General features: G+C 66.2%; 52 protein-coding genes (2 of these 52 only partly in view). 29 read left to right on the top strand and 23 right to left on the bottom strand.

Annotated features, from left to right (window positions below):
- From ACWCOP_RS02650 to ACWCOP_RS02640, 3 genes are all read right to left on the bottom strand, one after another.
- Positions 1-526, bottom strand: the 5' portion of a protein-coding gene (locus tag ACWCOP_RS02650; RefSeq protein WP_478249682.1) for an HAD family hydrolase. The gene continues 317 nt to the left of window position 1, outside the view; 526 of the gene's 843 nt are visible here — the first part of the coding sequence; the start codon lies at positions 524-526; its stop codon lies off the left edge, out of view.
- A gap of 171 nt (positions 527-697) precedes the next feature.
- Positions 698-1,264, bottom strand: coding sequence for an HNH endonuclease (locus ACWCOP_RS02645; RefSeq protein WP_478249681.1), 567 nt, complete (start codon positions 1,262-1,264; stop codon positions 698-700).
- Between the two features lie 227 nt (positions 1,265-1,491).
- Positions 1,492-2,151: an alpha/beta hydrolase gene (locus ACWCOP_RS02640; protein ID WP_478249680.1), complete on the bottom strand. Its 660-nt coding sequence runs from the start codon at positions 2,149-2,151 to the stop codon at positions 1,492-1,494.
- A gap of 105 nt (positions 2,152-2,256) precedes the next feature.
- On the opposite strand from ACWCOP_RS02640, the gene gluQRS reads away from it, so the two are divergent.
- Positions 2,257-3,129, top strand: a complete 873-nt coding sequence (gene gluQRS, locus ACWCOP_RS02635) for a tRNA glutamyl-Q(34) synthetase GluQRS (protein WP_478249679.1) — start codon at positions 2,257-2,259, stop codon at positions 3,127-3,129.
- 239 nt (positions 3,130-3,368) lie between these two features.
- Here the strand turns inward: gluQRS and aguB are convergent, their stop codons facing one another.
- The 4 genes from aguB to ACWCOP_RS02615 all read right to left on the bottom strand — a co-directional run bounded on the left by aguB (position 3,369) and on the right by ACWCOP_RS02615 (position 7,035).
- Positions 3,369-4,211, bottom strand: a complete 843-nt coding sequence (aguB, locus tag ACWCOP_RS02630; protein ID WP_478249678.1) for an N-carbamoylputrescine amidase — start codon at positions 4,209-4,211, stop codon at positions 3,369-3,371.
- 15 nt (positions 4,212-4,226) lie between these two features.
- Positions 4,227-5,555: a serine hydrolase domain-containing protein gene (locus tag ACWCOP_RS02625; protein ID WP_478249677.1), complete on the bottom strand. Its 1,329-nt coding sequence runs from the start codon at positions 5,553-5,555 to the stop codon at positions 4,227-4,229.
- A gap of 41 nt (positions 5,556-5,596) precedes the next feature.
- Positions 5,597-6,625 (bottom strand): agmatine deiminase family protein, encoded by a 1,029-nt coding sequence (locus ACWCOP_RS02620; protein ID WP_478249676.1) that lies wholly within the window; start codon positions 6,623-6,625, stop codon positions 5,597-5,599.
- A 140-nt stretch (positions 6,626-6,765) separates the two neighbouring features.
- Positions 6,766-7,035 (bottom strand): BolA family protein, encoded by a 270-nt coding sequence (locus tag ACWCOP_RS02615; protein ID WP_478249675.1) that lies wholly within the window; start codon positions 7,033-7,035, stop codon positions 6,766-6,768.
- A 53-nt stretch (positions 7,036-7,088) separates the two neighbouring features.
- Between ACWCOP_RS02615 and ACWCOP_RS02610 the strand changes: the two genes are divergently transcribed.
- Together ACWCOP_RS02610 and cobS are read left to right on the top strand one after the other, a co-directional pair.
- A complete protein-coding gene (locus ACWCOP_RS02610) occupies positions 7,089-7,721 on the top strand; it encodes a J domain-containing protein (protein ID WP_478249674.1) in 633 nt (210 codons plus the stop codon).
- Positions 7,722-7,856: 135 nt separating this feature from the next.
- Positions 7,857-8,846 carry a cobaltochelatase subunit CobS gene (gene cobS / locus ACWCOP_RS02605; RefSeq protein ID WP_478249673.1) on the top strand — a complete coding sequence of 330 codons (990 nt, stop codon included), beginning with the start codon at positions 7,857-7,859 and terminating at the stop codon, positions 8,844-8,846.
- Positions 8,847-8,862: 16 nt separating this feature from the next.
- Here the strand turns inward: cobS and ACWCOP_RS02600 are convergent, their stop codons facing one another.
- A complete protein-coding gene (locus ACWCOP_RS02600) occupies positions 8,863-9,198 on the bottom strand; it encodes a type II toxin-antitoxin system VapC family toxin (RefSeq protein WP_478249672.1) in 336 nt (111 codons plus the stop codon).
- A 53-nt stretch (positions 9,199-9,251) separates the two neighbouring features.
- Entirely contained in the window at positions 9,252-9,539 is a 288-nt protein-coding gene (locus ACWCOP_RS02595) for a type II toxin-antitoxin system Phd/YefM family antitoxin (RefSeq protein ID WP_478249671.1), read from the bottom strand.
- Between the two features lie 102 nt (positions 9,540-9,641).
- Here ACWCOP_RS02595 and cobT point away from each other — a divergent pair, with 102 nt between their 5' ends.
- Positions 9,642-11,561: a cobaltochelatase subunit CobT gene (cobT, locus tag ACWCOP_RS02590; protein ID WP_478249670.1), complete on the top strand. Its 1,920-nt coding sequence runs from the start codon at positions 9,642-9,644 to the stop codon at positions 11,559-11,561.
- Positions 11,562-11,574: 13 nt separating this feature from the next.
- Here the strand turns inward: cobT and ACWCOP_RS02585 are convergent, their stop codons facing one another.
- Positions 11,575-12,450, bottom strand: coding sequence for a LysR family transcriptional regulator (locus ACWCOP_RS02585; protein WP_478249669.1), 876 nt, complete (start codon positions 12,448-12,450; stop codon positions 11,575-11,577).
- A 114-nt stretch (positions 12,451-12,564) separates the two neighbouring features.
- Between ACWCOP_RS02585 and ACWCOP_RS02580 the strand changes: the two genes are divergently transcribed.
- The 5 genes from ACWCOP_RS02580 to ACWCOP_RS02560 all read left to right on the top strand — a co-directional run bounded on the left by ACWCOP_RS02580 (position 12,565) and on the right by ACWCOP_RS02560 (position 16,094).
- The gene (locus tag ACWCOP_RS02580; protein ID WP_478249668.1) at positions 12,565-13,572 is read left to right on the top strand and encodes a sodium-dependent bicarbonate transport family permease; all 1,008 of its coding nucleotides are present in this window, start codon (positions 12,565-12,567) and stop codon (positions 13,570-13,572) included.
- Between the two features lie 122 nt (positions 13,573-13,694).
- Positions 13,695-14,015: a P-II family nitrogen regulator gene (locus ACWCOP_RS02575; RefSeq protein ID WP_478249667.1), complete on the top strand. Its 321-nt coding sequence runs from the start codon at positions 13,695-13,697 to the stop codon at positions 14,013-14,015.
- Positions 14,016-14,042: 27 nt separating this feature from the next.
- The gene (locus ACWCOP_RS02570; RefSeq protein WP_478249665.1) at positions 14,043-15,065 is read left to right on the top strand and encodes an esterase-like activity of phytase family protein; all 1,023 of its coding nucleotides are present in this window, start codon (positions 14,043-14,045) and stop codon (positions 15,063-15,065) included.
- A 119-nt stretch (positions 15,066-15,184) separates the two neighbouring features.
- Positions 15,185-15,835, top strand: coding sequence for a MarC family protein (locus ACWCOP_RS02565; protein ID WP_478249664.1), 651 nt, complete (start codon positions 15,185-15,187; stop codon positions 15,833-15,835).
- A gap of 61 nt (positions 15,836-15,896) precedes the next feature.
- Positions 15,897-16,094 carry a CsbD family protein gene (locus ACWCOP_RS02560; protein ID WP_478249663.1) on the top strand — a complete coding sequence of 66 codons (198 nt, stop codon included), beginning with the start codon at positions 15,897-15,899 and terminating at the stop codon, positions 16,092-16,094.
- Between the two features lie 33 nt (positions 16,095-16,127).
- On the opposite strand, the gene ACWCOP_RS02555 is transcribed toward ACWCOP_RS02560, so the two are convergent.
- From ACWCOP_RS02555 to ACWCOP_RS02545, 3 genes are all read right to left on the bottom strand, one after another.
- Entirely contained in the window at positions 16,128-17,066 is a 939-nt protein-coding gene (locus tag ACWCOP_RS02555; protein WP_478249662.1) for a sterol desaturase family protein, read from the bottom strand.
- On the bottom strand, positions 17,059-17,529 hold the full coding sequence (locus ACWCOP_RS02550; protein WP_478249661.1) for a hypothetical protein: 471 nt from the start codon (positions 17,527-17,529) through the stop codon (positions 17,059-17,061). Before ACWCOP_RS02550 ends, ACWCOP_RS02555 begins: the two co-directional genes overlap by 8 nt.
- Positions 17,530-17,690: 161 nt before the next feature.
- The gene (locus ACWCOP_RS02545; RefSeq protein WP_478249660.1) at positions 17,691-20,375 is read right to left on the bottom strand and encodes a TonB-dependent receptor; all 2,685 of its coding nucleotides are present in this window, start codon (positions 20,373-20,375) and stop codon (positions 17,691-17,693) included.
- 324 nt (positions 20,376-20,699) lie between these two features.
- On the opposite strand from ACWCOP_RS02545, the gene ACWCOP_RS02540 reads away from it, so the two are divergent.
- Positions 20,700-21,701, top strand: coding sequence for a hypothetical protein (locus ACWCOP_RS02540; RefSeq protein WP_478249659.1), 1,002 nt, complete (start codon positions 20,700-20,702; stop codon positions 21,699-21,701).
- Between the two features lie 80 nt (positions 21,702-21,781).
- Here ACWCOP_RS02540 and ACWCOP_RS02535 read toward each other — a convergent pair whose 3' ends face one another.
- Positions 21,782-22,228, bottom strand: a complete 447-nt coding sequence (locus ACWCOP_RS02535) for a hypothetical protein (RefSeq protein WP_478249658.1) — start codon at positions 22,226-22,228, stop codon at positions 21,782-21,784.
- 167 nt (positions 22,229-22,395) lie between these two features.
- On the opposite strand from ACWCOP_RS02535, the gene ACWCOP_RS02530 reads away from it, so the two are divergent.
- From ACWCOP_RS02530 to ACWCOP_RS02500, 7 genes are all read left to right on the top strand, one after another.
- On the top strand, positions 22,396-23,547 hold the full coding sequence (locus ACWCOP_RS02530) for a PQQ-dependent sugar dehydrogenase (protein WP_478249657.1): 1,152 nt from the start codon (positions 22,396-22,398) through the stop codon (positions 23,545-23,547).
- A gap of 102 nt (positions 23,548-23,649) precedes the next feature.
- A complete protein-coding gene (locus ACWCOP_RS02525; protein ID WP_478249655.1) occupies positions 23,650-24,996 on the top strand; it encodes a serine hydrolase domain-containing protein in 1,347 nt (448 codons plus the stop codon).
- Positions 24,993-26,588, top strand: a complete 1,596-nt coding sequence (locus ACWCOP_RS02520; protein WP_478249653.1) for a GMC family oxidoreductase — start codon at positions 24,993-24,995, stop codon at positions 26,586-26,588. The genes ACWCOP_RS02525 and ACWCOP_RS02520 overlap by 4 nt, the downstream gene beginning before the upstream one ends.
- A gap of 28 nt (positions 26,589-26,616) precedes the next feature.
- Positions 26,617-28,053: a coniferyl aldehyde dehydrogenase gene (locus tag ACWCOP_RS02515; RefSeq protein WP_478249651.1), complete on the top strand. Its 1,437-nt coding sequence runs from the start codon at positions 26,617-26,619 to the stop codon at positions 28,051-28,053.
- Positions 28,054-28,089: 36 nt separating this feature from the next.
- Positions 28,090-29,247, top strand: a complete 1,158-nt coding sequence (locus ACWCOP_RS02510) for an SMP-30/gluconolactonase/LRE family protein (protein ID WP_478249650.1) — start codon at positions 28,090-28,092, stop codon at positions 29,245-29,247.
- Positions 29,244-30,032, top strand: coding sequence for an SDR family NAD(P)-dependent oxidoreductase (locus ACWCOP_RS02505; protein WP_478249648.1), 789 nt, complete (start codon positions 29,244-29,246; stop codon positions 30,030-30,032). The genes ACWCOP_RS02510 and ACWCOP_RS02505 overlap by 4 nt, the downstream gene beginning before the upstream one ends.
- Positions 30,033-30,090: 58 nt before the next feature.
- Positions 30,091-31,566, top strand: a complete 1,476-nt coding sequence (locus ACWCOP_RS02500) for a methyl-accepting chemotaxis protein (RefSeq protein ID WP_478249647.1) — start codon at positions 30,091-30,093, stop codon at positions 31,564-31,566.
- Between the two features lie 37 nt (positions 31,567-31,603).
- Here ACWCOP_RS02500 and ACWCOP_RS02495 read toward each other — a convergent pair whose 3' ends face one another.
- Positions 31,604-32,014 (bottom strand): MerR family transcriptional regulator, encoded by a 411-nt coding sequence (locus tag ACWCOP_RS02495; RefSeq protein ID WP_478249646.1) that lies wholly within the window; start codon positions 32,012-32,014, stop codon positions 31,604-31,606.
- Positions 32,015-32,163: 149 nt separating this feature from the next.
- Here ACWCOP_RS02495 and ACWCOP_RS02490 point away from each other — a divergent pair, with 149 nt between their 5' ends.
- The 8 genes from ACWCOP_RS02490 to ACWCOP_RS02455 all read left to right on the top strand — a co-directional run bounded on the left by ACWCOP_RS02490 (position 32,164) and on the right by ACWCOP_RS02455 (position 43,386).
- On the top strand, positions 32,164-33,057 hold the full coding sequence (locus tag ACWCOP_RS02490) for an SDR family oxidoreductase (protein WP_478249645.1): 894 nt from the start codon (positions 32,164-32,166) through the stop codon (positions 33,055-33,057).
- Positions 33,057-34,667 carry an acyl-CoA carboxylase subunit beta gene (locus ACWCOP_RS02485; RefSeq protein WP_478249644.1) on the top strand — a complete coding sequence of 537 codons (1,611 nt, stop codon included), beginning with the start codon at positions 33,057-33,059 and terminating at the stop codon, positions 34,665-34,667. The genes ACWCOP_RS02490 and ACWCOP_RS02485 overlap by 1 nt, the downstream gene beginning before the upstream one ends.
- A gap of 374 nt (positions 34,668-35,041) precedes the next feature.
- Entirely contained in the window at positions 35,042-36,217 is a 1,176-nt protein-coding gene (locus ACWCOP_RS02480; RefSeq protein WP_478249643.1) for an acyl-CoA dehydrogenase family protein, read from the top strand.
- Entirely contained in the window at positions 36,210-36,998 is a 789-nt protein-coding gene (locus ACWCOP_RS02475) for an enoyl-CoA hydratase/isomerase family protein (RefSeq protein ID WP_478249642.1), read from the top strand. Before ACWCOP_RS02480 ends, ACWCOP_RS02475 begins: the two co-directional genes overlap by 8 nt.
- 214 nt (positions 36,999-37,212) lie before the next feature.
- The gene (locus ACWCOP_RS02470) at positions 37,213-39,195 is read left to right on the top strand and encodes an ATP-binding protein (RefSeq protein ID WP_478249641.1); all 1,983 of its coding nucleotides are present in this window, start codon (positions 37,213-37,215) and stop codon (positions 39,193-39,195) included.
- A gap of 4 nt (positions 39,196-39,199) precedes the next feature.
- Entirely contained in the window at positions 39,200-40,093 is an 894-nt protein-coding gene (locus ACWCOP_RS02465; protein ID WP_478249640.1) for a beta-keto acid cleavage family enzyme, read from the top strand.
- On the top strand, positions 40,065-41,894 hold the full coding sequence (locus ACWCOP_RS02460; RefSeq protein ID WP_478249639.1) for an AMP-dependent synthetase/ligase: 1,830 nt from the start codon (positions 40,065-40,067) through the stop codon (positions 41,892-41,894). Before ACWCOP_RS02465 ends, ACWCOP_RS02460 begins: the two co-directional genes overlap by 29 nt.
- Positions 41,875-43,386: a flavin-containing monooxygenase gene (locus tag ACWCOP_RS02455; RefSeq protein WP_478249638.1), complete on the top strand. Its 1,512-nt coding sequence runs from the start codon at positions 41,875-41,877 to the stop codon at positions 43,384-43,386. The genes ACWCOP_RS02460 and ACWCOP_RS02455 overlap by 20 nt, the downstream gene beginning before the upstream one ends.
- A 789-nt stretch (positions 43,387-44,175) precedes the next feature.
- Here ACWCOP_RS02455 and ACWCOP_RS02450 read toward each other — a convergent pair.
- Positions 44,176-45,093, bottom strand: coding sequence for an alpha/beta hydrolase (locus tag ACWCOP_RS02450; RefSeq protein ID WP_478249637.1), 918 nt, complete (start codon positions 45,091-45,093; stop codon positions 44,176-44,178).
- Positions 45,094-45,107: 14 nt separating this feature from the next.
- Here ACWCOP_RS02450 and ACWCOP_RS02445 point away from each other — a divergent pair, with 14 nt between their 5' ends.
- On the top strand, positions 45,108-46,388 hold the full coding sequence (locus ACWCOP_RS02445) for an NADH:flavin oxidoreductase/NADH oxidase family protein (RefSeq protein WP_478249636.1): 1,281 nt from the start codon (positions 45,108-45,110) through the stop codon (positions 46,386-46,388).
- 35 nt (positions 46,389-46,423) lie between these two features.
- On the opposite strand, the gene recF is transcribed toward ACWCOP_RS02445, so the two are convergent.
- The 7 genes from recF to mutM all read right to left on the bottom strand — a co-directional run bounded on the left by recF (position 46,424) and on the right by mutM (position 54,149).
- Positions 46,424-47,599, bottom strand: a complete 1,176-nt coding sequence (gene recF, locus ACWCOP_RS02440) for a DNA replication/repair protein RecF (protein WP_478249635.1) — start codon at positions 47,597-47,599, stop codon at positions 46,424-46,426.
- Complete coding sequence (gene dnaN, locus ACWCOP_RS02435) at positions 47,596-48,714, bottom strand: DNA polymerase III subunit beta (RefSeq protein ID WP_478249634.1); 1,119 nt, start codon at positions 48,712-48,714, stop codon at positions 47,596-47,598. The genes recF and dnaN overlap by 4 nt, the downstream gene beginning before the upstream one ends.
- Before the next feature lie 147 nt (positions 48,715-48,861).
- Positions 48,862-50,325, bottom strand: coding sequence for a chromosomal replication initiator protein DnaA (gene dnaA / locus ACWCOP_RS02430; RefSeq protein WP_478249633.1), 1,464 nt, complete (start codon positions 50,323-50,325; stop codon positions 48,862-48,864).
- Positions 50,326-50,782: 457 nt separating this feature from the next.
- A complete protein-coding gene (gene rpsT / locus ACWCOP_RS02425; RefSeq protein WP_478249632.1) occupies positions 50,783-51,052 on the bottom strand; it encodes a 30S ribosomal protein S20 in 270 nt (89 codons plus the stop codon).
- Positions 51,053-51,172: 120 nt separating this feature from the next.
- The gene (locus ACWCOP_RS02420; protein WP_478249631.1) at positions 51,173-51,949 is read right to left on the bottom strand and encodes an enoyl-CoA hydratase; all 777 of its coding nucleotides are present in this window, start codon (positions 51,947-51,949) and stop codon (positions 51,173-51,175) included.
- 149 nt (positions 51,950-52,098) lie between these two features.
- Positions 52,099-53,025: a TraB/GumN family protein gene (locus ACWCOP_RS02415; RefSeq protein WP_478249630.1), complete on the bottom strand. Its 927-nt coding sequence runs from the start codon at positions 53,023-53,025 to the stop codon at positions 52,099-52,101.
- Positions 53,026-53,288: 263 nt separating this feature from the next.
- Positions 53,289-54,149: a bifunctional DNA-formamidopyrimidine glycosylase/DNA-(apurinic or apyrimidinic site) lyase gene (gene mutM / locus ACWCOP_RS02410; RefSeq protein ID WP_478249629.1), complete on the bottom strand. Its 861-nt coding sequence runs from the start codon at positions 54,147-54,149 to the stop codon at positions 53,289-53,291.
- A gap of 41 nt (positions 54,150-54,190) precedes the next feature.
- Here mutM and ACWCOP_RS02405 point away from each other — a divergent pair, with 41 nt between their 5' ends.
- The 3 genes in view from ACWCOP_RS02405 to ubiE are tightly spaced (at most 59 nt apart) and all read left to right on the top strand, a layout consistent with a single transcriptional unit that may run on beyond the window.
- A complete protein-coding gene (locus ACWCOP_RS02405; RefSeq protein ID WP_478249628.1) occupies positions 54,191-54,829 on the top strand; it encodes a hypothetical protein in 639 nt (212 codons plus the stop codon).
- A gap of 59 nt (positions 54,830-54,888) precedes the next feature.
- On the top strand, positions 54,889-55,251 hold the full coding sequence (locus tag ACWCOP_RS02400) for a hypothetical protein (protein WP_478249627.1): 363 nt from the start codon (positions 54,889-54,891) through the stop codon (positions 55,249-55,251).
- A gap of 56 nt (positions 55,252-55,307) precedes the next feature.
- Positions 55,308-55,697 carry the 5' portion of a bifunctional demethylmenaquinone methyltransferase/2-methoxy-6-polyprenyl-1,4-benzoquinol methylase UbiE gene (gene ubiE / locus ACWCOP_RS02395; protein ID WP_478249626.1) on the top strand. Its footprint extends 369 nt past the window's final position, so 390 of the gene's 759 nt are visible here — the first part of the coding sequence; the start codon lies at positions 55,308-55,310; its stop codon lies beyond the right edge, outside the window.

The following is a 55,697-nucleotide window of genomic DNA, read 5'->3' as shown; positions in this document are numbered from 1 at the left end:
CGGACAGGTCCAGCGCCCATTTGTTGATGCGGAACAGGAACTGCGTCTTGGTCGTGTAATTCACCGCCAGCGCTGGCCAAACCGGCACGTCATTGGCGTTGTATTTGAACTCGCAGGCGAACACGTCCTCGAACCTGTCACCAATGCTCGTTCCCAGAACCATTTCGCGAAGTCCGGACGAAATCACGAAATGGCGCACGTCAAAGCCGCGCTCGGCGCCCCAGGCGTTGACCCGGTCAAACCAGTCTTCGACACCCTTGAACAGGCTGACCGTCTGGCCGTGGGCGCGGATATGGCGACGCTGAAACGGCTTCTCCGCCCGTTCCGCCGCGAGCACCATGTGGTGCATGTAAATCAGGGTGCGGTCCGCCCCCAGCTTTGCAGCCTCGTCATTGGACCGCTTCCAGAACGTCGCTGGATCCTCTCCGATCTCCGGAATGAAGGAGTGCTCCTGCATGGAGCCGGGCGACAACGTGCCGTCGAAATCATAGGCGATGGCGAGGATGGGCGTGCGCATTTGAGTCATGTCAGAAGCCATACCTGAATTCCCGGACGAGCCGAAGGCGAAGATCCGGGACCTGGTGCAGAATAAAGCGCGTGACCCTGATCAAGGTCCCGGATCGACAACAGGATCTCCGCCCGGGCCGTGGCCGGGTTTGTCCGGGAATTCACGCTGTTGACAGCCGCAAGCGCTCCCTTACGCCTCCAGCGTGACATCCCAGTAGAGATAATCCAGCCAGCTTTCGTGCAGGTATTTCGGCGGGAATCGGCGGCCCTGGGATTGCAGCTGGTGCATGCCGGGCCGGTCGGCCTCGCGCAACAGCGGCATCTTGGCTTCGCGCGGCGTGCGGCCGCCCTTTTTCAGATTACAGGGCGCGCAGGCGGCGACGATATTGTCCCAGGTGGTGCGCCCGCCTTTCGAGCGCGGGATCACATGATCGAAGGTGAGCTGATCGAGCTTGTTGGTGCCGCAATACTGGCAGCGGAAGCCGTCGCGCAGGAACACGTTGAAGCGTGTGAACGCCGGCGGCCGGTCCTGGTTGATGTAATCGCGCAGGGCCACAACGCTGGGCGCGGCCATCTCGAAGCTGGGGCTTCGGATCGGGGTGGCGTATTCGGAGACGATGTCCACGCGCTCCAGAAACACCGCCTTCACCGCTTCCTGCCAGGGCCAGGTGGAGAGCGGATAATAGGACAAAGGCTGATAGTCTGCGTTCAGCACCAGGCAACGAAGATCCTGAGGCGGCGCTCTAAACGCACGCATGGCGGCCTCCCCCGGCTATAGCCGCGCCGGGGAGCTGGCGGCGAGGGGTGAAACCCCGATATGTCATGGCCGTCCTGAAGACGCGCCTCCCTCAAAGTCCAGGCTGCTGAATTCGCGAAACGAATCATCAGCAGCGGTTTCGAGACGGTGCGACTTTAACCGAACTCGCGTGACGGTGACATGACACCGCGCACACCGCTCTTTGACAATGTGGGTCTGGACCTCGTCTAGACCAGCTTTCCGGCCAGTGCATTGGCGATGAAGCGCTGCCCGAGCTCCAGCCCGTCCGGACCGATGGAATGGGGAATGCCTTGAGAGATATGAAACTCCGCTCCGTGCCCGGCGGCGCATAGCCCCTGGGCGGCCATGAGCGTCATGCCCAGCGGCAGCACCTCGTCCTGATCGCCATGGATCAGCATGACCGGCGGCTTGCAGGTCATTTCGGTCTTCAGCCGTTCCGGCCCGGCCAGCGCGCCGGAAAACCCCAGAATGCCCGCCGGGGCGGCTTCGCGTCGCAGCCCGGTGTGCAGCGCCATCATCGTGCCTTGAGAGAAGCCCACCAGCACCACGTCCTGCGGTCCCAGCCCCCAGCGCTTGAGCTCGGACTTTACAAATTGCTCCGCGCTGGCGTGGGCCGAGCGCACGCCCTGCTCCATCAGATCGGGGTCCAGGCGCGAGATGGGAAACCACTGAAACCCGCCGGGAAAGCCCGGCACTTGCTCCGGCGCATCCGGAGAGGCCCAGGCGACATCTGGAAAGTGGGGCGCCCAGGCCTGCGCCAGCCCGATCAGGTCCTTGCCGTTGGAGCCATAGCCGTGAAACAGCACCACCAGCTTTTTCGCCGTGCCTGATTTGGGCGCGATGCGCGGCCCGTCGATGAGGATCATGTGCGCCTCTCCCATTGGCTTGTTGCGGCGCGATCATAACCGGCGCGGCGCGCGGGAAAAGGCGCAGCGGTGACCGGCGCGCAGGCGCCTGCTAATCCTTCATCCATGAACGCCTTCATTACCCGCTTCGCGCCCTCGCCCACCGGCTTATTGCATCTGGGCCACGCCTTCTCCGCGCTCACCGCTTACGGCGCCGCGCACGCGGCCGGCGGCGTGTTCCTTTTGCGCATCGAGGATATCGACACCGCGCGCTGCAAAGCCGAGTTTGAACAGGCGATTTATGACGATCTCGCCTTTCTGGGCCTCGACTGGCCGAAACCTGTGCGCCGCCAGAGCGCGCACTTCCCCGATTACGCGCGCGCTCTGGAAGGGCTTGCAAGGCGCGGCCTCGTCTATCGCTGCTTCAAGACCCGCAAGGAGATCGCCGAGGATATCGAGCGCGCGCCCCACCATCCCGGCGAAGGCCCCGAAGGCGTGATCTATCAAGGCCCCGACGCGCGCTTGAGCGAAGCCGAGGAGGCCGCGCTGATCTCAGGGGGCAAGCCCTACGCCTGGCGCCTCTCCATCGTCGCCTGCCGCGACGCGCTGGGCTCAGCCTTCGACGGGCTGCATTTCATCGAGGAGGGCGAAGGCCCGGACGGTGAGCACGGTCGGGTGCAGGCGCGGCCGGAAACCCTCGGCGACGTCATTCTGGGGCGCAAGGATGTGGGCGCCAGCTATCACCTGGCCGCCGTCCACGACGACGCCCTGCAAGGGATCACCCACGTGATCCGCGGCCAGGACCTGTTCTTCGCCACCCATCTGCACGCCCTGCTCCAGCGCCTGCTGGACCTGCCCCGCCCGGTCTACCGCCATCACCGCCTCCTGCTCGACGAACACGGCAAGCGCTTCGCCAAGCGGGATCAGTCGGTGACGATAAGGTCGATGCGTGAGGCGGGGATGAGTGCGGAAGAGATAAGGGCGAAGGCGGGGGTTTAGATTTTCCGTCTGCTGATGCGCAAATTGCGCCCGCCGCATCTCCCTCGCCCGGTTCCCGGTTCGATCCCCGGCTTCAAGCCGGGGGCGAGACCGGGATCCATTGGCGGATCAGGTTTGAGCGCTGTCGCGGGGGCGCCGCTCGCTTCGCGTTTCATCGATCAAGCGCGGTGGACCCCGGTCTTCCCCCCGGCTCGGGGCCGGGGATGAAACCGGGGACCGGGTTTGACCGGTTTCGGACACTACGAAAAATACGGCCCGTACAAATCCGTCCGCCGATCCCGGAAGAACCCCCACGCCGCCCGGTGGCGGTCCAGGAACGCCCGGTCGAACTCCGCCGTCAGGACACCGGTGTCGTTGCGGCCCAGCTCGCTCACCACTTCGCCGGCGTGGTCGCAGATGAAGCTGGTGCCGTAGAAGACCTGGCCGTCTTCGTCGCCGGTGCGGTTGGCCGCGCCGATGGGCATGACGTTGGAGACGGCGTGGCCCTGCATGGCCCGGCGCCAGCGCGCGGCGGTGTCCAGGCCGTCATCATGGGGTTCTGACCCGATGGCGGTGGGATAGAGCAGCACTTCGGCGCCCAGAAGCGCCATGGCGCGCGCGGTTTCGGGGAACCACTGGTCCCAGCAGATGCCCACACCGATTTTACCGTGCCTGGTGTCCCAGACCTTGAAGCCGGTGTCGCCGGGGCGAAAGTAATACTTCTCCATATAGCCCGGCCCGTCGGGGATATGAGCCTTGCGGTAGACGCCCAGCGGCTTGCCGCCGTCCAGCATCACGATGGAATTATAGTAGCGCGGCCCCTCGCGCTCATAGATCGAGACCGGGATCGCCACGTCCAGCTCTTCGGACAAAGGCGCCAGCGCCGTGACGCAGGGGTGTTCGAGCGCAGGGAAGGCTTCGGCGAACCAGTCTTCCTTTTGCGTCTTGCAGAAATACAGGTTCTGAAACAGCTCGGGCGGCAGGATCACCTTGGCGCCCTTGCCGGCGGCCTCGCGGACGAGCTCTTTGACCGTCTGGAGGTTTTCGGCGCGGTCGCGCGTGAACGCCGCCTGCAGGACGGCGATGGACAGCTTCTCGCTCATGGCCCGGTGTGTTCCCTAGTCGATCTGATCAAGCCAGTCGCCGGGTCCGTCCCCGGTGCGTAAATCCATCACGGTCGGCCAGAGCCTCCAGGGCGCGCGGCCGTCCGCATTCCAAAGGGCGACGAAGGCGAAGCCGGTCTCAGGCTCCATCACCACCTGGGCGCCATAGCCGGAGAGATAGCCCGCGTGCGCGATCAGGGTGCGGTCGCCCCACTGATACACTCGCCAGCCGAGCCCGTAATACGTCTCGTCCACGCGGGCGCGCAAGGGGCCGAGGCCGCGGGTTTCACGCGGGCTCACAGTGTAGGGGGTGAAGACCCGCTCGCGCACATCCACGGGCAGGCCGTCGATCCAGGCCAGATTGGCCTGCGCCCAGGCGATCATGTCGTTGAGCGAGACGGTGATCGAAGCCGCGCTGGGAACCTGGTCATAGCGGCTGGCGCCGCCGCCGGGCCGGTCGCTGGCCCGCGCCCAGCCGCGGTGGGGCCGCGCCCAGTCGGGATCAGCAACAAGATCGTCCTCACCCACGCCCGCGGTCGTCAGCCCGTAGGGCGCGAAGATATACTGGCGCACCGCGTCTTCGTAGGACAGGCCGGTGGCCTGCTCGATCAACAGCTCGGCGGCGGAGAACGCCACGTTCTGATAGGTGTAGCATTCGCCCGGACGGCACACGAGATCCACTGTCGAAAGGCGTGCGCGCGCCTCTGCGGCGCTCACCCCGCCCTCGATGAGATTGTCGTAGGCGTTGGGCGGCAGGCCTGAACTCTGGCTCATCAGCTCAAGCCAGGTGGGCTGGTCGGGCCCTTTAAGATCGAGGATCGAGGTGGGCACCTCGTCATCAAGATCGATCAGGCCCTGCGACTCAAGAATGGCCAGCAGGACGCCGGTGAAGCTCTTCGACACCGAGGCGGCGCGAAAGCGGGTCTGCTCGGTGACCGCCACGCCGGAGCCTGCGGCGGTTTCGCCGGCGGTGTAGACCATCGCCAGCTGACCGTTTTCAATGATCGCGGCCGCGAGCCCCACCGTCCGGTCGAAGGTGGCGGCCTGATCCAGGCGTTCGGTGAGGGCGGCCAGATAGGCCGGCGGCTCAAGGCGCATCAGCGGCGAGGCCTTGGCGACGCGCGCCGCGCTGGCGGTCATGGCGGAATCTTCCAAAGCCGAGCCCGAGACGTCTGCGGGCAGGCCTGCGCTGGTCTGTGCGTGAGTGCGTACCGTCTCGATCGCGCCCATGCGCGACAGCGATTGACCTTCAGGCGGATAGACCTGCCCCATCGCCGGACCGGCGAGCGCAAACGCTCCGCCAAGAGCGAGCAGACCTGTCGTGATGCGCTTCAGCCCGTCCATGGACGCGCCTCCTCGACGCTGGCGCCATTGGGGCCGGGGGATCATCCCGCCGGCTGGTTGCAGGTCACGCAATGGAAGGATCCACCTCCGGTCAGGATTGCGCTGGATCCTGACGCGACGACTTTGCGCCCCGGAAACGCGCGCTGCAAGCTGCGCGCCGCCAGCGCGCTCCGGTCGTTATAGGCCGGCATCACCACATGGCGCGGCCCCACCACCCAGTTCATATGGGACGCAGCCGCCGGTTCTCCAGCCTCCACCTCCACCCGGCCCGGCGAGACGATGCGCAGGACCTCCAGCCGGCGCCCGCGCGCATCGACGGCGCGGCCCAGATCACGGGCGATGCGGTTCAGGATTTTCGCGTTGGGATCATCGGGCCCCGCCGGCGCCTGACACACCACGCGGCCCGGCGCTGCAAAGCGGGCCAGATTGTCCACATGGCCGTCGGTGTGATCGCCCAGAAGCCCCTCTTCAAGCCAGATCACCTTGGTGACGCCGAACAGCGCCTCCATGCGCGCCTCGAAATCGCTCTGGCTGAGGCGCGGATTGCGGTTGGTGTTCAGGACGCACTGGCGCGTGGTGATGAGCGTGCCCTCGCCGTCAAACTCCAGCGCGCCGCCTTCACAGATGAAATCGGCGTCGAGGGTCGCCGCCCCGGCTTCGCGGGCGATGCGCGCCCCGATCGACTGATCGCCGGGCAGATCATACTTGCCGCCCCAGCCGTTGAACCTGAACCGCACCGCCGTCAGCCCGGCCTTACCCTGCGTGAAGACCGGCCCGGTGTCGCGCGCCCACACATCGCCATAGGGCTCGCGGATCACACGGGCCACATGTCCAGCGCGCCGGCGCGCATCGGCCTCGGCCTCAGACGTCGCCGCATAGATCGTAATCGGCAGCGGCTTTGCGTCACGCCCCGGCGCGGCGACAAGCTCCAGAAACCTGGCGAACTCCTCGCGGGCCGGATGGATGTCGTCCTCCCACAGCTCATGGGCGGCCGGCCAGGGCGTGTGGATCGCAGCCTGGCGCGCGGTTTCGTGCGGGACGGTGAGGTCTGTGTGATGCGATGTCGTCATGGGCGGGGAAATACCATGGGCCGCGGACCGGTTACAGCGTTCAATCCTGTGCAGTCTTATGAGGCGCCCCTCCCCGCCGGGCGCCCCTCATTGATCTGAAATCAGGGCTTTGAGATCAAGGGGCGTCGACGCCGCCGACCCTACTCTCCCGGCGCCCTGGCCTTGATCACCAGGGCGTGGACCGGTCCGGCGAGCTCGTCTTTCAGCGCGGCGTTGACCATGCGGTGGCGCTCGACGCGCGATTTTCCTGCAAAAGCATCCGCCGTGATCGCCACCGTAAAATGGCTTTCCCCGCCGTCGCGGGCGCCGGAATGACCGGCGTGAAGCGCGCTGTCGTCGCTGATCTCGAGGCTGCCCGGCGCGAAGGCCGCGGTGAGCTTTTCCTCAAGGCGCTGCTTTACGTGTTGCAATCGTTATCCTCCATTCGTTGCCGCGGAGCGCGGAGCACCCCATACTTCGCCCCATGGACGGAGATTACAAATACCGCCCACGGTTCGTGGACATACGCATCAAGAAACCGAAGGACCAGCCTTCGGCCAAGGAGCGCGTGTGCGAACATCCCAAGTGCCGCTCGAAGGCCACCGCCCGCTCGCCGAAGAGCGCCGCCAAGCGCAACGAGTTCTACTGGTTTTGCCAGAGCCACGCTGCTGAATACAACAAGCAGTGGAATTTCTTTGAAGGTATGAGCGAGGAAGCCGCTCGCGAACACATGGCTGCGGATTTCTACGGGCATCGCCCCACCTGGAGCTTTGCGGCCGGATCCACCGCCCGCAAGAAGGCCGAGCGCGCCAGCAAGGATTTCCACGAAGGCTTTGAAGATCCGTTCACGATCTTCGGCGATCGCCCCCCGCCCGGTCAGGAACGCCGCCAGCGCGAAGCCGAAGACCCGCACGCGGCCATGGGCCGGCTGCAAAAACGCGCCTATGAGACGCTGAGCCTGGAGCCCGGCGCCACCAAGGCCGAGGTGCGCAAGCGCTACGCCGAGCTGGTGCGCGCCTATCACCCGGACTCCAATGGCGGCGACCGCTCCATGGAGGAGCTGCTCACCAAAGTCGTGCACAGCTATCAGATCCTCAAGGGCGTCGGCATGGCGTGAGGACCGCCCTGGTCCCGGCTTTACAGCGCGCCGGCGGAGGCGATGGTGGCGCCGGGCGCCCTCGCGCGCTAGGTATGAGCAAATAGCGGGCCGCACTTCGCGGCCCTTTTAATGACCAGACCATTTCGAGGCGACATGACTGACGACGCGCTGACCGCCCTGACCCCTGACACCGAGGCCGATTGCCAGGCCCTGTTCGGCTTTGATCCCGGCTTCAAGGTTCCGGCCTTCTCCACGCGCGACAGCCATGCGCCCGAGATCGACGAGACCTATGTCTTCGATCCGGCCACCACGCGGGCGATCCTGGCCGGCTTCGCCTTCAATCGCCGGGTGATGATCCAGGGCTATCACGGCACGGGCAAGTCCACCCATGTGGAGCAGGTCGCCGCGCGGCTGAACTGGCCCATGATCCGGGTCAATCTGGACAGCCATGTGAGCCGCATCGACATGGTGGGCAAGGACCAGATCGTTCTCAAAGACGGCAAGCAGGTCACCGAGTTTCAGGAAGGCATCCTGCCCTGGTCGGTGCAGCGCCCGGTGGCGCTCCTGTTTGACGAATACGACGCCGGCCGGCCCGACGTGATGTTCGTCATCCAGCGCGTGCTGGAAGCCTCCGGCTCCCTGACCCTGCTGGACCAGAACCGGGTGATCAAGCCGAACCCCAATTTCCGCCTCTTCGCCACCACCAACACGGTGGGCCTGGGCGATACGACGGGCCTCTATCACGGCACCCAGCAGATCAACCAGGGCCAGATGGACCGCTGGTCCATCGTCTCCACGCTGAACTATCTGCCGGCCGAGACCGAGCGCGAGATCGTCGGCGCAAAGCTGGGCGAGTTCGGCAAATCCGACGCCGGCAAGAAATCCATTTCCGACATGGTCAATGTGGCCGACATGACGCGCGAAGCTTTCATCAACGGCGATCTGTCCACTGTGATGAGCCCGCGCACCGTGCTGACCTGGGCGGAAAACACCCAGATTTTCGGCGATGTGGGAATTTCCTTCCGCCTCACCTTCCTCAACAAGTGCGACGAGCTGGAACGCCCCGTCGTGGCGGAGATGTATCAGCGCGTGTTCGGCGAGAACCTGCCCGAAAGCCCGGTGAAACCCGGCCAGGCGGCCTAAGGGCGCCCGGCGAGCGTCACCAGATCCGCTCGCACCCATAGGCGTCGAACACTGGATCGGCGCTGACCACCGGCAGACCGCGCCGCATGGCCTGCGCCGCGATCATCCGGTCGAACGGATCGCCGTGCGCATTTGAAAGATCGCGAACCGCGTAACAATCGTCGAGCTCGACCGGTAGGATCTGGAACGGCTCGGGCAGTCCGGACGCCCTGATCTCGTCCAGCAAGGGCGCGAGCGGACCGACGCGCAGATCGCCGTGCTTGCCGCGCTTGATGTTGGCTTCCCAAATAGACGCCATTGAGACGAGGAGCCCCGTCGCGGCGCGCATGTGTGCGCGTGCACGCCGGCTCATGCGCGGGTTGGGGATCAAAAACCAGGCGGCCGCCTGCGTGTCGATAAGGACGGTCAGCGCTTCGCGTCCTCAAAGTCCGGCTCCTGAAGGAAGGTGTCCCATTCCTGCTCGGTATAGGCCGGCTCCATGAGGATGCGCTCAGCCTCCTCGGTCCACGCACCGAGATGCGCCCACGCGCCGTACGCGTCGGCCCCGGTTTTCGGGCGCGCCTCAGACCCGATCCCCGCCAGCCGTGCAATTTCGGTCTTGCCGCGCGCGATAATGATCGTCTCGCCCGCTTCCACCTCACGCAAGAGGCGCGACAGATGGGTCTTGGCTTCGTGGATGGTGACGACTTTCATATGACTTAGCTTAGTCCACTTGACTAAGTTTGTCGAGAATTCCAGCACGCTCTGCAGACTTGCGGGTTCGCAACGAGCCTCGCCGGGGCTATCTATGCATCCATGACCGATCAGAGCCCCGCCGAGCAATTCCGCCGCGCCCTCGCCACCACCACCCGCGCCCTGTCCAGGGAGCGCGAGCTGGAGGTGAAGTATGGAGGCGACAAGGCCGCCATTGCGCGCGGCGGCGTCGTGCTGCCCAACCCGCCGGAAAAGCTCACCCTTGATGAAGCCTCCAAGGCGCGCGGCCGGGCCGACGCGCTGGCGCTGCGCTTTGCGCTTCATGACAGCAAGGCGCACCAGCAGACCCTTCCGCCGGGCGACACCGCCCGCAAGATCTTCGACGCCGCCGAACAGGCGCGCTGCGAGGGGCTGGGCGCGCGGGCCATGCGCGGCGTCGCCGAGAATCTGGATGCGGCGCTGATCGACAAGTGCCGGCGCCAGGGCTGGAATCACGCCGAGGACCGCCAGGCCGCGCCGCTGGCCGAGGCGGTCTCCATGCTGGTGCGCGAGCGCATCTCCGGACGCGCGGCGCCCGATGACGCCAAGGGCCTGATGAAGGTCTGGCGCGAGGATCTGGAAGCGGCCGCCGGCGGCGCGCTGGACGCCCTCGCCGATGCGGCGGGGGACCAGAAGCAGTTCGCCCAGGCGCTGCGTCAGGTGATCCGCGATCTCGACCTCTCCGACGAGCTTGGCGAGGTGGAGGAAGACGACACCGAAGACGAGAGCGAGGACGATAGCGGCGTCGAGCAGGAGCCCCAGGCCGGCGAGGACCCCGGTGATCAGGATCCTGAGTCCGGCGATGACGATGAGCCCGCCGACGCCAAGGGCACCGCCGCCGACACTGAGGACATCCACTACGCCGAGGACAGCGGAACGCGCATCGAAGCCGACGACGAGCCGGGCGAATCCATGGAGGCCGCGCGCCCCAACTGGGTCGCGCCGCAAGGTGAGGACGCCGCCGCCTACAAGGTCTTCACCACCAAGTATGACGAGGTGATCCAGGCCAGCGATCTGTGCGACGAGGAGGAGCTGACGCGCCTGCGCCGCAATCTGGACCAACACCTCAAGGGCCTTGAAAGCGCGGTGGGCCGCCTGGCCAACCGGCTTCAGAGAAAGCTCATGGCCAAACAGCAGCGAAGCTGGGCCTTTGATCTGGAAGAAGGCGTGCTGGACCCGGCCCGCCTGCCGCGCGTGGTCCTGGACCCCATGCAGCCGCTCTCGTTCAAGCAAGAGCAGGACATGGAGTTTCGCGACACGGTGGTGACGCTGCTGCTGGACAATTCAGGCTCCATGCGCGGACGTCCGATCCTGGTGGCGGCGGCCTGCGCGGATATTCTCGCGCGCACCCTGGAGCGCTCAGGGGTGAAGACCGAGATCCTGGGCTTCACCACCAAGGCCTGGAAGGGCGGGCGCTCCAAGGAGGCCTGGCTTGAGCAGGGCAAGCCGCCGAATCCCGGCCGCCTCAATGATCTGCGCCATATCGTCTACAAGAACGCCGACGCGCCCTGGCGGCGCTCGCGGCCCAATCTGGGCCTGATGCTGCGGGACGGCCTGTTGAAGGAAAACATCGACGGCGAGGCCCTGCTCTGGGCGCACAAGCGCCTGAGCGCCCGCCCCGAGCAGCGCCGGATCCTGATGGTGATCAGCGACGGCGCGCCGGTGGATGACGGCACCCAGTCGGCCAACTCGTCTTCCTATCTGGAAAAGCACCTGCGCGAGACCATCGCCATGATCGAAGGCAAATCCGACGTGGAGCTTCTGGCCATCGGCATCGGCCACGACGTGACGCGCTATTACAAGAAGGCCGTGACCATCGTGGACGTGGAGCAGCTGGCCGGCGCCATGACCGACCAGCTCGCAGATCTGTTCGACACCAAGCCGAAAAAGCGCCGGCGGGGCCGCGGCGGCGATCAGGATCGCGGACGCGGCGGACCGGGCCTTTCGGCGCTGAAGCGGGCGACGAGCACCGCGAAACGCTAGACGCGCCGAAGCGTCAGGCCAGCTCGCGCGACAAAATCTGCCTCACCAGCGGATTGGGAAAGCGTCGCTCCAGCGTGATCGCATAGAACGTCTCGGCGATACCCGGAAGCTTGGCCGCCTCCACAAGCCGCCCGCTCGCCAGCTCGTCGCGCACCACGATGGGCGGCGCCACGGCGAGCCCGGCGTCATTGCGCGCCAGAAGGCGCAGCATCGCCATATCGTCCACCTCCGCCGCGATCTCAGGCGTCAGGCCCAGGCGCACCGCCAGCGCGTCGAAGCTGGAGCGCACGCCGCTTCTGCGCGAAGGCAGGATCAGCGGATGGGTCTTCAGAAGCGTCTCCACATCGTGTTCCTCGCCCACACGCGCCGGCGCGCCGATGAGGCTCACCGGCTGCTCGGCCAGGCGGTGCACGGTGAAGGTGCTGCCGGAATCGCGCAGCGGCGCCTGGTTGGCGAGCACCAGATCGAGATTGTGCGCGGCCAGCTCCTCCATCAATTCCGGCAGCGAGCCGGAGCGCAGATGCACCTCCACCGCGCCCTCGGCCAGGAGCGGTGTCAGTAGGTCTGTCTGGAAGTTGCGCGACAGGGTCGCAAGCGCGCCCACCCGCAGTGACCGGCGCGCCGCGCCCGCCCCGCCTTTGAGCGTCGCCTCCAGCTCCTCGCCCGTGGTGAAGATCGCGTCGGCGTAGTCCAGCGCCACCCGCCCCGCCTCGGTGAGCGCCAGCGTACGGCCGCGCCGTTCAAACAAGGCATGGCCCAGCTGGGCCTCCAGCTGGCGGATCTGGGTGGACAGAGCCGACTGGGAGAGGTTCAGCCGCTCGGCGGCCCGGGTCAGGCGGCCCTCATGGGCGACGGCGCGGAAATAACGCAAGTGCTTGTAATTCATCATGGCGCGGCCCTCATTCTATTAAATGGAATAATAGCATCCAAACAATGTAATTTATCTAATGATTTTCGCCGCTAGCGTCCGGCCGTCATCAAACGCTTGATCGCCGGAGCCCCCATGGACGTCCTGCTCGACTTCGCCGCCACGTTTTTATCCCAGCTGCAACAGCCCACCCTCGCCTTTCTCATCGGCGGCGTGGTGATCGCGGCGCTGGGCAGCAATCTGACCATTCCTGATTCGATCTACCGCTTCATCGTCTTCATGCTGCTGATCACCATCGGGCTGGAAGCCGGCATGGAGATCCGCGAGGCGGATCTGGTCAGCATGCTGTTGCCGGCCCTGTTCGCGGTTGTGCTGGGCGTCGGCGCGGTGGTGATCGGCGCCGTCGTGCTGACCCGGCTGCCCAAGCTGAAGGCCGATGACGGCTACGCCACCGCCGGCCTGTTCGGCGCGGTGTCGGCCTCCACCCTGGCCGCGGCCATGGTGGTGCTGGACGAGGAGGGCATTCCATTTGAGGCCTGGGCGCCGGCGCTCTACCCCTTCATGGACCTGCCCGCGCTTCTCGCCGCCATCATCCTGGCCGGGATCGCCCGCCAGCGCCGCGACGGCGGGGACGGGGCGAAAGCCGACATCAAGGCCATTATCATTGACAGCCTGCGCGGCTCGGCGATCTCGGCGCTGCTTCTGGGCATGGCGCTGGGCCTGTTCACCCGGCCGGGCAGCGTGGTGGAGAGCTTCTACGATCCTCTGTTCCGCGGCCTTCTGTCGATCCTCATGCTGATCCTCGGGATGGAGGCCTGGGCGCGCCTGTCAGAGCTGGCCAAGGTCGCCCACTGGTACGCCACCTATGCGGTGATCTCGCCGCTGGTGCACGGTCTGGCGGCCTTCGGGCTGGGCTATGTGGCCCACGTCCTCACCGGCTTCAGCCCGGGCGGGGTGGTGCTGCTGGCGGTGATGGCGGGATCAAGCTCGGATATTTCCGGCCCGCCCACCTTGCGCGCCGGCATTCCAGGCGCGAATCCTTCCGCCTATATCGGCGCGTCGACCAGTGTCGGCACGCCGGTGGCGGTGGCGATCGGCATCCCGCTCTTCGTCGCCCTCGCCCAGCTCGTATTCGACGTCTAGAGCCTTTTCAGCGAAAACGGGGACCGGTTTCGCGGTTCGAAAAGGCGGCAAATCAAAGACCTGGAGCGACATTGGTCGATCAGACTCGACCGAAATCGCTCCAGGAGTAGAAGGCTCAAGCCATGACCCTGTTTCATAAAGCCACCAAGATCGTCCTCGTCGTGGAGAAGCTGCTACGCGACAAGGTCATCGCCATCGTCGAGGCGGAAGGCGCCAAGGGCTACACCGTGGTGGAGGGCGCCGGCAAAGGCGCCCACGGCCTGCACGGAAGCGACCGCCCCGGCGTCGCCCAGGGCTTCACCATCGTGCGCATCGAGGTGATCGTCGCCGACCGCGCCGCCGCCGAACGCATCGCCGAGACGGTGGCCAGCCGGTACTTCAAGGAGTATTCGGGCATTGTTTACATGGACGATGTGGACGTCCTGCGCCGCGACAAGTTCTAGGCGCGCTCAAAGGGGGGAGAGCCCGCCATGCCCGCACGCCTTCGACTGGCTGTCCTGACCGGCCTCGCCGCGCTGATCACCGCAGCCTGCGGCGCGGGAGCCGGACCCCGCGACACCGTGGTGGAGGCGTCCAGTGTGGCGCTCTTCCCCGATGATCCCGGCCGCACACGCCTTGGCGGCTTGCGCTACGCCGGCGGGCTGGAGCTCACCAGCGCCCACCCGGCCTTCGGCGGCTGGTCGGCCCTGGAGCTCAGCGCGGACGGCGAACACCTGCTGGCGCTTTCTGACAGCGGCGCCTTCTTGCGGGCGCGCCTGAGCTATCAGGACGGCGCCCCGTCGGGTCTTGATCAGGTGGTGATAACCCCGCTGCTGGGCCCGGACGGCGCGGCGCTGTCGGGCACGCGCGCGGACGCTGAAGGGCTCGCCTCGCTGGGGGACGGCCGTTACGCCGTGAGCTTCGAGCGCGATCACCGCATCGCCGTTTTTGAACTGGGAGCCGACTGGAGCGGGATCGAGACCGCGGTGGAGACGCCGTTTCCCGCCCCGCCCGGCGCCGACCGGCTGCGCAATAACGCCGGGATCGAGGCGCTGGCCATTGACGGAACGAGGCTCTACGCCGGAGTGGAGGACCCCATCGTGTCGGGCCAGCCGCACACGCTCTGGGTCTATGATCTGGCCGCCCCGGCCGCCCCGCCGCGCGCCCTGTTTCTGGCGATCGAGCCGGGCTTCGGCCTCACCGCCATGACGTTCGGGCCGGATGGCGCGCTCTATCTGGTGGAGCGCTTCTGGTCACGCGACGCCGGCAACACCATCCATGTGTCCCGCCTCTCAGCCGCGCAGATGGAAGCGGCGGCGAGCGCACCGCTGCAGCCGGAACGCCTGGCCGAAATCGGCCCGGACATGACGGTGGACAATATCGAGGCCGCCGCGTTTGCTGAGGTGGACGGCGCGCCGCTTCTGCTCTTGATGTCGGATGATAATTTCAACGCCGCCCAGCGCACGCTGCTGCTGGCCTTCCAGATTGAGCCCGACACCAGCCCGGCGCCGTAGAGCGCCACCCTCGGCGCCCCCGCTTTCGCATATCCGGCGCCCCCTTGCGCAGCCTCGCCAAGGCGGCGCACCGGTGTTATGCGGGCCTGACATGCACATTTCGACCCTGGGGGCCTTCCATGGACGCCATCGACTATTCTCTGCTCACCGCCTCGCTCGTCACCTTCTTCGTGGTGATCGATCCGATCGGTGTGGCCCCCATTTTCGCCAGCCTCACAGAAGGCTCCGACAGCGCGCACAAGCGCAAGATGGCGATCAAGTCGGTGCTGATCGCGACCGTTGTGCTGTTCGGCTTCGCGTTCGGCGGCGAATGGCTGCTGGGGGCGCTCCATGTGAGCCTGGACGCGTTCCGCGCAGCGGGCGGCGTTCTTCTGTTCCTGCTGGCGCTGGACATGATCTTCGAGACCCGGTCAAAGCGCCGGGAGGAGCGCGCCGAGGCGCTGAACGAGGCCGACGAGACGACGCCCGGCACCCATGAGGACATCTCCGTCTTCCCCATGGCCATCCCCATGCTGGCGGGCCCCGGCGCCATCGCCTCCATCATGCTGTTCATGAGCGAGGCCGCAGGCAGCCCCATCGGCCAGGTCCTGGTGTTCGCCGGCATGGGCGCCAATCTTCTGGTCTGCCTGATCCTGTTTTTGACCGTGGGCACGCTGATGCGCCTCATCGGCGACACGCTGGCGGCGATGATCACCCGCATTCTCGGCGTCATCCTGGCGGCGCTGGCCGCCCAGTTCATCTTTGACGGGATTGCAGGCGCCCTGCTCTAGGCGCCGGAACAAAGCCGCCCGCGGCGGCTTATCTCCTTGCAGCTTTAACAAGGAGACGCAGATGAACGCCGATCAGATCAAAGGCAAATGGAAAGAGCTTCAGGGCGAGGCCAAGCGCCACTGGGGCAAGCTCACCGATGACGACGTGCAGACCGCCGAAGGCGATCGCGACAAGCTGGTGGGCAAGATCCAGCAGCGTTACGGCAAGTCCAAGGAAGACGCCGAACGCGAAGTGAGCGCGTGGATCGACAAGCAATAGCGTCGCTTCAGCCCCCTGGGCCTGGCCGGGGGGTTATTCGGCCGCCGCGGCGCGTTGCGGGGCTTCGGCCTCGCCCGCCTCGGCCTGGCGGTTTTCTATCCAGCGTGCTTTGAGGACCTTTGAGCTGTCGCGCGACCCGTCCGGCGACCAGCCCGGCGGGCCAAACCAGTAGCCGAGCGCTTCTCCCGGCGATCTGGCCGAGGCCACATCCTTGAAGATGCCCGCCCATTCATGCAGGCAAATCTTGATCGGATTGAACGTGGCCAGATTGCGCACGATGCCATAGCGGCACGGTTCGTCCTCGCGCTCCGGTTCAAACGAGCCGAACATGCGGTCCCAGATAATGAAGACGCCGGCGAAGTTGCGATCGAGATAGCGCGGATTGGTGGCGTGATGGACCCGGTGATGGCTGGGCGTGTTCATCACCGCCTCGATGGGCGCCCACATCTTGGGCACGGCTTCTGTGTGGATCCAGAATTGATAGATCAGGTTCAGCGCGCCCACGAAGGCCACCATGGCCGGCGGGAAGCCGGCCAGGACCAGCCACGATCCGAAAATGATGAATTTCAGCGACAGCGGGCTGAGCCAGGGCTGGCGCAGCGCTGTGGAGAGATTGTAGTGCTGGCTTGAATGGTGGATCACATGGTCCGCCCACCACCAGCGCACCGTATGGGCGAAGCGGTGGCTCCAGTAATACACGAAATCATCCAGCACGAAGGCGAGCGCGAACGCCCACCACGCCCAGCCGATATCCAGAAGCGCGAACTGTTCGATATAGGCGAACCAGGCCAGCGCGATTCCGCCCAGCAGAATGCCGGACACGGTGTTTCCAAGGCCCATGATCAGGCTGGCGGCGGTGTCGCGCGGCTCATACTGGGTCTTTCCCGTCAGACGCGCATGGATCATTTCCGCCACGATGAGCAGCACGAAGGCGGGAATCGCAAAATAGATCGGATTGGGCAGATCAGGCATGGCTCGCGGTCTCCGGTCGCGCCGTTTCCGGCGCGGTCTTGACGAAGGCCCGGGCGTGCTCGGCCCAGGCGGATGCAGCGCCGGCGTCGTCCAGGGTCAGCCAGACGCGCGGAAAGGTGTAGTCGGTGAGATCGAGCGTCAGCGTGGCGCCGTCAAGGCGCACCGCGCGCACCTCGCCCGGTCTCAGGGCGCGCACCGTGGCCCGGTCGCCCGATGTGGCCGCCACGCCCAGCCGGGCGCCGCCCTGTTCAAGCGCCAGAACCACCCGGCCTCCGCGCCCCATCACCGCCTCATGGGAGGCGGAAAAGCCCAGCACGCCCTCTTCGATTCGCCGAACGCCTTCGCCGGCATGGGCGAAGCGCGCCGGCGTCCAGCCGCCAAGAAACACGTTCAGGACAACGATCAGGCCGACCGATATCGCCGAGGCGCCGAGGATGAGGATGAGGGTGAGGATCTCGGTCATGGCTGCAGTGAACGCCGTTCAAATGGCCGATGCAAGGCGCCCGCGCCGCGGCCGGTGACGGGAAGGTGCGGCAGGAGCGGCGTGGTGATCGCACCGCCGGACATGAAAACGGCGCCGGGATCGCTCCCGGCGCCGTCTCAATACACGCTTTGCGACCGGCTTTAGAAGCGGGCGCGCACGGTGAGGCCGTAGGTGCGAGGCTGGTTGGCGTAGGCCGAAGTCGACCCGGCCTGGAGCGTCGTCGGGAAGCCCGCCGTGTAATACTCGTCCTCGTTCAGGTTGCGCGCCCAAACCAGGATGTCGACATCATTGTTGAGATTGAGGCCGACCGAGGCGTTGAGCGTGCCGACCTCACGGGTCAGCGTGGCCGGCAGGCTGTTTCCAAGACCTGTCTCGGAGGCGTACTGATAGTCGGCCCGGATGAAGGCTTCGCCAAGGCTTACATCACGCGCATACTGGAAGCCGAACGAGCCCGCGAACTCCGGCACCCCTTCAACGTCGGCGCCTGAAAGATCGCCGCGGCCGTCGGCCACGCCGTCCGCCACGTCTTCCGGGCTGCCGCGTACGACGGCGGCGCCCGGATAGTCTTCAAACTGAGCGTTCATCCAGATGCCCGACAGATTGAAGGTCAGGCCCGGAATGGCGGACGGGTTGAACGAGGCGTCGAACTCCAGACCGTTAGCGCTTTGCTCACCGGCGTTGGTGACCGCGAAACCCGCGCCCTGGAACACCGAGGACTGGAAGTCCTCGATGGTCTGGTCGAAATAGGCGACGTTGACGAAGCCCCAGTTGAACTGGCCCTTCACACCGATTTCGAAGGTCTCGGTGATTTCCGGACGCGCGAAACGCTGGTTGCCGGCCACGCCCAGAGCCTCGGCGGTGTTGACGATGGTCGGAGCGCCAAGCGCGTTGTCGGCGGCGAGTTCGCCGGAGGCGCGCAGGGCTGCGATATCGGCCGAATTCGGACGGGTGTCCGGGGTCAGGTTCCAGGACGACGCCTTGAAGCCGCGAGAGAACGAGGCGTAGACGTTAAAATTGTCCGTCGCGTCATAGGCCAGCCGAAGCGTGTACGGCCAGTCGGAGTCGCTGGTTTCGCCGTCCTCGACCGAGTTCGGGAAGGGCGTCAGCGCGCCAAGCGGCTGCAGGCCCTGCTCGAACAGGGTCAGCAGCGGGTTGGACAGTGCAGCCCCGCTGCTGGGGAAGGTCGTAGAGGCGCTCGCGGCCGCAGCCTGGAGCGCTGCAAACACCGCCGGGTTCGCCGCCGCGAACGCGCCGACCTGTGCCGGATCTTGCGGGTTCGTGCCGGTGAAAAGCGGGTTTGCGCCAACCAGGCCGGCAAGCACAAGCGATTCGCCGATCGCGACCAGGTTCAGGTCAGAGAACGGGTTCGTGCGCACCACGTTGGTGAAGTCGACCTCTTTCTCGCTCTGGAAATAAGCCAGGCCCGCGGTCAGGGTCAGCCGTTCGGTGAGATCAAAGTCGACCTGACCGAAAATCTGCATCTGCCGGTCGGTCTGATCGGCGGTGAAGCGCGTTCCGCCGCCGTTGGCGTAGAAGGAGCCAGCCGGGAAGCCGGTCGCCATTTCAAGCCCCGTGATGGCGCTGGTCGACGCATCAGGAATGACGACGCCCGGCGCGATCGTGATGGTTCCGGACGCGGTCAGCAGATCGACATAGGCCCGCGCGTCGGCCCCATAGATGCGGGAGTCGGTGACTTCCATATCCTCGTTGGAGAAGAAGGCGCCGAGCACGTAGAAAGCGCGGTTGTTCCAGTCCCCGCTCAGGCGGAATTCCTGGGTGAAGGTTCCCACATCCAGCCCGCGAACGTTTTCGCCAAGCAGGCTGAGGGTTGTGAAGTCGCCTTCATAATCGACAAAGTCGTCATAGTTGCGATAGGCGGTGATCGAGCTCAGCGTCATGGTGTCGTTCAGCGTCCAGTCGGCCTGAAGCGACACGCCGGAGTTTTCAATCCGGTTCACATTCTCGAAATCGGACGCGATCTGATAGTTGAACCCGGCGCCTGCCGATGTCTGACCGCCCAGCAGGTTGCGGATCACGCCGCCGGTCGGGCCGTCAACCACACGGTCTGTGCCGCAGCACTGCTCGTCCATCTCGTCATAGTCTGCGATCAGGCGAAGCTGAAGATTATCGGTCGGCAGGAAGAGGAACTGACCGCGAACCGCCCAGCGATCACGATCGTTGAAGTCGCCGCCCGTTCCGACATTTTCATAATACCCGTCGCGCGTATTGCGGCTTCCCGATAGTGAGAACGCCATGTTTTCCGAGATCGGCCCGGTCACCGAGCCGTTCACGATGCGCTGGTTGTAATTACCGATCGTCGCCCCAATTTCAGCGCCGAATTCGAAACTGGGCTCTTCAGTGATGATGCTGACCACCCCGGACGTGGCGTTCTTGCCGAACAGGGTCGATTGAGGCCCGCGCAGAACCTCGATCCGCTCAATTCCCATGAGGTCGGACAGGGCCGAGCCCGCACGCGGCCGGAACACGCCGTCGATATAGACGGCCACAGACGGCTCGATGCCGGGGTTGTTCGCCCCGTTGCCCTGGCCGCGGATGATGAAGGTCGTGTTCGAGCTGCGCTCAAGCTGGCTGACCCTCAGGGACGGTACGACCGACTGAAGGTCGAGCGCATCGACGATCTGAGCGTTCTCGATGGTTTCAGTCGAAACCACGGTGACCGCGATCGGCACTTCCTGCAGCGTCTGCTCGCGCTTTTGCGCGGTGACGGTGATGATATCAGCCGACTGTGCGTAGGCGCCGGCGGTCACGACGCCGGCGGCCAGCGCCGTCGCACCGAGTGCGGCTGCTTTAAAAGAGCGATTCATTCGGGCTTCCTCCCCCTGAATTATGTAATGGCGGCTCAGCTCTGTATCGGCTGGGATTGTCCGCTCAATGCAGACCTTATGCCGCATTTCCCCTCCTTGTCATGCAGGCTTTGTATCCGGACAGTTAACCGTTGCGTTTTGAACACAGGGTTCGAGAAGTCCGAAAAAATTTTACGCGCGCGCCGGTTAACCCTTAACAAACCATGAAATGTGCTGAATGGTCATCGTCCGGCGCGCCGAGGGGCCGCCGTTCGTGATTGAGCCGACGACGCCGCGCCCCATGACGGCGCGCCGTCATCAGGCTCACCTTGGGGGGAAATCAATATGTTTCGATCCGTGCTGGCGGGCTCCGTCTGCCTGTCCTTCATCGTTGGCGGCGCTGCGGCCGCCCAGACTCCGCATCCGATTCAGGCGCCGGTGAATCTGCCGAACGCCGAAATCGGCCAGTGCTATCAGTTCGTGCGCATCGACGCGCAGTACGAGACGGTGATGCAGACCATCGTCGTCGCCGACGAATACGAGATCTTCGACGTCACCGATCCGCGCCTGGAAAGCCAGTCGCGCCGCTATGTGGCGCGCGAGGCGGGCCTGCGCTACCGCGTCACCGAGCCGGTCTACGAGACCGTGACCGAGCAGGTTCAGGTGCGCCCGGCCTATGTGCGCTACGAAGTCACCGAGGCCCAGACCCGCACCGTGCCCGAGCGCGTGCTGGTGCGCGAGGCGCGCATGGTCTGGCGCCGCGGCTATACCGAAGGCGCGCGTCAGGTGCGCCACGACCCGGAAACCGGCGAGATCTGGTGCCTGGTCGAGGAGCCTGCGGTCTACGAGACCATCCACCGCACCGTGCTGACCGCGCCCGCCCAGATTCGCGAAGTCGCTGTGGATCCGCAGTTCGAGACGATCTCGCGTGAAGTCCTGGTGCAGGCGGCCACGGTTGAGGAAATCCCGATCCCGGCCCAGCACGCCGACTACACCATCCACGTCCTCGCCCAGGAAGGCGGCGTGAACCGCCGGGTTTCCGAGCGCCGCACCCAGAGCGTGGCCCGTCACGAGCTGGTCTCGGGCGAGCGCTTTGAATGGCGCCTGGTCGATTGCGCCGCCATCGAGATCCCGGGACATCCCGACGCTCGCCCGCCGGCGCCGAGCCGTCACGGCGCCGCGCCGTCAACGACGCCGTCGGGCTCGGGCATGCGAGTACGCCACGCGCCCCAGGGCGATGATCCCCACCGCGATGTGGATTACGACCGCCGCGAAGCACGCCCCATGGCGTCCGTCAGCGGCACGCTGCACCCCGGAGCGCCCGCGCGCCGCACCGCCGGACGCTAGTCGGGCGTCAAGCCGAGCTCACAACAAAGACCGGGCGCCGGCTCATGCCGGCGCCTGGTTTGTTTGAACGCCTGAAGAGATCAGGAGCGCTTGGGGCCAGGCGTCAGCATGGCGTAGATCAGGCCCGCGGCGGCGCCGGCGCCCACCTGGGCCAGAAAGCCTGCGGTGGTGCGCGCGCCGGCCACCAGCTGCACGCCGAAGAAGACCTGCTCCATCAGCGTCAGCATCACGCCCATGGCCACAGCTCCAGCCACGGCGAACACGATTGCGCGCAACGGGCGCAACACCCGCGTCACAAGCGCCGCGGCGATGAAGGCTATCCCCAGCGCCAGCGCGATCAGCGCCGAATAGAGCGGAGCGAATCCGGCGAGATCATCACCGATCTGGCTCATCGCCTGGCCTGCGCTGATCTCTGCGCCCACAGCCTCCAGCATTCCAAGAACCATGACGCTGGACAAAACCGTGGCCGCAAAGCCCAGCGCGATGACCGCCGCCACATAGCCTCCGACAACCCTGACAAATCCCATGGCGTACGATCTCCCGGTCTGCAGCGGCGCGCGCATTCCGCACGTGAGGGCGCGGAGAGGCGCGGATTTTTTCCCCGCGCGCTTGGCCGCGCGCGCCTGATACTCCTAGAATGCCTCAGCGGCGCGCCGGCGCAAGGGCGCGCGCAAGATTGGTCAAGGGTGGGATGATGACGCGCACGACAGCGATGATGCGGCTCGCCGCGGCGGCCGGGGCCCTGGCGCTTTGCGCCTGCACCGCGCAGGAGATGCAGGAGCCCGCACCGGCGATGGCCGCCGACCTCTACTCTGTGGAGGAGATCGCTGGCGGGCTGGTCCATCCCTGGGACATCGAATTTCTGCCCGGCGGCGACGTTCTGGTGACCGAGCGCTCCGGCGCCCTGCGCCTGATCGCCGGCGGCGTGCTGGACGAGACCCCCATCGCCGGGGTCCCTCAAGTGTACGCCGAGGGTCAGGGCGGGCTGCTGGACGTGGTCGCCGCACCGGATTTTGCAGCCAGCAACATGGTCTATCTCAGCTATTCAACGGGCGAGGCGGACGCCAACACCACCGAGGTCTGGCGCGCGCGCCTGGAAGACGGCGCGCTGGTGGACGGGGCGCGGGTCTTCACCGCCGATCCCTTGCGCGACACGTCCAGCCATTTTGGCGGCCGCATGATTTTTCTGCCCGACAGCACCATCGTCCTGACCCTGGGCGACGCCTTCGCCTATAGAGAGCAGGCCCAGATCCGGCAGAACCATCTGGGGACCATTGTGCGATTCAATCCCGACGGCTCCATCCCGGCCGACAATCCCTTCGCCCTGGAGGAAGGCCCGGCCGCCTTTGTGCTGTCCTACGGCCACCGCAATGTTCAAGGAATCGCCTGGGATCCCCAGCGCCAGCTTCTCTGGGAGCATGAGCACGGCCCCCAGGGCGGCGACGAGCTGAACGTGATCGTTCCCGGCGCCAATTATGGCTGGCCCATCGCCACGGACGGCATCGACTATAACGGCGCGCGCATCTCGCCGATCACCAGCCATGACGGGTTCGAGGCGCCGCGCCGCGTCTGGGTCCCCTCCATCGCGCCGGGCGGCATGGCCTGGTATTCCGGCGCCCTGTTTGAAGGCTGGAGGGGCGATCTCTTCATCACCGCCCTCGCCGGTCAGGCGCTGCACCGTATCCAGCTGGACGAAGACGGCGCGGTGATCGGCGAAGAACGCTTGCTCACAGAGCTCGAGGCGCGCATCCGCCAGGTCGCCGAAGGCCCGGACGGCGCGCTCTACGTGCTCACCGACGACGCCGAGGACGGCAAGGTGCTGCGGATCAGCCCCGCCGGCGAGTAGGCGCCTGCGCCCAAGCACCTTCCGTTCGCTGCGTGAAAGGTGTTCACTATCCCCAATGATCCGCCGCGACTGAGATGGCGGACGCTTGAAGGGGAGGCGCGTGTGTTCAAGCGCATTGCAGCCGGGGCGCTGGTCCTGGCCCTGATCGTCGTTCTGGCCGCAGCCGGCTGGTATTACCGGCCCTGGTCGGATTATTCGCCGGCGCGCATCACCGCGCTGGACGATCCGGCGGAGTATCCGCAGACCTTCCAGCGCATGGCGGAGATCCTGCCCTCCGCGCCCATCGCGGCCAGTGCGCCCGCCCCGTTTCCGCTGGGCGAGGCGAGCCTGCCGGAGAGCTATCTCTATGACGGACAGGTGCGCTCGCTGGACGAGTATTTCGCCCGCGGCGACGTCACCGGGTTTGCGGTGCTTAAAGACGGCGTCCTGGTGAACGAGGCGTATTTTCAAGGCGCCGGGCCGGACACCACCCACACCAGCTGGTCGGTGGCGAAAAGCTTCGTGGCGACCCTGATCGCCCAGGCGCTGCACGAAGGCCTGATCGACAGCCTGGATGATCCGGCGTCGAAATACGCGCCGCAATACGAAGGCTCGGACTATGGCGACACAAGCCTGCGCCATCTTTTGATGATGAGCGCCGGCATGGACTTTCAGGAAGAATATTCGCCCGACCGCGAAAGCGATGTGCGCCCGCTCTTCTTCAACGCCTTCATCATGCGCCGCGATGTGGACGAGATGGTCGGCGAGATCGTCCGGGATCGCGAACCGGGTCAGGACCTGCACTATACCAGCCCGAATTCCCATGTGCTGTCTGCGGTGGTGCGCGGGGTTTATGACGACGATCTCGCGGCGATCGTGGAGGACAAGCTCTGGGGTCCGCTGGGCATGACCCATGACGCCAGCTGGCTGCAGAACCGGCCCGGCGAAGACGGCCAGGCCATCGGCTATTGCTGCCTTCAGGCCACCACGCCGGACTTTGCGCGCCTGGGCGAGCTTTACCGGCTCGACGGCGTCTGGAACGGCGAACGGCTTCTGCCCGAAGGCTGGGTTGAAAGCGCCACCATCCCCAACGCACCCTTCCAGGAGCCGGGCGAGACCGCCTATGGCGGGCGCGGCTACGCCCTGCATTTCTGGGTGCCTGAAGGGTATAACGGCGAGTATTTCGCCGCCGGGGTCTACGGCCAGTATGTCTGGGTGGACGCGCTTCGCGGCGTGGTGATCGCCCAGAACGCCGGCGATGAGACCTGGGGCGAGATTTCCGGGGAAGCCTTTGCGGTGTTCCGTGCGGTGGCCGAGCACGTCTCGCCCATCGAGGCCCGCTTTGAAGCGGTGGCGCTGGAGATCCGCGACGCGATCCTGGCCCGCCAGGCCGGGGGCGCGCCCGCCGATGACGGCTCCGCCGAAGCAGACGCGCGCCAGGACGACGCTGGAGAAGGCGGCGGCCAATGAGTGACGCCTTCGACTATGTCATCGTCGGCGCCGGGTCGGCGGGCTGCGTGCTGGCCGACCGGCTCAGCGAAAGCGGCGACCATCAGGTCTGCGTGCTGGAAGCCGGGGGCAAGGACGACAAGACCAATATCAAGACCCCGATGCTTCTGCAGTTCACGATCACGGACCCGAAGATCAACTGGAACTACTGGACGCAAGCGCAGAAGAACCTGAACGATCGCAAGCTGTTCTGGCCGCGCGGCAAGACGCTCGGCGGCTCCTCCTCCATCAACGCCATGCACTATATGCGCGGCGCGCTGGAAAACTACGATGAGTGGGGCGAGACCTACGGGGCGCAAGGCTGGTCGGGCGAGACCGCGCTGGAAGCGTTCAAGCGGGTGGAGAACAACGAGAACCATGGCGAGCCCTGGCACGGCCAGGGCGGTCCTTTAAACGTCAAGGACATCGCCCCGGTCAATCAGCTCACCGAGATGTACTGGGAGGCCTGCCGGCGCCGCCAGATCCCGGAAAATCCCGACCATAACGGCGCCAGCCAGGAAGGGTTCGGCGTCTATCAGGTGACCCAGAAGGGCGGCAAGCGCTGTTCGGCCGCCGACGCCTTTTTGAAACCCGCCATGCAGCGCCCCAACCTCACCGTGGTCACCGGCGCCCTGGTCCTGAAAGTCATGATCGAGGACGGCCGCGCTGCTGGCGTCGAGATCGAGATCGACGGCGAGGTCCAGCAGGTGATCGCCCGCAAGGAGGTGATCCTGTCGGGCGGCGCATTGAACTCGCCCCATGTGCTGATGCTGTCCGGGATCGGTCCGGCTGATCACCTTCGCGAGCACGGCATCGCCGTCGAGGTGGATCTGCCGGGCGTGGGTGAAAACCTGCAGGATCATCTGGATATTCTGGCGCGGGCCGGCACGAAGAAGCCGACCTCCATCGGCTATTCCATGAGGAAATTCCCGGCCACCGCCCGCGACGTGCTGCAATGGGCCGCCACGGGAACGGGCGGCTTCACCGTCAATCCGGTGCAGGGCTGCGGCTTTGTGAAATCAAGCCGCGCGAAGGATTTACCCGACATCCAGCTGGTCTTCATCCCGGCGCTCGCCAGCCCCCACGGCATGGAGACGCTGATGGGCCACGGGGTCAGCCTGCACGCCTGCCATCTCTATCCCAAGAGCCGGGGCCGGCTCACCCTGGCCAGCGCCGATCCGCGCGATCTGATCGCGATCGACCCCAACTATCTCGATGACGAAGAAGACGTGGCGGTGATGACCGACTGTCTGGAGATCAGCCGCGACATCTTGATGTCGGACGCCTTCGACGGAGAGTTCAAGGACCTCCAGCTGCCCGCCGATCCCGGCGCCACGCGCGCTGAGCTCGAAGACGAGGTGCGCAAGCGGGCCGAGACGCTCTACCATCCCACCTCCACCTGCGCGATGGGAACCGGCGAGCTCGCCGTCACCGACGCCCAGTGCCGGGTGCGCGGCGTTAAAGCCTTGCGCGTGGTGGACGCCTCGGTGATGCCGCGCATCGTCGGCGGCAACACCAACGCGCCCACCATCATGGTCGCCACGCGGGCGGCCGACATGATCCTGTCGGCCTGACCGCCGGCGCTTAGCCAGGGAGGTCATCATGACCGCCGAAACCATCGCTCACGAAATCTCCGGCGAACAGGCGCGCATGGCCAAGGTCTTTCGCGCCCAGAAAGAGGCGTTTGAAGACGAGCGCCATCGCACCATCGAGGATCGCAAGACCGATCTGAAAAAGATCGAGGCCATGGTCAAGGCGCGCGGCGATGATTTCGCGCGCGCCATCGACGCCGATTTCGGCCGCCGGTCCAGCGCCGAGACCGCCGTGGGCGAGTCCGGCTTCGTCATCGCCACCGCCAAGCACGCGCGCCAGCACCTGGTGCGCTGGGCGTCGGCGAAGAAAAAGCCCGTGCCCATGACCCTTGCGCCGGGGACCGCCTATGTGCGCCGCGAGCCCAAGGGCGTGGTGGGGATCGTCGCGCCCTGGAACTATCCCATGCAGCTGGCGCTGGCGCCGCTGGTGGCCGCGCTCGCCGCCGGCTGCCGGGTGATGATCAAGCCCAGCGAATTCACGCCCGCCACGTCGAGGCTCCTGAAGGAAACCCTCGCCGAGCTGTTCGCCGAGGATCATGTGGCGGTGATCGAGGGCGGACCCGATGTCGCCAAGGCGTTCTGCGACCTGCCCTTCGACCACCTGCTCTACACCGGCTCCACCCAGGTGGGACGCATGGTGGCCCAGGCGGCGGCGAAGAATCTGACCCCGGTGACGCTGGAGCTGGGCGGCAAGTCACCCACGGTCATCGCCCCCGATTTCGACCTCGCCCAGGCCGCCAAATCCATCGCCTGGGGCAAGTTCTTCAACGCCGGCCAGACCTGCATCGCGCCCGACTACGCCATGGCGCCGCGCGGCTCTGAAAAAGCCTTCGGTGAAGCGGTGATGGCCGAAGCTGATTCCATGTGGCCGAACGTGGCCGAGAACGCCGACTACACCGCCATCGTTTCCGAACGCCACCACGCGCGCCTCACTGACATGGTCGAGGAGGTGCGAAAGCAAGGCGCCACCGTGCTGCAGGCCGATTTCGACAAGGCGAAAGCCGGCAACACCCGCATCTTCCCGCCCACCGTGGTGATCGATCCGCCGCGGGACTCAAAGATGATGACCGAGGAGATTTTCGGCCCCATCCTGCCGGTGATCGGCCATGACGGACTCTCGGACGCAGCCAAATACATCAACAAGGGCGACCGGCCGCTGGCGCTGTACATCTACTCCAAGTCCAAGACCACCGCGCGGCGGTTTCTGGCGCGCACCATCTCCGGCGGCGCCGGGGTGAACATCCCCATGCTGCACATCTCGGTGGAGGACATGCCCTTCGGCGGGGTCGGCGCGTCGGGACAGGGCGCCTATCACGGCGAGTACGGGTTTCTCACCTTCACCCATGAGCGCGGCGTGTTCGAGGCGCCGGTCTGGCACCCCTCGCGCCTGGTGGCGCCGCCCTATGGCAAAGTATTTGAGTTCTTCAAAAAGCTGCAGACCGGATAGATCCGGGCTTCCACCGCAGACAGGGAGTGTTCCACGATGAAATGGATCGCCGCCATCCTCGCCACCCTGGCCCTCATCGTGGCGCTCGCCGCCTATGGGCCGGGCTCGCTGAACGCCATGAAGTTCGAGCCGAGCACGCCCGACCCCGCTCTGGAAGCGCTGTTTGATCAGACGCTTGAACCCGAAGCGCGCTTGGCCGAAGAGCTTCACGGCGCCGAGGATCTCGAACCCGGACCGGACGGCCGGCTCTACGCGAGCCTCGCCGACGGGCGGATCATGGCGATGAACGCCGACAGGACGTGGAGCGAAGTTTCCACGACCGGCGGCCGGCCCCTGGGCCTCGCCTTCGCCCCGGACGGCGCCCTGTTCGTCGCCGACGCCGAGCTTGGCCTTTTACGCATGGATGAAGGCGGGGAGTTCGAGGTCTGGCTGGCCGACGAGTCCGCTGGCGGGCCGCTGGTCTTCACCGACGATCTCACAATTCTTTCAGATGGTTCGGTGATCCTCACCGACGCCTCCAAACGCCATGGCTATGGCGCGCACATGGAGAGCTTCTTTGAAGGCGAGCAGACCGGCGCGATCTACCGCGTCACCGGTCCGGGTGCGTATGAAACCCTCGCCGAGGGTCTCGCCTTCATCAACGGTGTCGATCATAACCCCCTGACCGGGCAGGTCTTTATCAATGAGACCTGGGCCGGGCGGACCTGGAGTCTGGACCCGGAAACCGGGGATATGAGCGTTCTGATCGACGGCCTTCCCGGCTATCCCGATAATCTGGAATTTGATCCCGAAACCCGGCTGATCTGGATCGCCCTGCCCTCGCCGCGGTCCGTGGAACTGGACGGTTTATACCCGAACCCGTTCATCAAGCGGCTCGCCTGGCGCTGGATCCAGATCGCCGGCCTGCCGACTCTGCCGCCAACCCCGGCCATGGCGCTGGCGGTGACCCCAGACGGCGAGCCGGTCCATACCCTTCTGGGGCCTGATGATCGCGGCTCAGGCATCACCACGGCGACGCCCTGGAACGGCCAGCTCTACGTCTCCGGGCTGGAGCGCGACGGGGTGGACGTCTACGCGGTTCCCGAAGACATCGTGGGAACTCGACCCGCCGAGCCTGAAACCGATCCGTCAGACGCGCAGACCGAACTTGAGGGTGGTCCGGCGCCGGCGAGCGAGCCGATCGAGCAGCCATGACGGCCACGGCCCTGATCACCGGCGGCTCCAGCGGCATAGGTCTGGCGCTCTCGCGGCGTCTGGCCGCGCGCGGCTACCGGCTTTTATGGGTGAGTCTGGACGAAGCCGAGCTGGCCGCCGCGGTCGAGGCGGTGCGCGCGCAGACCCCGGGGGCCGAGATTGAAACCCTCGCCCTTGACCTGTCGGACGCCAGCGCCCCGGCCCGCGTGATGCAATGGGCGCAGGGGCTTGGTGGGGTGGATCTCTTGGTGAACAACGCCGGATTCGGCGTCTATGGGCCCAGCCGGGATCTCGCCGCTGAAGCGGAGGCGAAGATGATCGCGGTGAACGCCGGCGCGCTCCATGGGCTCACCCGCATCTTCCTGAAACCCATGGAGGATCGCGGTGGCGGCGTGATCGTGAACATCTCATCCAATTCCGCCTACACCCCGGCGCCCAATCTGGCCGTCTATGCGGCCACCAAGGCGTTTGTGAAGCATTATTCAGAGGCCCTGACCCAGGAGCTGGAGATGGCGAAAAGCCCGGTGCGGGTGATGACCGTGTGCCCCAGCGCGATTCAGGACACTCCGTTCAAGACCCGCGCCGGCATGGACGGGGTGCGGACGTTTGAAAGCTTCACCGCCACCACCGCCGAGGAGGTCGCCGGCGATATTCTCAAGGGTCTGGACCAGGAAAAACGCTTCGTTCTAACCGGCGCCGCCATGCGCCGCGCGCTGGTGCTGATGAAGGTTCTGCCCGCCCCGGTGCTGCGCTGGATGACTCGCCGGGAAACGGCGCGGTTATAAAACAATTCATTAACACAGCAGGAGCATGGTACCCGGAGTTTAGTATTGGGGATTCGCCATGTTTGCTTTCACCGGACACCGGGAACCGCGCCTGGACGCGCTTGAGAAATCCTACGCCGTCATCGAATTCAAACCTGACGGCACGATCCTGAAAGCAAACGATAACTTCCTGAAAACGCTCGGCTACGGCGCAGATGAGGTGGTGGGCAAGCATCACCGCATGTTCGTGGATCCCGAAGACGCCGCCTCGCCCGATTACGCCGCCTTCTGGGCCGATCTCGCCGCGGGCCGTTTCAAATCAGCCGAGTTCAAGCGCGTCGCCAAGGGCGGACGCGAGGTCTGGATCGAGGCGACCTATAACCCGGTCGTGAACGCCCGAGGCCAGGTCGAGCGCATCATGAAGCTGGCGGTGGACATCACCGCACGGCGCGTGGCGCGCTTCGACTTTGAAAGCCAGATCGCCGCCATCAACCGGTCCCAGGCGGTCATCGAATTTTCCATGGACGGCACGATCCTCAAAGCCAATCAGGCCTTTCTGGACTTCATGGGCTACAAGGCCGAAGACATTGTCGGCAAGCATCACCGCATGTTCTGCGACAAGGACTATACCGCATCAGCCGAATACAAGACGTTCTGGGACAAGCTGGGCCGCGGCGAGTTTCACTCCGGCGAATTCAAGCGCCTTTTGAAATCCGGCGAGGATGTCTGGCTGCGCGCCACCTATAACCCGGTGATGGACATGAAGGGCAAGCCCTTCAAGGTCGTGAAGCTGGCCACCGACGCCACCGCCGCCGTCAAGCAGCGCCTCGCCCGCGAAGACGTCCAGGCCGAGATCTCCCGCGAGCTCCAGTCCGTCGCCGAAGCCGCCGCCAGCACGTCCAAGGAAGCCACCGAGGCGGCGGGCGCCTCCACCGACGCAGCCGAGAACGTGCAGGCCGTCGCCGCCGGCGCCGAGGAGCTGGCCGCCAGCTTCCAGGAAATCAGCCGGCGCGTGAACGAAGCTCTGGAAGTCTCCCGCGACGCGGTGGGCCAGGCGGACGAGACCCGCGTCCTGATGGACGCCCTGGCCGGCTCGGCGCAAGCCATCGGCAAGGTGGTCGAGCTGATCAACTCCATCGCCGACCAGACCAATCTTCTGGCGCTGAACGCCACCATCGAAGCCGCCCGCGCCGGCGAAGCCGGCAAGGGCTTCGCCGTCGTCGCCAGCGAGGTGAAAACGCTGGCCGGTCAGACCTCCAAGGCCATCGAAGAGATCTCCGCGCAGATCGGCGCGGTCCAGAGCCGGTCCGCCAGCGCCACCGAAGCCATCGCCCGTATCAGCACCGTCATCGGCAGGGTTGATGAAATCGCCGCCGGCATCGCCTCGGCCGTGGACGAGCAATCAGCCGTCACCCAGGACATTTCACGCAATATGGCCACCGCCGCCGAAGGCGTCGCCAGCGTCAACCGGTCGGTGAGCAATATCGCCGCCGCCTCCAATCAGGTCGATGCAGCCACCAGAAGCGTCCGCCAGGCCGCCGCACGCCTGGGCTAAAGGCTCCGCCGCATTTCGACACACGTTGCGACGTGCTCTAACCCCGCCGCTGCGCCAGGCGCTCCCTGGCGCCGTCATGGATAGTGCGCAGCTCTTTCAGCGTAGTGTCGATCTGGGCGCGCTTGGCCTCCAGGGCCTCGATCTCGCGCGCGGTCTTGTCGATGACGAATTCCAGCTGGCGCACCCTTCCCTCGCCCTCCTGGCCGTAAAGCTCCAGGAAGGTCTTGATGTCCGACAGGGTGGAGCCGATGGCCTTGGCGCGCAGGATCAGGCCGAGGCGCGTGCGGTCGGCTTCGGTGAAGACGCGCTGGGCGCCCACCCGGCGTGGCTTCAGGAGCCCCTTGGATTCATAGAAGCGGATCGTGCGCTGGGTCACGCCGTGATGGGCGGCGAGCTCGGCGATGCCGTAAAGCGTTTCTGCGCCGGCGCGCTGGGCCGTGTCGTCCATGGTCGAATACCCCTGTTGGAAATCACGATAAGCCGAACCTGCTTCCCTTAACAAGAGGCGCTTGACGTATACGTCAGTCCGCGAGAGATTGACGCCCATGACAAGAGCCCCGGCTGAACCGGGCCGGTCAGGGAGGAGACGGGCGAGAGATGAGCGAAACCGCCGAAAACGCCCGCTATGACAGCGTCTTCAGACCCGGTCTTTTCAAAGGCCGGGTCATTCTTGTGACCGGCGGCGGATCCGGGATCGGCCGCTGCATCGCCCACGAGCTGGCGAGCCTCGGGGCGCACCTGGTGCTCATCGGCCGCAAGCCGGAGAAGCTGGACGCGGTCAAAACCGAGATCATCGAGGACGGCGGTTCGGCGCAAACCCGCGCCTTCGACATTCGCGACGAGGAGGCGGTGAACGCCGCGGTGGCTGAAATCACCGCCGAGCATGGCCGCATCGACGCGCTGGTGAACAATGCCGGCGGACAGTTCCCCGCCGAAGTCGCCGACATCTCCAAGAAGGGCTGGGACGCGGTGCTCGCCACCAATCTCACCGGCGGCTGGCTGATGATGCGCGCGGCGTTCAACGCCTCCATGAAGGAACGCGGCGGCGCCGTCGTGAACATCACCGCCGACATGCACCACGGCATGCCCGGCATGGCCCATTCGGGCGCGGCGCGGGCGGGGATGGAGAATCTCACCAAGACCGCGGCGCTGGAGTGGGGAAAGTACGGCGTGCGCGTGAACGCCGTAGCGCCGGGCTGGATCGCCAGTTCGGGCATGGACACCTATGGCGGCGCGTTCCGCGCGGCGATCCCGTATCTCAAACAACACCTGCCCGCCCAGCGCCTGGGCAGCGAAGCCGAAGTCAGCGCGGCGGTGGTGTTCCTGCTCTCGCCGGCTGCGGCCTTCATCACGGGCGTCCAGCTTCAGGTGGATGGCGGCGCCCCGCTGGGCGAGCGCCACTGGCCGCTGGAAGCCCACGACAAGAGCGAGGTGTTCAACGGCTTTCACCGCGCGGTGGACCCGAAGGTCCTGCGGGGCGAAGATAGCTGATGCCGAAGCTCACCTCCCGCCTCAATACCGGATCCGACGATTATCGCCGCGCCGTGGACGCCATGGCCGAAAAGCTGGCCAAGGTGCGCGCGCTGGAAGATCAGGTGCGCGCCAATTCTGAGTCCAAGAAGGCCCGGTTTGAAGAGCGCGGCCAGATCCTGCCCCGCGAGCGGGTGGCGCGGCTGCTGGACCGCGACCGGCCGTTTCTGGAGATCGCGCCGCTGGCCGGTCTGAACATGCACGATGATGACGGCGCGCGCGGCGCGTCGGGCGGCGGCATGGTCACCGGGATCGGCGTGGTGGCGGGAAAGCGCTGCGTGGTCAGCGCGTCCGACAGCGCCATCAAGGGCGGCACCATCGCGCCCATGGGTTTGAAGAAATCCCTGCGCGCCCAGGAAATCGCGTTCACAAACAAGCTGCCCATGATCCATCTGGTGGAGTCCGGCGGCGCGAACCTGCTCTATCAGGCGGAAATCTTCGTCGATGGCGGGCGCAGCTTCGCCAATCAGGCGCGCATGAGCGCCGCCGGCATCCCGCAGATCGCGGTGGTGCACGGCAGCTCCACCGCCGGGGGCGCGTACCTGCCGGGCCTGTCCGACTATGTCGTGCTGGTGCGCGAGAAATCGAAAATCTTCCTGGCCGGACCGCCGCTTGTGAAAGCCGCCATCGGCGAGGATTCCGATGATGAATCCCTCGGCGGCGCCGATCTCCATGGCGAGGTCACGGGGCTTGGCGAATACGTCGCCGACGACGACAAGCAGGCTCTCGCCTATGCCCGCGAGATCCTGGACAAGCTGAACTGGGACGCCGCCTCGCCGCCCTTCGACGGCGAAGGCCCGGCCTATCCGGCTGAGGACCTGATGGGAATCGTGCCGGCCGATGATCGCACGCCCTATGACGTGCGCGAGGTGATCGCGCGCCTGGCGGACGGCTCGGACTTTCTGGAATTCAAGGCGCGCTACGCGCCGGAGACCGTGTGCGGCCACGCCCGCATCGGCGGACATCTGGTGGGCCTGATCGGCAATAACGGGCCGATCCAGCCGCAGGGCTCCACCAAGGCCGGCCAGTTCATTCAGCTCTGCGATCAGTCGAACACGCCGCTGATCTTCCTGCAGAACACCACCGGCTACATGGTGGGCACGAAGGCCGAGCGCGACGGCGCCATCAAGCACGGATCAAAGATGATCCAGGCGGTGGCGAATGCCCGCGTGGCCAAGATCACCATCGTGCTGGGCGGCTCCTACGGCGCCGGCAATTACGGCATGTGCGGGCGCGGCTTCGACCCCCGCTTCATCTTCGCCTGGCCCACCGCGCGCACCGCGGTGATGGGCGGCGCCCAGGCCGCCAAGGTGATGGAGATCGTCACCCGCCAGAAAAACGCCCGCGCCGGCGTGGACACCGACGAGGAGAGCCTCGCCCAGATGTCGGCCATGATCGAGCAGGGCCTGACCGATCAGTCCCAGGCCCTGTTCGCCAGCGCGAGGCTTTGGGATGACGGAATCATCGACCCCCGCGAGACCCGCGCCGTGCTCATCGAAGCCCTGAACATTTGCGCCGAGGGCGAGGCGCGGACGCTAAAGGCGAACACGTTCGGGGTGGCGCGGCTGTGAGGAATGACTCGCCCCGGATCAACGGAGCCGCGGTGCGTCCTTCGAGGCTTTTTCTTCGAAAAAGACTCCTCAGGATGAGGACTGCCGGACTCCATCTTTATCCTCATCCTGAGGTGCGACCGCGGACTTCGATCCGGGGGAGCCTCGAAGGACCTTCAAAGCAAGGCGCTGCAGCACTCCTCCCCCTTCGCGGGGGAGGTGGCCCGAAGCTCCGCTTCGGGACGGAGGGGGTGTTCGCGCCATCCTTCATAACGCTCACGCCTGCGGCTCACCCCCACCCGACCGCGCCTTACGGCGCGCCCACCCTCCCCGCAAGGGGGAGGGAGTTCAAGATGCTGCGCCACCCACTTTCTCCGCTGAGAGGAGCCTGACCCATGAACTTCACCCCTGAACACGACGCCCTGCGCGACACGGTCGCGAAATTCGTGACCAACGAAATCAATCCCCACGTGGAAGCCTGGGAGGCGGCCGGCGAGTTTCCCTCCCACGAGGTGTTCAAGAAGATGGGCGATATGGGCCTTCTGGGCCTGCGCTGGCCGGAGAAGTACGGCGGCGCCGGGCTGGACATGTCCTACAGCCTGGTCCTCGCCGAGGAGCTGGGCCTCATCGATTGCGGCGGCGTGCCCATGGCGATTGGCGTGCACACCGACATGTGCACGCCGGCGCTGGCGCGCTTCGGGTCTGAGGAATTGTGTCAGGAGTTCCTCGCCCCGGCGATTTCCGGCGACATGGTGGGCTGCCTCGGCGTCTCCGAAGCCGGCGGCGGATCGGACGTGGCGGCGGTGAAGACCAACGCAAAATCCGACGGCGACGACTATGTCATCAACGGCTCGAAAATGTGGATCACCAACGGTCTGAAAGCCGACTGGTGCTGCCTTCTGGCCAACACCTCCGACGGCAAGCCGCACTCCAACAAGTCGCTGATCATGGTGCCCATGGATACGCCGGGCATCGAACGTCAGAAGATCCACAAGATCGGCATGCACTCCTCCGACACCGCCCAGATCTTCTTTGACGATGTGCGGGTGCCCAAGCGTAATCTCATCGGCGAGGAGGGTGCGGGCTTCATCTATCAGATGCTGCAATTCCAGGAGGAGCGCATCTACGGCGCCGCCTCCAGCCTGAAGGCGTTCGACCGCCAGATCGACCTGACCATCGAATACACCAAGGAGCGCAAGACCTTCGGTCAGCCGCTGCTGGACAATCAGGTGATCCATTTCCGCCTGGCCGAGCTTCGCACCGAAGTCGAGCTCTTGCGCTCGCTGGTGTATCGCTGCGTGGAGGATTTCAACGAGGGCAAGGACGTCACCAAGCTCGCCTCCATGGCCAAGCTGAAGACCGGGCGGCTGGCGCGCGAGATCGCCGATTCCTGCCTGCAATACTGGGGCGGCATGGGCTACACGGCCGACAATCCCTTGAGCCGCGCCTTCCGCGACGGGCGCCTGATCTCCATCGGCGGCGGCGCGGACGAAATCATGCTGGGCATCATCGCCAAATACGAAGGCACGCTGCCCAAGCGTAAAAAAGAGGCGCCCGCCGGCAATGCCTGATGTGGTTGAAAAACGCCGCGAGGCGGGGGTGCTGCACCTCACGCTGAACCGCCCCGAATTGCGCAACGCCATGTCGCTGGCCATGGTGGACGCCCTGCTGGACGGCCTCAAGGAGGCCGAGACGGCGGGCGACCGGGCGGTGGTGCTGCGCGGCGCCGGCGGGCATTTCTGCTCCGGCGGCGACATCAAGGACATGGGCGCGGCCCAAGGCCGCCCGGTCACGGACACCGATCCGGTGGCCGAGGTGAACGCCCGCTTCGGCAAGCTCTGCGCCGCCTACGCCGAGACCGGCCTTCCAGTTGTGTGCGTGGTGGAAGGGGCGGTGATGGGCGGCGGGTTCGGGCTGGCGTCTGTCGCGGACGTGGTCATCGCCGAAGAAAGCGCCCAGTTCCGCCTGCCTGAAACCGGGCTGGGCCTGATCCCGGCGCAGATCGCGCCCTTCCTGGTGGAGCGGCTCGGCTACTCAGAAGCACGCCGCCTGGCTGTCACCGGCGGAAGGCTCGACGCCCGCCAGGCGATCCAGATCGGGCTCGCCCATCATCTGTGCTCCGGCGAGGGCGCGCTGGACAAGGCGCTCGCATCGACGCTGGACCAGATCAAGCTGGGCGCGCCGGGCGCCATCGCGGCCACCAAAACGCTCATGCGCCGCGCCCGCCTTGAAGACCCGGCGAGCCTCGTCGCCGACGCCGCCGCCGCCTTCGCCACGGCCGCCCGCAGCGAAGAGGGCGCGGAAGGCATGACGGCCTTTCTGGAGAAGCGCAAACCGAAATGGGCGCAGTGATGGGTCGCGCGCCGCACCCCCTCCGCCCCGCGCTGCGCGCGGCGCACCTCCCCCATGAAGGGCGAGGACAGAGTACGGCGTTTTTTGTCCCTCCCCTTCATGGGGAGGGTGGGCGCGCCGCAGGCGCGGTCGGGTGGGGTGCGGCGCCGCATCTTGAAAGCCTGACGCCACGCGCCACCGAGCCCGCCATGGCGCGCAAGGACCGGACACTCTCATGCTGACCCGCCCCTTCACTTCCGTGCTCGTCGCCAATCGCGGCGAGATCGCCGTGCGGGTGCTGGGTGAGGCGCGGGCGGCGGGGATGCGGGCCATCGCCGTGTATTCCGACGCCGACGCGGGCGCCCTTCATGTGCGCGAGGCCGACGAGGCGGTGCGCATCGGCCCGGCGCCGGCGGGTGAGAGCTATCTGAACATCGCGGCGATCCTTGATGCGGCGAAGACCACCGGCGCCGAGGCGATCCATCCAGGCTACGGGTTTCTGAGCGAAAACGCAGCCTTCGCCCGGGCGGTGATCGAGGCGGGGCTGATCTGGATCGGTCCGCCGCCCGAAGCCATCGAGGCCATGGGCGACAAGGCGCGCGCCAAGGCGCTGATGATCAAGGCCGGCGTGCCCTGTGTGCCCGGCTGGCAGGGCGCCGAAGGAGACATTGCCCAGGGCGGGGAGCAGGACGACGCGGCGCTGAAAGTCGAGGCCGACGCCATCGGCTATCCGCTGCTCATCAAGGCCGTGGCCGGCGGCGGCGGGCGGGGCATGCGGGTGGTGCGCGACACGGCCGCGTTTGACGAGGCGCTGGCCTCGGCCCGGCGCGAGGCGCAGTCGAGCTTTGGCGATTCCACCGTGCTGCTGGAAAAATTCATCGAACGCGGCCGCCATGTGGAGATCCAGATCTTCGCCGACGCCCACGGAAACACGATCCATCTGGGTGAGCGCGACTGCTCGGCCCAGCGCCGGCGCCAGAAAGTGATCGAGGAAGCGCCCTCGCCTGCTGTCGATGCTGACCTGCGCGCGCGCATGGGCGCGGACGCGGTCGCGGCGGCCAAGGCGGTGAACTATGTGGGCGCGGGCACGGTGGAGTTCCTGCTGGACGATGAGGGCGCGTATTACTTCCTGGAAATGAACACCCGGCTGCAGGTGGAACATCCGGTCACCGAGGAGGTGACCGGGCTCAATCTGGTGCAGCTGCAGTTCGACCTGGCCGCCGGCGCGCCGCTGCCGCTGACCCAGGACGACGTGGCGCTCACCGGCCATGCGGTGGAGCTGCGTCTCTATGCGGAAGATCCGCTCAACGGCTTCGCGCCGCAATCGGGCGAGATCGCCTGGTACGACCCGGAGACCGCCGATCTGCGCGTGGATTCAGGGGTCGAGACCGGCGACCGGATCGGGACCGATTATGACGCCATGGTCGCCAAGCTGATCGGCGTCGGCGACACCCGCGACGCGGCGCTGGACAGCCTGCGCGATCATCTGCGCCGCGCGCCGCTGCTGGGCGTCACCACCAATCGTGATTTCCTGCTGCGCCTGATCGACGATGCGCGCTTTCGCGCCGGGGAGATCCGCACGTCCGATCTGGACCAGTGGGCGGAGGACAAATCCGGGCCGTTCGAGCCGGTCGCGATACCCTTCGAGGCCTGGGCCGTCGCCGCGGCGCACCTGGCCGATCCGCGCGGACCCGTGCTGCGCTCCGGCTCGGTGAGGCGGTTTGAAATCGACCTGGAAGCCGGCGGCGAGACCGCCACGGTTCAGGTGAAGCAGACTCCCGGCGGCGGGGTCATCGTCACGCACGGCGAGGAGCAGGCGCAGATCGCCGTCCTCAGCTTCGGCGACGGCGCGCTGACCCTGCGTCAGGACGGGCGCACGCGGACCTTGCCCGCGGCCAGGACCAAAGACGGCGCCCTGCATCTGGGCCTGCCCGGACAGATGGTGCGCGTGAAGGAGCCCTCCCCCGTCAACCGCGATCCAGCCGCCGATCCGTCGAAGATCACCGCCCCAGTGTCTGGCGCAGTGGCGATGGTGAATGTGAAGCCGGGCGACGCGGTGAAGGCCGGCGACGTGCTGGCCGTGATGGAGGCCATGAAGATGGAGATGCGCCTCACCGCCGACGCCGACGGAACGGTGAAGGCCGTGAATACCGAGCCCGGCGCGCAAGCGGCGAGCGGATTCGTCTTGATCGAACTCGATTTAGCAGCTCAGGATTAAACCCATGACCAAGGCCGTCCTCACCTGCTCGCTGAACGGCGTGCTGACCAACCCCAAAACCCATCCTGTTCCGGTGACGCCTGAGCAGATGGCGAAAAGCGCGCGCGAGGCGTTCAACGCCGGCGCGTCGGTCATGCATGTGCACTATCGCATGCAGGACGCCGATCATGGCCATTTCCCCAGCTGGGACCCGGACGTGGCCGCCGAGATCGTCGAGGCGATCCGCAGCGAATGCCCCGGCGTCATCATCAACTCCACCACCGGCGTGGTGGGCCCCGACGTCTCCGGCCCGGTGGCGGTGGTCAAGCGGGTGAAGCCCGAGGTCGCGGCCTGCAACGCCGGGTCTCTGAACTATCTGAAACTCAAGCGCGACGGGTCCTGGGCCTGGCCGCCCATGATGTTCGATAATCCGGTGGAGAAGATCCAGACGATGATCGACGCCATGAACACGGTGGGCGCGCACCCCGAGTTTGAATGCTTCGACGTGGGCATCGTGCGCTGTGTGAACATGTATATCGAGAACGGCATGGCGCCGGCGGCCCACTATAATTTCGTCATGGGCGTGGCGTCGGGCATGCCGGTGGACGCCCGGCTTCTGGAGCTTCTGCTCGACTACAAGCGCGAGGGCGATCCCTGGCAGACGACGCTCATCGGACGCGAGGAGATCTGGCCGGTGCACCAGCGCACCGCCGAGCTTGGCGGCATGCTGCGCACGGGCCTCGAGGACACCTTCTATCTGCCGAACGGCGAGCGGGCGACCGGCAACGGCCAGCTCATCGATGCGCTGGCCGACTGCGCCCGCAAGGCGGGCCGGGACATCGCGTCTCCTGAGGAGGCGCGCAAAATCATGAAATTGCGGGAGGACACCCATGGAGGCGCGCGCGAGCGAACTGCCTAGGATCGGCGACGCGAAGCTTTTTCCGTCGACCCCGGCCCGGCTCATCGAGCAGGCCCGCGTCCGCCCGGACGCGGCGGCCTACAAGACCCATGACGGCTCCGGCTGGGTGGCCACGAGCTGGAAGGACTACGCCGACACCACGCGCCGCGCCGCCCGCGCGCTTGTGGCGCTGGGCGTGCAGCCGGACGATTGCGTGGCGATCCTCGGCTATAACCGGCCGGAATGGACCACCATGGCCATCGCCGCCATGGCCGCACGCGCCCGCCCCGCCGGGGTCTACTGGACCAGCGCGCCGCCGGAGATCGCCTATATCCTGCAGCACTCCGAAGCGCCGGTGTTTCTCGTCGAGACCGCCGAACATGTGGAGCAGGCGCTGCAGCTGAAGGCCGAATGCCCGCATCTGGAGACCATCGTGGTGATGGAGGGCCCCGCCGGCGATCACCCGGACGTGCTCTCCTGGGGCCAGTTCCTGGCGCTGGGCAAACCCGATTTCGACAACGCCGTCTCGCAGCGCATGGCCGCCATCGAGGAGGAGACGGTGGGCGTGCTCATCTACACCTCCGGCACCACAGGCCCGCCCAAGGCGGTGATGCTCACCCACGGCAATCTGTCCTGGTCCTCGGCCATGCTGGTGGACATGTTCGGGGCTCAGATCGGCGACAAGACGCTCTCCTACCTGCCCATCGCCCACGTGGCCGAGCAGCAATCCAGCGTGCACAATCACGTGGTCTCCGGCGCGACGCTGCACTTTGCGCGCTCCATGGACATGCTGGCCGAAGACCTCAAATCCGTGAAGCCCACCGTGTTCTTCGGCGTGCCGCGCGTCTGGGAGAAGATGCACGAAACCCTGCGCGCGCGCATCGGCGAAGCCACCGGCACGAAAGCCAGGCTCGCCGCCTGGGCCATGAAGACCGCAAGGCGCTGGCACGAGGTGAAGCTCGCCGGCGAAACGCCGGGACCGCTCCTGAGCGTGCAGAAAAACCTCGCCAATGCGCTGGTGCTGTCGAAGATCAAGGCTGCGCTGGGCATGGACGAGGCGCGCATGCTGATCTCCGGCGCCGCGCCGATCTCGCCGGAAGTTCTGTGGTTCTTCGCCGGGCTCGATCTGATCATCCATGAAGGCTACGGCCAGTCGGAGACCAGCGCCCCCACGGCCTTTTCGCGGCCCGGCGCCGTGCGCTTCGGTTCGGTGGGAAAGATGATCCCGCACATGGAGAGCCGCCTCTCTGAAGAGGGCGAGCTGCAGGTGCGCGGGCCCAACGTGTTCGCCGGCTACATGAAGAATAACGAAGCCACCGAGAACACGTTCACCCGCGACGGCTGGATGAAGACCGGCGACATCGTGCGCATGGACGAGGACGGCTTTGTCTACATCACTGGGCGCATCAAGGACATCATCATTACCTCGGGCGGCAAGAACATCACACCGGCCAATCTGGAAACCGATCTGATGAACGCAGCGCTCATCGAGCATGCGGTCGTGGTGGGCGACGCCCGCCCCTATCTCACCGCACTGCTGACCCTGTCCGAAGACGGGCTTGGCGATTTCGCCAGGAAGCAGGCGGTGTCGCCGGATGAGGCGCGGGGGAGCGAGGCGCTGACCGCCGCCCTTCAGGCCTATGTGGATCAGGTCAACACCCGCCATGCGCGGGTGGAAAACGTCCGCAAATTCAGGGTTCTTGACCATGCCTTAAGCGTGGAGAACGGAGAATTGACGCCGACCCTGAAAGTGCGCCGCAACGTGGTCGTGGACCGCAACAAGGCGCTGGTGGACGAGATGTATGCCAAGGACGACGCCTGAACCCGAACGGCCCTTCGGCAAGCGCCATACCGACCTGCCCGCCGAAGTCTCCGTCGCCGTCATCGGCGCCGGCTTCGCCGGAATCGCCATGGGCCATCGGCTGAAAGAGGAAGGCGTGAAGGACTTCGTCATCCTCGACCGCGCCGACGGCGTGGGCGGGGTGTGGCGGGCGAACACCTATCCCGGCGCCGCGTGCGACGTGCCGAGCCATCTTTATTCCTTCTCCTTCTTCCTCAACCCGGCCTGGAGCCGGAAATTCTCGCCCCAGAGCGAAATCCTCGCCTATCTGGAGCGGGCGGCCGACGAGCTTGGCCTGCGCCCCCATCTGCGCTTCAACCGCACGGTCACAGCCATGGTGTTCGACGCGGACGCCGGGCGCTGGACGCTTAAATTCTCCGACGGGGCGCAGATGACGGCGCGCGCCGTGGTCAGCGCCGTGGGCCAGCTCGCCGAGCCGTCCGTGCCGCAGATCAAGGATTTTGAGCGCTTTGAAGGCCCCATGGTCCATACCGGCGCCTGGAACCCGGACGTGGATTACGCCGGCAAGCATGTGAGCGTCATCGGCAATGCGGCCAGCGCCGTGCAGCTCCTGCCGGAAATCGCGAGGACCGCCCGCTTGGTCACGGTGTTCCAGCGCACGCCCAACTGGGTGATCGAAAAGCCCGACCGCGCCTTCACGCCCCTGGAGCAATGGCTGTTCGCCAAGGCGCCAGGATGGCACAGGCTCTATCGGCGCGTCAGCTACCTGATCCACGAGGCGCGCTTTCCCGCCTTCCTCTCCAACTCGCTGGCCAGCGCCTACACCCGCAGCCGGCTCAAAGCCCAGCTGAACAAGCGCGTGCCTAACAAGGGCCTGCGCGAAATGCTCACGCCGGAGTACGCGCCGGGCTGCAAGCGCATCCTCTTGTCCAATGACTATCTGGAGACGCTGCAGCGCAAAAACGTCCGCCTCATCGCCCGGCGCGCCGCGCGCCTTGAAGCCGATGCGATCCTCACCCCGGACGGCCAGCGCGTGCCCGCCGACGCGATCATTTTCGCCACCGGCTTCAACGCCACCGAATTTCTGTCCAGCCTCGACGTGGTGGGGCTCCAGGGCCAGACCCTGAAAGAGCACTGGGCGGGAACCCCGCGCGCCTATCGCGGCGTGGCGGTGTCGGGGTTTCCCAACCTGTTCATGCTCTACGGGCCGAACACCAATCTGGGCCACAACTCCATCATCTTCATGCTGGAGCGCCAGGCCGAATACGTCGCCCGGCGCGTCGCAAAGCTGATCTCGCAGCGCATCAAGGTGATGGACGTCACGCCGGAAGCCGAAGACGCGTTCAACACCCGGCTCCAGAAAAAGCTCGCCAAGACCGTATGGGCCGGCGACTGCCCCAGCTGGTACAAGACCGAAGGCGGCGTCATCACCAATAACTGGTCAGGTCTGGCCACCAGCTTCGCCATGACGCTGAACAAGGACGACGAGGCGAACTGGCGCCTGGCCCGCTGACCGGTCCGCAAACCCGGTCATCCCCGGCCGGCCGCCGCAGATCCCGGTCTTCCCCCCGGCCCCCAAGCCGGGGATGAAACCGGGAACCGGGTATAGATTTGCGGCGGCATCCAGCTTCAACGGCTCTCCAGACCGCCCCCCTTTCGTCATCCCCGCGAAAGCRGGGACCCAGTGCGGCCKYGCAGRCGCTTTATCCGCCGCTGTCATCCCGGCCGGAGCGCGTCAGCGCGCAGAGCCGGGACCTCACACATTGCAGATGAAGCTTCCGGGTTTCAACGGCTTGAGGTCCCGGCTCTGCGCCCGCGGGGCGGGCTTGGCCGGGATGACAGCGTAGAACTTATCCGCCCCCWCTYTCSCCTCCCSCATAATCACCCCCGTCATCCCGCAGGCGAGGCCGCTCCGGAGCGTCCTGTTCGGGCGGGAMTGACGGGGTGTCCCGAGTGAGTTCCGGCTAACGCACCGGTCCGCAAAGCGGCGGGTTACGGGTAGACGGGGAGGTTCCGTTGAGTCCCGCTGACCGAAAAATCACCTCAGCGGCGCGGGGGTCGTATCCGGCCTCCAAAWACAYAANAGAGCCGGCCTGGATCCTCCCGCGCCGCCCTCGCCACACTCATCACCTCGCGCAAATCTTGCGGCGGGCGGTTTGCGCGTGTGCGGCATAAATATATTCGGTGTTTGATGGACACCCGCCCCACCTCGCCTGGAGCAGGACCCGGTTTCACGGAATCGGGGCATGCTCTGACACTTGAGCGGCCGATCGGCCGGCCGGCGGCCGGACGGCCCGCGCCCTCATCCCAGCCGCGGTTCGATCCAGGCCTTGGCGCGCTCGAGGGCGGTGTCGGCTTCCTTCAGGAGCGGCGCGAACATCTGGAAATCGTGGAACATGCCCTTCCAGATCTCGCAATGGGCGTCCACGCCCGCCTCGTCCAGCCGCGCCATGAGGCGGGTGGAATCGTCCAGCAGGATCTCATCGCGGCCCACCTGAACGAAGGTCGGCGGCAGACCCTTGAGGTCGGCGAACAGCGGCGAAGCCTCCGGATCGCGCGGATCGCGGCCGTCCAGGTAAAGCGCGGCCCCCGCCTGAAGCGCCGTCGGCGTGAGCATGGGATCCTGGCGGGCCCGGCTGGCCACGCTGTCGCCGGACAGAGACAGATCGGTCCAGGGCGAGAGCAGGTAGAGCGCGTCCGGCATGGGCCGCCCGGCGTCGCGGTGACGGATCACGCCCGCGAGCGTCAGGCCCCCTCCCGCGCTGTCGCCGGCGACGATGAGCGGGCCTTCGGTCTGCTTGCGCACGACCTGAAGCGCGTCCTCGGCGTCCTCCACGCCATCAGGGCAGACATGTTCGGGCGCCAGGCGGTAATCCACCGACAACGCCTCCAGACCGAACAGGGCCGACAGGCGCGAAACGAGCGGTTTGTGGCTCTGGGGCGACCCGAGCGAATATCCGCCGCCGTGGAAAAACAGGATGGTCCCCGGCCGCCGGTTTTGCGGTATGAAGCGCAGCGTCGGCCGCCCGGCCAGCTCAATCTGGTCTACGGTGACGCCGGGCGCGCCGGGCAACCGGTCGCCGGATTTGTTCATCCGCGCGCGGGCGACCTGGCGCGGATTATCAGGAGACAGCGTCAGGCGGCCGGCCTGGCGCGCCATGTGGCGGGCGATGAAGCGGCGCACGCCAAGACCGCCATGGTTCTGGACCGTTTCGAGCATCGGAGCTCACTTTCATGACCGTTCTGTCGTCAGCGTTCACGTTGCCGTGCGGGATTTCAATCCCCAATCGACTCGCCAAGGCGGCGATGACAGAAGGCCTGGCCGAGTCCGGCGGGCGCGCCGGTGTGCGGATCGCTCGTCTCTACAGGCTATGGAGCGAGGGCGGCGCCGGATTGATCCTCACGGGAAACATCATGGTGGACGGCCGCTATCGCGAGCGTCCGGCGAATATCGTGGTGGACGGCGCCCTGGACGCCGCCTCCATGGCGGGGCTGGAAGCCTTCGCCGGGGCGGCGAAATCCGGCGGGTCGGTGGCCATCGCCCAGATCTCCCACGCCGGCCGGCAGAGCCCGGCCACGATCGCGCCCGAACCCGTGGGCCCGTCGGCGGTGGCGGTGAAGCTGCCCGGCGGCGTGTTCGCCAGACCGCGCGCCCTCACCGAGGCGGAGATCGAGGACATCATCGCGCGCTTCGCCCGCACCGCGAAAACGTGTGTGGAGGCCGGCTTTGACGGGGTGCAGGTCCACGCCGCCCACGGCTATCTGATCAGCGAGTTCCTCAACCCGCTGGTCAATCAGCGCACCGACTCCTGGGGTGGGAGCCTTGAGAACCGTGCGCGGATCCTCATCGAGACCGTGCGCGCGGTGCGCGCCGCCATCGGGCCGGACAAGGCGCTGAGCGTGAAGCTGAACTCGTCGGACTTCCAGAAGGGCGGGTTCGATTTTGAGGACTGCAAGCGCGTCGTCGCCATGCTGGACGCTGAAGGCGTCGACCTTCTGGAGGTCTCCGGCGGCAATTACGAGCAGCCCAGGATGATGGGCATTGAAGGCCCGCAGCCGGTTTTTGAAGGCGAGGTGCGGGGCAGCACGAAAGCCCGCGAGGCCTATTTCATGGCCTATGCCGAAGAGGTCCTCGAGACCGCGAAAACGCCGGTCATGGTCACCGGCGGTTTTCGCTCCAGGGCCGCCATGGAGGACGCGGTGGACAGCGGCGTCGCGCTCATCGGCCTGGGCCGGCCGCTCTGCGTCCTTCCCGACGCGCCGGCGCGGCTTCTGGGCGGCGGACTGGACGCCCTGCCCGCCCATGAGCGGAGCCTGACGCTGGGGTCCGGGTATTTCGGGCCGGCCTCGCCCAGCGATCTGATGAAGGCGGCCAACGGCTTCGCCGCCATGTCGTTTTTCTATCGAAACATCATCCGCATGGCCGACGGCCGCGCCCCCGCGCCGCGGATGAACCTGCTGGGCGCCCTCATCGCCCATCAGATGCAGGAACGCGCCGACGCCAGACGCATGTGAGGCGTTCAGGGATCATGGAGAGCTGCGGCGTCGGCCTACGCCATGGGCCGCGCCGTCCCCTCCACCACGGCGATGCGCTGAGCCCCGTCGCCGAAGGGTTCAAACAGCACCGGCTCCACGCCGGTGAGCCAGGCCTGGGTCTCCAGCGCCAGGATCGCCTCGGCGAGGCCGGCGCGCCGCGCCGCGTCAAGATGGGCGCAGGCTTCATCCAGAATCAGCACCGGCGCCGCGCCCAGGCTGCGCTTCACCGCCCCGGCCTGGGCCAGAGCGAGACCCAGAACCAGCGCCTTCTGCTCGCCGGTGGAGCAATCCACGGCCGCCTGATCCTTGTCGCGGTGGCGTGCAGCGAGCTCGGTGCGGTGAGGTCCGGTGAGCGCGCGCCCGGCGGCGCCGTCGCGCCGGCGCGCCTGCTTCAACGCGTCCTGGAACCAGTCCTCGGCCTCGCCAGCCTTCAGGCCGCCGGCCAGACGCACCTCGATGACGCCTTCCAGTTCCAGATCGGCCTTGGGAAACGCGCTGTCAGGCCTGGCGTCGATCTCCGCCTGCAGCCGGGCCAGGGCGTCCAGACGCGCGGCCGCCACGGCGACCCCGCGCTGGGCCATTTCAGCTTCCAGCGCGTCCAGCCAGACCGGATCGGCGCGCCCGCCCTCTTCCATGCGGTCCAGCAGGCGCTGGCGCTCCCTCTGGGCCTTGTCATAGGCCGAGGCTTCGCCCGCATGATCGGGGGCGCCCGCCAGAACCAGACGATCAAAGAATTTCAGCCGGTCGGCGCGCGGTCCGGCCCAGAGCCGGTCTTCTCGCGGGGTGAGCCACACCAGGGGAAACAGGCGCGCCAGCTCGGCCTGCGTCGCTGCGGCGCCGTCAAGGCGGGTCTTGCGACGCGAGGGTTCGGCGGGATCAGAGCCGGTGGCGAGGCTCACCGCGCCTTCGCGCGTCATCGCTTCGGCGTAGACCGCCCAGATCGGCGCCGGGCCGTCGGCGGTCTTCATGCGCACCGCCTCCGAGCCGGCGGCGCGGACACCGCGCCCCGGCCCGAGAAAGCTCACCGCTTCAACCAGATTGGTCTTTCCCGCCCCGTTGGGACCGAACAGCGTCACCGGCCGTCCATCAAGGCGAAGGTCCAGATGCGCGTAATTGCGAAAGCCGGTGAGCTTCAGTCTTGTCACCGCCGGCATGTCCGGCGCGGGGTTGGACGCGGTGTCCTGGCTCACACCCGAAGCGGCATCAGCACGTATTCGGCGTCCTTGTCCCCGGAGTCCGTCACCCGCGTGGGCGAGCCGGAATCGGCGAATTCAAAGATCGCTTCATCGCCCTCGATCTGACCGGCCACGTCCAGCAGATAGCGGGCGTTGAAGCCGATCGCAATTTCATCGCTGGAATAGTCCACGGCCAGCTCTTCGCTCGCCGCTCCGCTTTCCGGGTTGTTCACGGTGAGGGTGAGCTGGCCTTCGGCCAACGCCAGTTTCACCGAACGCGACTTTTCCTGGCTGATCGTGGCGACGCGGTCGACGGCCTGGGCGAACGGCGCCCGGTCGACGCGCATGATCTTGTCATTACCGCGCGGAATCACCCGCTCATAGTCGGGGAAGGTCCCGTCGATGAGTTTGGAGGTGAGCACCGCCGCACCCAGCCGGAAGCGGATCTTGCCGTCGCTCACCGATATCTCGACATCGCCCTCCATATCCTCGAGCAGACGGCGCAGCTCCTGGATCGGTTTGCGCGGCACGATGACCGCCGGCATGGCGCCGGCGCCGTCGGGCAGGTCGGTCTCGGCCAGCGCCAGACGGTGGCCGTCGGTGGCCACGGCGCGCAAGGTTTTGCGGCCGTCGCGCTCGGCGGCGTGCAGATGTATGCCGTTGAGATAATAGCGCGTCTCCTCGGTGGAGACCGCAAAGCGGGTCTTGTCGATGAGGCGCGCGATCTCGCTGGCGGGCGCGGCGAAGCTCACAGCGAGGTCTTCGCTGGGCATGACAGGAAAATCGCCCGGCGGCAGGACCGGCAGATTGAAGCGCGAGCGCCCGGCCGACAGCGCCAGGCGCGGATCATCGCCGGACAGCTCCAACGTCACCTGGCTGCCTTCGGGCAGCTTGCGCGCGATCTCGTAGAGGGTGTGGGCCGGGGCGGTGACGACGCCGTCGCGTTCGGACTTGGCCTCGGCCTCCTCCACGATCTCCATGTCGAGATCGGTCGCAGTGAAGCGGGCGAATCCGCCTTCGGCGTTGATCAGAACGTTCGACAGGATGGGGATCGTGTTGCGTCGTTCAACGACGGCCTGAACGTGTCCGAGGGCCTTGAGCAGCGTCGCGCGCTCGATGGTGAGCTTCATGGTCTCGCCTTTGCCTGCCTTGATGAAGCGAATCGACCGAATGGGAATCGCCTGAATTCTAAAAGCCCCACACTCTAAACCAAAAAAATCGGCCGCAAGAAGGGGTCTCTTGCGGCCGATCTCTCAGAGGGGGTGAAAAAACAGCGATCAGCCGCGCAAACGGCGCCGTAGAGCGTCCACATCCTCGGCCAGAGCCGCATCGGTGGACAGGGCGCACGAGACCTTGTTCACCGCATGGATCACCGTGGAATGGTCGCGCCCGCCAAAGCGCCGGCCGATATCGGGCAGCGAGCGCGTGGTCATGGTCTTGGCCAGATACATCGCGATATGGCGCGGGCGGACCACCGTCTTGGTCCGGCGCTTGGACAGGATGTCGTCCACCGCAATGTCGAAATAGCTCGCCGTCGTCTTCTGGATGTCGTCGACGGTGACGCGCTTCTCACTGCGCACGGGCAGCTCCCCGAGCGCCTCTTCGACCGTCTCCAGCGTCACCGCCCGATTCAGCAGTGCGGTGCGCACGATGATATTGTTGAGCACGCCTTCCAGCTCACGCGCCGAGCTGGTCACCCGCGCGGCCAGGAAGTCGCGCACCTGTTCGGGCACTTCAAGATCCGGGCAATGGCGCCGGGCCTGGGCGATCTTGCAGTCGATGATCTTGCGGCGCAGATCCAGATCCGGCCCGGAAAGCGGGCAGTGGAAGCCGCCCGACAGAATATCCTTCAGCCGCCGATCAGAGACGTTCAGATCACCGGGCGCGCAATAGCTGGCCAGAACGACCTGCTTGTCGGCGGCCATCAGCGCATTGATCGTCTGCAGAAACTCCAGCTCGGTCGCAGGCTTGCCGGCGATGAAGTGGACGTCGTCGATCAGCAGCACGTCGCAATCGCGCATCAGTTCCTTGAACGGGCGGGTGTCTTTGGCGCGCAGGGCCGACTGGAAGCCGTTGAGGAATTCTTCGGCAGTGAGGCACAGCGCCTTGCGCCGGGACTCGCCCAGCTCCACCGCATGGGCGATCGCGGCCAACAGATGGGTTTTACCCACGCCGTAATCGCCGTGAAAGAAGACCGGGTTGAAGGGCGGCGTGCGGGCGCCGGCCACAGCCTTTGCGGCGGTGGCGGCCATGATGTTGGCTGAACCCACCATGAAGGTGTCGAAGGTGAAGCGCGCTTCTTTCGCCTCGGGCGCGGCGTGCGAGCCGGATTGCGAGCCGGGCTGGAGCGCCGACGGCGAGGCCTGGGAGATAAGCTCGCTGCGCCCGGCGCCGGTGGTGGCCGGCTCGGCGCGGCGTACGGCGGCGGCCATGCCCTGCTCGGTGGCGATGAAGATGTCGCGGGGCGACGCCTCGGCCGACGCCCACAGGGCGCGCAGACGGACGCCGAGTTGATCCTCGATCCACGACCGGCTGAACTCATTGGGACAGATCACGAAGACACGGCCCTCTTCGTCTTCCATCACCCGCAGGCGCGCGATTTCGGAAGCATAAACGGTATCGCCGAATTCCTTGCGAAGGGTGGCGCGGACATCGCGCCAGATCCCCACGGCCGTCTGACCTCCGGTCATGGCGCCGGCCTCATAGCGAAACGCTGTTGATGCTCGATATTCATGCCCCATGGAACCCCAACCTTCGTGGTTCGCCTCATCCTTCAGGATGCGGTCAAGTCTCTGATTTTGAACGCAGTCATCCCGCACCGGGAAACGCATATATCAAGCGTCCCGATGGATTTTTCAGTCCGTATGGAGATGGCTGTCGTCGATGTGGACAGGTTACTCCGGCGCTCAGGCGAATCAACACCATTAACCACGCAAATCGCCCGATTCAGAGCTTGACAGAATGATTCACAAAGCAGCTTGGGCGTTTGCGCGATGAAAAAAATTTCACCGATATTTTCGCTTGTACTCGGGTCCTAAATCGGACTCGCGAACAGGGCTCTCTCCCTGTGCCAGGATGGCTCAGCTCGCCTTTATAGTAAAGAAATTCAGACCTTTGTCCGACGGGCGCGACACAAAGAAAACGCCCGCAGCAGACGCTGCGGGCGTTTCGACGTTTCATCCGTTTCAGGATGGAATTTTACTGAGCCGTCATCGACTTGACGCGCGCGGAGAGGCGCGAAACCGTCCGGGATCCGGTGTTCTTGTGGATCACGCCTTTGGACACCGCTTTCATCACCTCGGACTCGGCGGTTTTCAGCGCGGTCCGCGCCTGATCCTGGTCGCCCGCGGCGACCGCCTCGTTGAGCTTGCGCACATAGGTGCGCATGCGGGTGCGGCGGCCCTTGTTGAGCGCGGTGCGGCGCTCAATCTTGCGCGCCATTTTTTTCGCCGAGCGAGTATTCGCCATGTGTCTTCAAGCTCTCTCGTTCACGCCGGCGGCCCGACATGGCGCTGGCTGGAAAATTCGATAAGGCGCGGCGTATAGCTCCCGGCGGACGGGGCGTCAACCGCGATCGGCTGAAACGGCCTAGCGATGCTTGAAATGCGCCGCTCTTTTATCAGCGAAAGCGGACATGCCCTCGCTCTGGTCTTCGGTGGCGAACTGGGACTGGAAAACGCGCCGCTCGAAGCGCACGCCCTCGGTCAGGCCCATCTCGAACGCCATGTTGATGGACTCTTTCGCCATCATGGCGATCGGAAGCGATTTCGAGGCGATGGAGGACGCCGCCTCCATGGCGGTGTCCATCAGCTCGTCGGCCGGAACGACCCGGCTCACCAGCCCGGCGCGTTCGGCCTCTTCGGCTCCCATCATGCGCCCTGTCAGGCACATATCCATGGCTTTCGCCTTGCCGACCGCGCGCGGCAGGCGCTGGGTGCCGCCCGCGCCCGGCATGACGCCGAGATTGATCTCGGGCTGACCGAACTTGGCGGTCTCGGCGGCGATGATGAAATCGCACATCATGGCGATCTCGCAGCCGCCGCCCAGGGCGTAGCCGGACACAGCGGCGATGATGGGCTTGCGAAACCGGGCCACGCTCTCCCACGTCTCCGCGAACGGATCGTGCTTGTAGAGCGACATGAAGTCCTTTTCCTGGAGCTCCTTGATGTCGGCGCCGGCCGCGAAGGCCTTGGCCGAACCGGTCAGCACCACGCAGCCGATTTCTTCGTCCTTCTCGAACGCGGCGAGAGCGGCGGTGAGCTCGGTGGTGAGCTCGTCGCACAGCGCGTTGAGCGCGGCCGGACGGTCCAGGGTGATGACGCCGACGCGCCCTTCAGTCTTGGTCTGAATGGTGTTGTAGGCCATGCGGCCCTCCAAGCGGTCTGGGGCGCGCCTTGATGAGCCGGGGCGCGCGCTGGGAAACGACAAACGCGCGCCGCTATACACGAAGCCCGCGCCGGGGTCGACACCCAGGCGCGGGCCCATTCAGGCCGGCGTACGGCCTTCGCGAACGCCTAGTGGCGCGTGACCGTATGGCCGTTCGCCTCCAGCAGGGCGATCACGCCGGTCTCGCCGGGCATGTGGCCGGCGCCGACGGCGACGAAAGCGTTCTGTTCGGTGGCCAGCGCGGCCTCAATCTGGGGGATCCAGTTGCGATTGCGCTGGACGATGAGCGCTTCGTACAGCTCGGCGGAGGCGTCGCGCATGTCCTCGTTGAACACCCGGTCCAGCGTGTCCATGTCGCCGGCGGCCCAGGCCTGAACCAGCTCGCTCAGCATGTCGGGATCTTCGGCCATCTGGGCGATCCCGACTTCAAAATCGGCGATCTGGGTCTCCATGGGCAGGCCGGCGAGATAGCCCAGCTGCTCCTCGGCGGTTTCGAAATAGCCGAATTCCTTCCCGGCCTCCATAGCGTCGGCGGTGAGCTTGTATTCAACGCCCGACATCGGATCATAGCCGCCGGCCTGGATCTGCAGCACGGCGATGCTGACGCTGGCGAGCCACGGCTTGAGCGGATCCATCTGGGCCGCCAGCGCTTCGGGCGGCGCGCCCAGGCGCTCGGCGATCGTGGCCATGTGGGCCTGCGCCTCATCGCTGATCAGCGAGCTCAGCGTCACGCCCTCCTCATTGAGGCCGAGCTGGGGGATCAGCGCCTGCATCTGCGTTTGCGCTTCCGGCGACGAGACATCCGCCTCCAGGTAGACGATCCCGGACTCGTCCAGGGCCGCGTCCACGGCCGGGGTGCGCCAGGTCAGCTCTGGCGGCAGGATGTGGACGGTGCCGAAAAGATAGACGGTGGAATCTTCGTCGGAGATCGACCACAGGGCCGGGTTCGCCTCGATGGCGGCGTAGTCGGTCTGGGCGTGGACGGCGCCGGCGAGGCTGAGCCCCGCGAGCAGTCCGGCAGCGAGCGCGGCGGTGGTTTTGAGAAGCTTTTTCATTGCATGTCCCTCGTATTCCTTAGCGGTGCGGGTCTAGTTGCGATCCGGTGCGGACCTGTTACAGCGTGATCTTGTGATTGTTTGATGGCCGCCCCAGAGCGCGATCGCAACGACGATCAGAGCGGCGACGATATCAGCCATGATGCAACTTCGTGTCCACCCGCCTCTCCTGGCGAGCGCTATCGTTATGCCCGATCATTTGTTGTTAGTCTACAACAATATTACAAATATGTATAAACTTTCATACTTCGTCTAAATCTTTGTCAGCGCTGGCATTTAGGGCAGAAGAAGGTGGAGCGGGCCGACTGGACAATGCGGGTGATGACCCCGCCGTCATCGCGTTTGCACGCCTCGCCCTCCCGGCCATAGGCGTCGAAGCTGTGTTGGAAATAACCCATGGCGCCGTCCGCGCCGGCATAGTCGCGCAGGGTGGAGCCGCCGGCCTCGATGGCCTCGGCGATGACGCTGCGCACCGCCGGCGCAAGGCGCTCCGCGCGGGCGCCGCGGATGGAGCTGCATAGCCGGCGCGGGGATATCCGGGCGCGCCACAGCGCTTCACAGACATAGATATTGCCCAGCCCCGCCACCACGGTCTGGTCGAGCAGCCCGGCCTTCACCGGGCTCCTGCGGCCCGCGAAAGCCTCCGCGAGCGCAGCCGAGGAAAAGCCGTTGGAGTCCGGCTCCGGCCCGAGATCCTTCAGATAGGCGTTGGCGCCCTCATCGGCGGTGGCGAACAGATCCATGAATCCAAACCGGCGCGGATCGTTATAGGTGACTTGAACCCCGCCCTCCATCTGGAAGACGACATGGTCGTGCCTGGGGTTCGCCGCCGGCGCGTAGACGAAATCGCCGGGCTGGCGCTTTACATCTTCGGCTTCGATGGAAAACCGGCCGGACATCCCCAGATGCATGAGAAGGGTTTCGCTGGAGCCCAGCCGAACCAGCAGGTATTTCGCCCTTCGGTCAATGCGCTCCACCATCGTGCCGGTAAGCCGCGCCTCGAACTGGGCTGGCAGGGGAAAGCGCAGATCGGGCCGGTTCGCCCGTGCGGCCAAAATGCGACGCCCGGCCATGGCCGGTTGCAAACCCCTGCGCACGGTCTCGACTTCCGGCAATTCAGGCATCACCCTTCCCCCATGAACTTGGTTCGAGGGGAACTCTAGCGATGGCGCGCGACGGCGCGAGCCCGAAGGGCGCCGAGACGGCGGCCGGTCTGGCCGTGCGCGCTCTGCACGCCACGGCGGAGCGGCGCGCCGGCGCGGATCATCCCGCCCTCTATGACGCTCGCGACAATCCCTGGACCGACCAGATCGCGCGGGAGCTGCGCGGCGCCGTCGCTGACAGTCTGGAGCCCGATCACGCGCGCTGTCACGCCGTGGCGGCGCGCTGGCGCTTTCCCTCCATGCTCAAGGACGGCCCCGTCATGGCCGCGGCGCATCCGCTCTATGACATCGCCTGGCGGATCTATGCAGAGGACGGCTCCGCCTTGATCGCGCAGCCCCTGATCGCCGAATGTCCCTGGCGCGGCGGATGGCGGGCCCTTTCCGGCGCCGCCGACCGGCTCGCCCAGGGCCGGGCCGATGTGAAGCTCCTGTGCGCCATGGACGATCCGGCGCGCGCGGTGGGCGAGATGACGCTGGCCGAGGCTTGCGCCTTTCGCATCAACGCCTTCGCGCCGCCGGGAGACGATTTGATGCTCGCGTTTTACGGCCGAGCCGAAAGCTGGCGCGAAACGGCCGGGTTCTCCATCTTCACCTATGTCACCGGACGCGACCGGATAGAGGCGGTGAACCCGCAAGGCTGATCGGGCGTTATAACCCGGGCTCCAGTCTGCGAGCTTCCGGCAGAGAAGGCCATTTCTCCATGCGCATCTCCCCTCCCGCCACCGCCTTCGCGGTCCTCTCCGCCCTCGCCCTCACCGCTTGCGGAGACGATGCCGGCGATCGCTCGCCGGGCTCCACAGACCCTTACGCGGATAGCGAGGTCCTGGCCTTCGCGTGCGGCGAGACTGAAGTGGAGGCGCGCTTTCTGCCCGAGACCGCCCGCATCGTGGTGGACAGCGCCACCTATGACCTGACGCGGGCCGGGGACGGCGACCGAGCGGAGACCGGGACGCGCTATGAAGCGCCCAGCGAGCCCGCCCTGGCGTTCACGGCCATGGGCGAGACGGCGATCCTGTCCTTGCCGGGGGATCCCGACCTTGAGTGCCGCCTGGTCGATGCGTAAGCGCGCCGCACCCTGAAGGCTGGCGCTCGCGCCCGGCCCGATCTAGTTTCCGGCCCATGAGCAAAGACACCGTCTCCTTCGGCTTCAAGGACGTCGCCCGCCAGGACAAGCAGGGCCTTGTCCGGCAGGTCTTCGATTCCAGCGCCCGCCGCTATGATCTCATGAACGATCTCATGAGCATGGGCGTGCACCGGGTGTGGAAGGAAATCGCCATCACCAAGGCCGGACCGCGCCCGGGCGCGCGTCTGATCGACGTGGCCGGCGGCACCGGCGATCTGGCCCGCGACTTCCTCGATCGCGCCGACGCCATGCAGAAGCGCCGCGGCGGCGAACTCGCCGAGGCCGTGGTCGCCGACATCAATGAACAGATGCTGCGCGCCGGCCTGAAACGCGGCGCGCGCGACCGGCTGGACTGGGTCACCGCCAACGCTGAGATCCTGCCCTTC

This window comes from Apolloniradiicaulis salifontis, assembly GCF_053756655.1.
Note: the sequence above shows the minus strand (reverse complement) of the source record. Positions and strands in the feature narration are given on the sequence as shown.

What these genes read in the sequence shown, in the direction of transcription:
- rpsT (WP_478249632.1), bottom strand. Translation starts at nt 51,052, where the DNA reads ATGGCGAATACTCGCTCGGCGAAAAAAATGGCGCGCAAGATTGAGCGC.
- ACWCOP_RS02475 (WP_478249642.1), top strand. Translation starts at nt 36,210, where the DNA reads ATGCCTGATGTGGTTGAAAAACGCCGCGAGGCGGGGGTGCTGCACCTC.
- ACWCOP_RS02530 (WP_478249657.1), top strand. Translation starts at nt 22,396, where the DNA reads ATGACGCGCACGACAGCGATGATGCGGCTCGCCGCGGCGGCCGGGGCC.
- aguB (WP_478249678.1), bottom strand. Translation starts at nt 4,211, where the DNA reads ATGAGCGAGAAGCTGTCCATCGCCGTCCTGCAGGCGGCGTTCACGCGC.
- cobT (WP_478249670.1), top strand. Translation starts at nt 9,642, where the DNA reads ATGACCGATCAGAGCCCCGCCGAGCAATTCCGCCGCGCCCTCGCCACC.
- ACWCOP_RS02455 (WP_478249638.1), top strand. Translation starts at nt 41,875, where the DNA reads ATGCCAAGGACGACGCCTGAACCCGAACGGCCCTTCGGCAAGCGCCAT.
- ACWCOP_RS02490 (WP_478249645.1), top strand. Translation starts at nt 32,164, where the DNA reads ATGAGCGAAACCGCCGAAAACGCCCGCTATGACAGCGTCTTCAGACCC.
- ACWCOP_RS02560 (WP_478249663.1), top strand. Translation starts at nt 15,897, where the DNA reads ATGAACGCCGATCAGATCAAAGGCAAATGGAAAGAGCTTCAGGGCGAG.
- ACWCOP_RS02540 (WP_478249659.1), top strand. Translation starts at nt 20,700, where the DNA reads ATGTTTCGATCCGTGCTGGCGGGCTCCGTCTGCCTGTCCTTCATCGTT.
- ACWCOP_RS02445 (WP_478249636.1), top strand. Translation starts at nt 45,108, where the DNA reads ATGACCGTTCTGTCGTCAGCGTTCACGTTGCCGTGCGGGATTTCAATC.
- ACWCOP_RS02465 (WP_478249640.1), top strand. Translation starts at nt 39,200, where the DNA reads ATGACCAAGGCCGTCCTCACCTGCTCGCTGAACGGCGTGCTGACCAAC.
- dnaA (WP_478249633.1), bottom strand. Translation starts at nt 50,325, where the DNA reads ATGGGGCATGAATATCGAGCATCAACAGCGTTTCGCTATGAGGCCGGC.
- ACWCOP_RS02420 (WP_478249631.1), bottom strand. Translation starts at nt 51,949, where the DNA reads ATGGCCTACAACACCATTCAGACCAAGACTGAAGGGCGCGTCGGCGTC.
- ACWCOP_RS02485 (WP_478249644.1), top strand. Translation starts at nt 33,057, where the DNA reads ATGCCGAAGCTCACCTCCCGCCTCAATACCGGATCCGACGATTATCGC.
- ACWCOP_RS02565 (WP_478249664.1), top strand. Translation starts at nt 15,185, where the DNA reads ATGGACGCCATCGACTATTCTCTGCTCACCGCCTCGCTCGTCACCTTC.
- ACWCOP_RS02640 (WP_478249680.1), bottom strand. Translation starts at nt 2,151, where the DNA reads ATGATCCTCATCGACGGGCCGCGCATCGCGCCCAAATCAGGCACGGCG.
- mutM (WP_478249629.1), bottom strand. Translation starts at nt 54,149, where the DNA reads ATGCCTGAATTGCCGGAAGTCGAGACCGTGCGCAGGGGTTTGCAACCG.
- ACWCOP_RS02480 (WP_478249643.1), top strand. Translation starts at nt 35,042, where the DNA reads ATGAACTTCACCCCTGAACACGACGCCCTGCGCGACACGGTCGCGAAA.
- ACWCOP_RS02555 (WP_478249662.1), bottom strand. Translation starts at nt 17,066, where the DNA reads ATGCCTGATCTGCCCAATCCGATCTATTTTGCGATTCCCGCCTTCGTG.
- ACWCOP_RS02495 (WP_478249646.1), bottom strand. Translation starts at nt 32,014, where the DNA reads ATGGACGACACGGCCCAGCGCGCCGGCGCAGAAACGCTTTACGGCATC.
- dnaN (WP_478249634.1), bottom strand. Translation starts at nt 48,714, where the DNA reads ATGAAGCTCACCATCGAGCGCGCGACGCTGCTCAAGGCCCTCGGACAC.
- ACWCOP_RS02600 (WP_478249672.1), bottom strand. Translation starts at nt 9,198, where the DNA reads ATGAGCCGGCGTGCACGCGCACACATGCGCGCCGCGACGGGGCTCCTC.
- ACWCOP_RS02645 (WP_478249681.1), bottom strand. Translation starts at nt 1,264, where the DNA reads ATGCGTGCGTTTAGAGCGCCGCCTCAGGATCTTCGTTGCCTGGTGCTG.
- cobS (WP_478249673.1), top strand. Translation starts at nt 7,857, where the DNA reads ATGACTGACGACGCGCTGACCGCCCTGACCCCTGACACCGAGGCCGAT.
- ACWCOP_RS02415 (WP_478249630.1), bottom strand. Translation starts at nt 53,025, where the DNA reads ATGAAAAAGCTTCTCAAAACCACCGCCGCGCTCGCTGCCGGACTGCTC.
- ACWCOP_RS02570 (WP_478249665.1), top strand. Translation starts at nt 14,043, where the DNA reads ATGCCCGCACGCCTTCGACTGGCTGTCCTGACCGGCCTCGCCGCGCTG.
- ACWCOP_RS02575 (WP_478249667.1), top strand. Translation starts at nt 13,695, where the DNA reads ATGACCCTGTTTCATAAAGCCACCAAGATCGTCCTCGTCGTGGAGAAG.
- ACWCOP_RS02460 (WP_478249639.1), top strand. Translation starts at nt 40,065, where the DNA reads ATGGAGGCGCGCGCGAGCGAACTGCCTAGGATCGGCGACGCGAAGCTT.
- ACWCOP_RS02595 (WP_478249671.1), bottom strand. Translation starts at nt 9,539, where the DNA reads ATGAAAGTCGTCACCATCCACGAAGCCAAGACCCATCTGTCGCGCCTC.
- ACWCOP_RS02580 (WP_478249668.1), top strand. Translation starts at nt 12,565, where the DNA reads ATGGACGTCCTGCTCGACTTCGCCGCCACGTTTTTATCCCAGCTGCAA.
- ACWCOP_RS02585 (WP_478249669.1), bottom strand. Translation starts at nt 12,450, where the DNA reads ATGATGAATTACAAGCACTTGCGTTATTTCCGCGCCGTCGCCCATGAG.
- ACWCOP_RS02470 (WP_478249641.1), top strand. Translation starts at nt 37,213, where the DNA reads ATGCTGACCCGCCCCTTCACTTCCGTGCTCGTCGCCAATCGCGGCGAG.
- ACWCOP_RS02620 (WP_478249676.1), bottom strand. Translation starts at nt 6,625, where the DNA reads ATGACGACATCGCATCACACAGACCTCACCGTCCCGCACGAAACCGCG.
- ACWCOP_RS02550 (WP_478249661.1), bottom strand. Translation starts at nt 17,529, where the DNA reads ATGACCGAGATCCTCACCCTCATCCTCATCCTCGGCGCCTCGGCGATA.
- ACWCOP_RS02625 (WP_478249677.1), bottom strand. Translation starts at nt 5,555, where the DNA reads ATGGACGGGCTGAAGCGCATCACGACAGGTCTGCTCGCTCTTGGCGGA.
- ACWCOP_RS02405 (WP_478249628.1), top strand. Translation starts at nt 54,191, where the DNA reads ATGGCGCGCGACGGCGCGAGCCCGAAGGGCGCCGAGACGGCGGCCGGT.
- ACWCOP_RS02400 (WP_478249627.1), top strand. Translation starts at nt 54,889, where the DNA reads ATGCGCATCTCCCCTCCCGCCACCGCCTTCGCGGTCCTCTCCGCCCTC.
- gluQRS (WP_478249679.1), top strand. Translation starts at nt 2,257, where the DNA reads ATGAACGCCTTCATTACCCGCTTCGCGCCCTCGCCCACCGGCTTATTG.
- ACWCOP_RS02505 (WP_478249648.1), top strand. Translation starts at nt 29,244, where the DNA reads ATGACGGCCACGGCCCTGATCACCGGCGGCTCCAGCGGCATAGGTCTG.
- ACWCOP_RS02515 (WP_478249651.1), top strand. Translation starts at nt 26,617, where the DNA reads ATGACCGCCGAAACCATCGCTCACGAAATCTCCGGCGAACAGGCGCGC.
- ACWCOP_RS02610 (WP_478249674.1), top strand. Translation starts at nt 7,089, where the DNA reads ATGGACGGAGATTACAAATACCGCCCACGGTTCGTGGACATACGCATC.
- ACWCOP_RS02520 (WP_478249653.1), top strand. Translation starts at nt 24,993, where the DNA reads ATGAGTGACGCCTTCGACTATGTCATCGTCGGCGCCGGGTCGGCGGGC.
- ACWCOP_RS02535 (WP_478249658.1), bottom strand. Translation starts at nt 22,228, where the DNA reads ATGGGATTTGTCAGGGTTGTCGGAGGCTATGTGGCGGCGGTCATCGCG.
- ACWCOP_RS02450 (WP_478249637.1), bottom strand. Translation starts at nt 45,093, where the DNA reads ATGCTCGAAACGGTCCAGAACCATGGCGGTCTTGGCGTGCGCCGCTTC.
- ACWCOP_RS02500 (WP_478249647.1), top strand. Translation starts at nt 30,091, where the DNA reads ATGTTTGCTTTCACCGGACACCGGGAACCGCGCCTGGACGCGCTTGAG.
- ACWCOP_RS02510 (WP_478249650.1), top strand. Translation starts at nt 28,090, where the DNA reads ATGAAATGGATCGCCGCCATCCTCGCCACCCTGGCCCTCATCGTGGCG.
- ACWCOP_RS02545 (WP_478249660.1), bottom strand. Translation starts at nt 20,375, where the DNA reads ATGAATCGCTCTTTTAAAGCAGCCGCACTCGGTGCGACGGCGCTGGCC.